The organism is Oricola indica (assembly GCF_965227485.1).
GTDB lineage: Bacteria > Pseudomonadota > Alphaproteobacteria > Rhizobiales > Rhizobiaceae > Oricola > Oricola indica.
Window position 1 is genome coordinate 1,476,506 of record NZ_OZ245747.1, and the last position, 56,255, is coordinate 1,532,760.

Consider the following 56,255-nt stretch of genomic DNA (forward strand, 5'->3'; position numbering starts at 1 on the left):
TCTCGATCAACAGATTGATCGAGTATTCGATCTCGTCCACGGCGTCTCGCGATGGCAGGATGAGCAAGCACTGGCGGACAAGCCCCGCGATTTCGTCTTCTTCCTGTTCGGGATGACGGGAGAGAAGGGCGACCGTCTGGGTTTCCAGAATGAAATCGCCGGGCTTGAAGCGTAACCTGACCGTAAAGTCGTGCTTGCGTGCGAGTACCGCCAGCGAGTTTTCGTCAACGCCGTTCAAATAACCGGACTGGGTTGAGGCGATCGCATGGTCAAAATCCCCGGGAGAGGATTGCGCGTTCGCCTGTTCCTCTTCGTCGCGCACCATCCAGGCGATGCGGTTTTCCAGCCGGCGGGAAATCTCGGCGATTTCTTCGTCGATTGTCACGCTGCGCGAAACGGCGTGGACGAAAAAGATCAGTTGCAGCACGAATACGACCGCGAGAAGCATGGAGACCGCGATCGATATCGACGGCACGAAACCGGGGCCGGTCCGATAAAGCACGGTAAGGGCGAAGAGGAACGTTCCGCCAAGCATACCCGCCGTAATCTGATTGGCGCGGTCGCTGGTGAACCGTTTCAGGAGCCTTGGTGCGATGGTTCCGGCGGCGAGGGTGAAAACGATGAGGACGAGCGAGTAGACGAGACTTAATGTGGTTATCGCTGCCGCGGCGATCGTCCCCAGCACGTTTCTCGCTGTTTCGACGGACATTCCCGAAAAGATTTCCGGCTTCGCGAATTGTGGCCAGTCAAATGCGTGATCGATCCAGAGAAGGGGGATCGCCGACAACCAGATCGCGAGCGCAATCGCACCCGGAACGGTGATCAGCCCGCGAAGTGCCAGGTATCGGCTTTTATAATCCTGCTTCAAGCATGCCCCCCTGCTGGCCAGCCTATCACCATAGAACGTTTCGGGCACCGCCCCGTTCCCCGGTGGAAAGGAGTCAGAACCATTCCCGCGATTACGCGTTGGTCCAGCATACACGAACAGTGCCGCGCGAGCGGCAGATCATCGTTCCGGAAAAGGAGATTTTCGATGTCAAAGGATCATGGCCCGAGCATCAAGAACGACGATGTCTATGAATCCCTTCGAGATGATGGTGCCTCGAAGGAAAAAGCCGCACGCATCGCAAACGCGAAAGCGGGCGGTGGCAAGCCGTCGAAAAAGGGCGGCAAGGCCGCTCCTTATGAAGATTGGACCAAAGACGAACTCTATGATCGCGCCCGTGAGATCGGGATCGATGGCCGTTCCGACATGAACAAGGACGACTTGATCGCCGCGCTTCGCGATCACTGAAAAATTTTTTTTGGAGGTGGAACTGGATGCTTTTTCGAGCGTTCTGTTGATGCAAGCGACACAACAAGTCGATTTCAGCAGCAGGCGCTCTTCCCCTCAGGCGCCTTGAGAGAACCGGAGCCCCCCGCCGGTTCTCTCTTTTTTTGTTCTCTCAGATAATTTCCGAATGCCCGATCGAGAGCGTGTAGACGACCGCGTCATTGCTGAGCTCGAGGGAGCCTTCGCCATTGATTGCGGCCGGCACGATACGTTCGAGCATGGTGCGGCCGAAGCTTTGCTGCTTGTCGACGGAAGAGTGCACACGCGGCGTTTCGCGCCAGATGAGTGTCGCGTTTGCATCCGGTCCCGGCTCGCGATGACAACTGATGGTAATCACGCTGTCGGCCAGCGACAGCGCGCCGTGAACCAGCGCGTTGGTCACCAGTTCGTGCAGGGCCAAGCCGATATGCAGGGTGCCGTTCGGGCCAAGCTCGATATTGTCGCCCTCGAATGTGATCTTGCCGTCGGCGAGCGGAACCACATCGCGCACTTGGCGTCGCACGAGATCTGAGAGGGTCGAGCCGCGCCAGTCGCTCTCGGTGATCACATCCTGGGACTTGGCGAGTGATTGCAGCCGGCCGGTGAACCGTCTGATATACTCGGTCTTGGTCGGCGCCACGCGCGCCGTCTGCGACGACAGGCTCAGCACCATGGCGAGCATGTTCTTTGACCGGTGAGCGACTTCGCGCAGCAGGTTCTTCAGCGTTTGTTCGCGCTGTTTTTGATCCGTGACATCGATGCACGAACAAATGTACCCGTCCGCACCCGTCTCCTGATCGCGCTTCCGATTGATCGTGAAATGAAGGTTCCAATGCGCCGGGCGTCCGGACTCGTCATCCGCGAACGCGGTCACATCGACACTGCGGGCTTCCCCGGTTTCGGAAGCCAGTTGTTTCGCTTTCGCCAGCTTCTGACGATCATTGTCATGAAAAAGAAGGCATTCGTTGGTCCCCGTCCGGTCCCATTCGGCCCATACAGATTGGGGGTTCACGAACCACTGATAATCGCCGTTCAGATCCTGAAAGAAAATCGTGACCGGTGTGCCCACCAGCGATTCCAAGACGAGTGTGCGATTGGGCATTCTTCTACGCCAATACAGTTATCGGGCAGGTCGGCATGGACCTGCCCGATAAGATAATCATGCTCTGTTCAGTACCCGTGTCACGAGGCTGATCGCAAACAGGATCAGGAACACGAAGAACAGGATTTTCGCAATGCCGGCTGAAGCGCCGGCAATGCCGCCGAAACCGAGGAAAGCCGCGATCAGGGCGACAACGAGAAATGTAAGAGCCCATCCAAGCATAACGTATCTCCTTGTTGTTGCACAAAGTGACAACGTGCATGCTCTCCTCCGGTTCCGAACCCGACCGCTGTTTATGCGGCGTTTTTCACATCTTCCTAAAAGAAGAGTGCCTGGCTGATAAGCGCGGACACGGCGGCCGGTTCGAATGGCTTGGTAACGAGGAAGGCCGGTTCGGGGCGTTCGCCCGTCAGAAGCCGTTCGGGAAATGCCGTGATGAAAATGACCGGAAGCGACATGTCCTGAAGGATCTCGTTGACCGCGTCGAGGCCGGAGCTTCCATCAGCGAGCTGGATATCGGCCAGCACGATGCCGGGCCGGTCCTCGCCCACCATCTTCATTGCCTCGGAATGGGTGCGGGCGATGCCGGTCACCGTGTGCCCGAGATCTTCCACCATGGCCTGTATGTCCATGGCGATCAGCGGCTCGTCTTCGATGATGAGCACCTTCGTTGCCACCTGAGAGGCGATATCGCGATGCGCTTCATCGAGGAGCTTTTCGAATTCGGCCTCATCGACATTCAGGATGTAGGCAGCCTTTTCGTGCGTAAAGCCTTCGACGAAGACCAGCAGGAAGGCCTGGCGCGGGAGAGGCGAGATCGCCTGCAGGTTTCGCGATGTGTTCGCGTCGAGCCCGGCGCCATGGTGATCGCGCAGATTGATGTCGATGGATGACCAGAGCGAAACGAAGAAACGATAGAGCGCCGTCCGGGTATCTTCACCCTGCGGCATTGAAGACGGATCGGAAATAAGAGCCTCAAGCAGGGCGCCGACATAATTGTCCGCGCTTGTCTGAGATCCCATCACCGATCGCGCATAGCGGCGCAGATAAGGAATCTGCCCTGACAATTCGGCTGCAAGCGACATATCAACCCTCCTGATCAGTCACGTATCCCGCCCAAAACGCATGCGGGAAAGAAAAGTTCCAAAAACTTCGCAACCATTTTCAATCCGGGGCGTTTTAGCCTAGATTGAGAGGGTTACAACCAATGACAGCATTGCAAAATCAGGCAGATGATCCAATGCCGGAGAGCAAAAATAACAAGCCGAGGCTGGACGATCTTGCCGCGTCGCAGATCGGCAAGAAACTGCGCGCGCAATTTGACGAAGTCCTGAACGAACCGGTTCCCGATCGCTTCCTCGAGCTTTTAAACAGGCTCGAGACCGCGGAAGGGAGGCCTGCAAAGGATTCCGATCATGACTGACGCGATGGATTTCAAGGACGGTCTTCTGACCGCCATTCCCAATCTTCGCGCCTTTGCGATCTCGTTGTGCGGTACGGCCGACAAAGCCGATGACCTTGTGCAAGAGACGCTCGTCCGCGCGTGGGACAAACAGGCCTCTTTTCAGCCGGGCACCAATTTGCGCGCCTGGCTGTTCACGATTCTGCGCAATGAGTTCTACAGCCAGATGCGCAAGCGCGGCCGCGAGGTCTCGGATGCGGATGGCGCGCTGACCGTCGCGATGGCGACGCATCCCGAACAGGCGGGCAAGCTGGACATGCAGGATTTCCAGGCGGCGCTCGCCGAACTCCCGGACGATCAGCGTGAAGCCATTATCCTGATCGGCGCCACCGGACTGTCCTACGAGGAAGCCGCCGAAATCTGTGATTGCGCGGTGGGGACGGTGAAAAGCCGCGTGTCCCGCGCCCGCAAACGGCTCAGCGAACTTCTCGGCGTGTCGGACAGCAGCGAGTATGGCCCCGATGGTGTCTCTACCCATGTGATGAACCGGCCTTTGGTTGGTAACGCGGCGTGATCAGCCCAGGAGGCGCGCGAACGCTCCGCAGAGGTCTTCGTAGGTGAACGGCTTTCTCACAATCTCGCTTCGCCCGGTATAGCCCGTTTCGATACGGGTTTCTTCACCGGTCGTGAGAAAGACCACTGGGATGGACTCCTGGCCGAGTTTCTCGATCAGGCTGTCTCCGAGCGCGGATGCCGTGTGGATGTCGATGACCGCAAGATCGAAGCGCCGGGATTCCGGGATCCTTGTTTCCCCGCCGCCCTCGGTCGCGATATCGGTTGCGCCGAGTTCGGCGAGGATCGACTCGATATCCACGGCGATCAGGGCGCTGTCCTCGACGATCAGGACCGATTTTTCGGAAAGCACAACTCGATCTCCAATTTTGGGATGGAGACTAAAGCTATGATATGCGTTTTCGTCTAGGTCATTAAAAAAAGACATAGTGTCCGACGTTATTTGATTGGTCTGAGAGGTCGGTTGCCAATGAATGTGTCTCCGCCGAAGTCGGCATTGAATGTCTCCTGCGAAGAGTGTCCGCTCTTGTGCAGCGACAGCTTCCGCGCGTTCTCGCAGGAAGAGCTCGAATTCGTCAGTGCTTTCAAGCGCGGTGAACTGGCTAGCAGCACCGGATCGAGCATTCTTCTCGAAGGGTCGAATAGCCCGCATCTCTATACCGTGCTTTCCGGTTGGGGATTTCGCTACAAGATGCTCGAGGACGGCCGGCGCCAGATCCTCAATTATATTTTTCCCGGTGATTTCGTTGGATTGCAGAACGCGCTCCACACCGAAATGCAGCACTCGGTGGAAGCACTGTCCGACATGGTGTTCTGCGTGTTCGAACGTTCCCGGATTTATGAGTTGTACGTGAAACAGCCTGAATTGGGTTTCGATATAACCTGGCTGGCCGCGCGCGAGGAGCAGATGCTGGATGAACATCTTCTGTCGATCGGCCGGCGCACTGCCATAGAGCGCGCGGCATATCTCCTCGCCTTCCTTTCAGACCGCGCCGCTGCGGTGGGGTTGTTCGAAAAAAACAGCCGCATCGAACCGCTCACTCAGCAGCATGTCGCCGATACGCTGGGTCTTTCGCTGGTCCACACCAACAAGACGCTGCGCAAGCTGTGCGACAACGACACGATCGCCTGGCATGATTCCGGCTTCGAGATCCGGGATGCCGAAAAGCTCAAGGAGATTGCGGGCTGGCCTGGGGTTTCCGGCCTCGCGCGTCCATTTCTGTAAAACACAAAAGTGCCCGCGGGGAGCAATGCTTCCCGCGGGCCTCTCTTCCTCCCGGCGTTTTGCCGGATGCGCGTCCGTGTCACTCGGTGATGAGCGAACGCAGCATCCAGACAGCCTTCTCATGGAAGGTCAAACGCGCAACGAGCAGGTCGTGCGAGACAAAATCGTCGTTTTTCTCGGCGGCTTCCGCCGCCGCGCGCATCTTGCGGATCGCCGCTTCGTGGTCGTCGATCAGCTCGGCAACCATGTCGTGCGCTGTGCGCGCCGTGGTGTTGAGCGAAACGACGGCGTTGTCGGGGCCCGCTGCGTTGGCGATCGGTGCATGATGACCCAGAGCGCGAATACGTTCAGCGATCACGTCCGCTGCGTCGAACAGATCCTTGTAATGCTCTTCGGTCAGGACATGGATCGAGTGGAACAGGGGTCCGACCACGTTCCAGTGATAGACGTGCGACTTGATTACCAGGAAATAGGTGTCCGTGAGAATTGCCGAGAGATGTTCGGCGACCTCCTTGCGCGAATCCGCGGAAAGCCCGGTTTCGATCTCTTCCTTGCCGAGTTTCGGTTTCAGAACTGCTTGTGACATTTGGTTTCTCCTCGTGTGTTGGGATCCGGACTATCAGTCCGTGGCAACAGTCTCGCCGACCGTGGTGTCGTCGCTGATCGTGCCGGCATCCTGCTGGAACGGGTAGAGTACGAAGGCGGCGACTCCGGCCAGGACAAGTCCTGCAATCAGGACCATCAGGACAGGTCGACCACGTTCGCCTTGGCGTGCTTCTCCAGTGGAAAGCTTGGTCACTGCTTTCTCCTTTTCTTGATTTCGATAAGGCATGTCGCACCAACGCGGAGGGCGCGTTTCGGTTCCCGAGAGAACGATCAACCCGCTGGCATGCGGCTGGTTTTACCCGAAGCGACCTTGGTAACGATGGGATCGCCGAACACCGTGTTATCGGCACCGCGAACGGCGATCTTCAGGCGGTCGTCCTGATCGACGGACCATTCGAAGACGATGTCCTTTTCGATCCAGTTTTCCGGAACGGCGACGCAATCGCCCAAGGCGATGGGGTGCGTGTCAGCCTCGTGAAAGGCAAGCGGGAGGATTTCCTCGCACGCCTCGCGCGACGCGTAGAATTCTATTGGCGTGGGGACGTTCTCACAGGCTTCGAGCGTGTGATCGCATCCAAGCATCAAAATGGCGAAGACGAGGTTTTCCATCGCAGTCTCCTTTGGCGAGACAACGGATGAAACGGCTCGGCGTTCCCTTGCGTCGAGGAATGCGCGCTTCGGTGCGATCAGATTTCTATTTCGTGTATCGGCGTTGAGATTTGCGGGAACCACCGCCGGTCGGGCGCGTTTGCTACCAGACACCCGGCGGCCGGTCCGTGGAAAGTCACGACCACCGGGTGCGCGAGCGAAAACACTCACGAAAAGGATACTACTATGTTTAAGCATCTTTTGGCCACCACAGCATCCATCGCCCTGATTGCGACGCCGATTGCGTACGCTCAGGATGCGTCGAACACCGGCGAAATGGACAATGCACCGATCTTCTCGCAGGAGCCCTATGAAGGCGCTGCCCCGACCGACGGTTTCTATCAGGCCGATCCGAACCAGATCCTGGCGACGCGCTTTATTGGCGCTTCGATCCACGGCAGCTCGGACAAAAATGCCGAGATCGTCGGCGACGTCAATGACATCATCATGACGCCCGACGGCAAGGCTGTTGCCGTGATCGCGGGTGTCGGCGGTTTCCTCGGAATCGGCGAGAAAGAAGTTGCCGTTTCGATCGATGAGCTGACTTGGGTCAGCAACGCCGATGGCGATCACATGCTTGTCGGCGACCTGACCAAGGAAGAACTGGAGAACGCTCCCGCCTTTGACAGGGACGCTCTTGATCCGGAACGCACATCCGCCGAAGCGCCGGCCGACGAGGCGATGACCGATGATCAGCAGATGGCTGAGAAGGACGCCGTTTACGGCACCGACATGGAAGGCGGGCAGGGTACCGACAAATCCATGACCACGGCATCGACACCGCGCATGGAAACAACTCCGGTCGGTGAAGCGAGCTTTGAAGCGAGCGAACTGATCGGCATGACCGTTTCCGGTGCCAACAACGAGACAGTCGGCGAAGTGTCCGATGTCCTTGTCGACAAAGGCGGCAAGATCAATGCCTTCGTGATCGATGTTGGCGGTTTCCTGGGCATCAACGAGAAGCCGGTCGCCGTTTCGATGCGCGATCTGCAGCTTGCTCGTGTCGAGGGTTCGAACGACTGGACCGAAATCAAGACCGGTCTGACGAAGGAGAGCCTGGAGTCGCAGAAGGCCTACACCGAGAAAGACTACATGTCCGATAGCGATGCGGTCATCCTGATCGCACCGGCTGAATAACACAGTCGCGCCGCGCCCGATCCGGGCGCGGCGCTCTTCTTGGAAAAGCCTAGATGCTCACCTTCAACAGCCTGCTTTTTCGATCGCTCGCCACGCTATCGCTCCTGATCGCGCTCGTGGCGGCGCTGTATTTTGCGCGGGCTGTTTTTTTGCCGATCACGATGGGGCTGCTCGTCGCGCTCGTGCTTCACCTGCCGATGAACGCACTTGCGCGGGCGGGCCTGCCGAAAATCCTGGCGGTCGTCGTCCTGATCGCTGTCGTCGCGGCCGTTCTTGCGCTGATTTTCGCGCTGATGTTCGGGCCGGTGGAAACCATCTTCGACACATGGCCCCAGATCGTCTCCGAACTGCGGGCCAAGTTGTCTCATCTGCGCCTGACCTTCGCCGCTGCGGAGCAGGCGGGCGATGCCGTCGCGCAGATTGCCGATGACGTCAAGGACATGGTCAAGGACCCCGAAGTGCAGGAAGTCGTCGTGCGCGAGCCGAATTTTCTCGCCCGCGCAGCGACGTCATTCGCGGACGTCTTCACCGGCATTGTCGTCACCCTCACCATTTCCGCCTTCGTTCTCGTCATGCGCCGCCCCTTCCTGACGCTGGCGACGATGCCGTTTTCGACGACCGGAACGAAGCTTCACGCCGCACGGATCTGGAAAAGCGTCGAAGGCGAAGTCAGTCATTTCTTTCTGGTCACCAGCCTCATCAATGCGGGCCTCGGCACGATCGTCGGCCTCGCCCTGTGGGCGCTGGACGTGCCGATGCCCTATGCATGGGGGATCGGTGTCGCCCTGCTGAATTATATCCTGTTCGTCGGGCCTGCTATCGGTACGGCTGCGCTTTTCGCTGCCTCGATCATCACGTTTGACACGCCGTTCCAGATCTTCGCACCGCCATTGACCTATCTGGCGATCAATTTCCTGGAGGCGAATTTCGTCACGCCGCATTTCCTCGGCCGCCGTCTCCAGGTCGCGCCGCTCACGATCGTGCTGTCGCTTCTGTTCTGGGGCTGGTTGTGGGGATTTGCCGGGCTTGTCATCGCGGTGCCCGCGCTGGTGGTGCTCAAGGCAGTCTCGGACAAGGCGGCGCCGCTGGCCGATCTCCGCCGTTTGCTGACGCCACGCAGGCAACCGGGCAGGGCAATGCAACCACAACTGCTCCAGCGCGTTGTGGGTATGGAAACAAGGAGTAATTCATGACAACCGCAACGAAGACCCAGGGAAACCGCAAGGACGCCGATCTCGCAGCCGAAATCGAAGGACTGCGCAAGGATTTCGAAGCGCTTGCAGAACGTTTCACGACTATTTCGGACGCCGGTGTGCGTTCGGCGCGCGACTATACGCGTGAAAAAGCCGCGGCCGCCCTCGACAAGGGCGAAGGCGTGTATTCGGAATTGTCGGCGCGCACAAGCGAGCTTGAACAACAGGCGGCCGACCAGATTCGTCGTCACCCGCTTCAGGCCCTCGGCATAGCGGCCGGTGTCGGCTTTCTCGCAGCGCTCCTGACCCGTCGCCGATAGACATGCTGTCGGGAGCGAAATTCCTGGCGGGAGTCTTTCGATCCGACCTCGCGCGTTTGCGAAGGCGTGTCGTGACTTCCGCCATCTTCTTTGGTGTGGCCGGGCTGGCCTTCGTCGCCGCCGTGTTTCTTGGTGGTGCGGCCGGTACGGTTGCCCTTGTCGAACGTTTCGGCGTTGCGGAAGGCTTGGCTCTTTCCGGCGTGGCAGTGGCGCTCGTCGGCGGTGTCGCTTTGGCGATTCAGGCTATTCTGAGCCGCCGGACGCGCTATCGGGCGAGATTGGCCGCGCAGCGGCGCTCCGAAGCGCTTGCCGAAGTTGCCGACGACGGATTGCGCCGGACACGTGAAGCGATCCCGGCGACTCTCCCCGCTGTTGCCGCATTGAGCTTTGCGCTCACGACGATGCTTCTCAGGCAGTCAAAGCGCTAGGCTGTTCAGGCGACCGCCTTTGCGGGAATCCGGAAGGTGACCGTCATCCCGTTTTCGTCGAAACGGCGTTCGATCTCGCCGCCGAGTTCGCCGCGAACATTCGCCTCGACGAGGCGCGTGCCGAAGCCTTTCCGCTCCGGCTCGCCCGTCACGATATTGCCGAGTTCTGCCCACACGAGCCGCAGCATCTTCTTGCTGCCCTTTCCCTCATAGGCCCAATGCACCTTCAGTTCGGCGTTGCCATCGGCGACGCCGCTGTATTTCAACGCGTTGGTCGCCATTTCGTGGAACACGAGGCCAAGTGCCTGGGCCGCCTTCTCGTTCAGATTGATCGCGGGTCCCTCGACATGGGACGCATCCTTCTGGTCGCCGAAAACCTGCTCGAGTTCCTTGGTCAGGAGATCGCCCATATCGGCCCGTCCCCAGTGCGAACGCGCGAGGAGATCCTGGGCATTCGCCATGGCGTTCATGCGCGCTGAAAAGGAATTGCTGAATTCCGCGATCGTGTCAGAGGACGAGGCCGTTTGCCGGGCGATGGCCATAACGCGCGAAATGGAATTCTTGATGCGGTGCCGCATCTCCTGGAGCAAAAGCTCCTTTTCCTCGAGGTTTCGCCGGCTCGTTTCGTGCAGGGCGACCGCAGACTCCACGGCCTTGTGCTGCCAGCGGGCGCCCGCTGCCAGGGAACCGGCGAGCACCACCAAAACCACGCACAGGGCGTAGACCGGAAGGAAATCGGCATATTCGGCGGCGCCGCCAACAGAGCTGACCTCGAAACGCCACGTCCGCCCGGCGATTTCAGCCTGGACGGCCGTCTCCATAGCGTCTTCCGGGCGCAGTTCATCATGGTTGGGCGACGCGTAAAGCAGTACCGCGTTGTTGTCGGTGACGTCGAAGGTTTTCAGGACGACCGGCAGTCTTGGCGGGGTTTCCAGCGCGGCCACATGCAGGTCGCCGGCGCGGAACGGTGCATAGATGAATCCTGCCGGCACGCGATCCTGACCGTTTGTCGACGCTGCGGTGAAGAGCGGCATATAGACCAGGAAGCCCGCTTGCTTGACGCTGGTGATCTCTTGCACCAGTTCCACCGGCGCGGACGCCGTGGCGGCATTGCGCTCCACAGACGCCTGCATTGCGGCGCGTCGGCGTTCCTCGGAGTACATGTCAAATCCGAGCGCCCTGTCATTGCGGGAATCCTGGGGTTCGAGAAGGACGATCGGCGTACGGTACTGCTGGTCTGTCGCTTTCGGCCAGACCGGCCTGTCAATGTCGTAGTCGGATTTCATTCGCATCTCGGCGCGATATTCCCGACCGGCGGGAATCCGCATCGCATAACCGATGCCCTGGACGCCGGCATACTTCCCCTCGATATCCAGTCCCGTCACGAATGACTTAAAGGCAGGGCGGAGGACCGTACCGTTGTTGGCGGCGAAGAAGGCGTGTGTCGCGGCGAGAAGCGACAGATGCTGATCGACGCGCGAAGTGACGCGATCGACGGCTTCCTGAGCGCTCGATTCGAACTCGGCCTGCGCCGTTTCGCGGATCGCCTGGTAGACGATGAACGTGATCCCTGCGCCCAGAAACGCAATGACGAGGAAAACGATGGCGGGGAGAAAGCGCTTCATATTTTGAGTTCCGGATGACGTCTGTCCTTTATGCAGTTTTTTGGCGGAGAAAACATGCTTCTGCCGGAACCGGTATTATGTGGAGAATGCGGTCTGCGCAATTGCCTTCGCGTAAGGTCAGTATGCCCCGTGTAAATGCGGTGTGGCCGGGTCCCTTGTGCCTTGGCGAATGCGCAGGCTCGAACCGGGATCGAACAGGAAGGTCAGGCCTTTCGCCTGTTGATGCATCAGCCGCGGGGGCCGAGCTTAAGTCTCATGTCGTCTTCGATTGCGGCCGCTGCGTCTCGCACAGCGCCGGCCCAGCCCTCGAGCTTGTCCCTCCCCACACGGTAGACCGGTGCCGTCACCGAGATGCCGGCATAGAACGCTCGATGGACGGCGCCGACCGGCGCGGCAATGCAGTGAATGCCATCCTCATGTTCCTCGCGGTCGAAGGCGTTGCCGGATGCGCGAATTTTCGCGATTTCGGCCAGGAATGCGTCTGCATCGGGAAGCGTGTTCGCCGTGTAGCGATCGAACACGATGCGTTGGACGCGCTTGTGCAATTCCTCTTCCGGCAGCAGCGAGAAGGCGGCCTTGCCGATTCCGGTACAAAATGCCGGCGACGCATTGCCGATCTGGCTGTGCATGCGCACGGACTGGTGCGATTCCACCTTGTCGAGATAGATCACCTCCATGCCTTGCAACACGCCGAGATGGATCGTTTCGCCGGTTTTTTCGTGCAATGCGCGTAAATGCGGTTCAGCTATTTCGCGAAACTGGTTCCCCGCCCAGGCATTGGAGGCGAATTTCAGCAGGCGTAGCCCAAGTCCGTAGGAATTGTCAGGGTTCACCTGCAGAAGGCCCTCGCCGATCAGGTTGGATATCTGACGGTGCAGGGTGCCGCGCGGCTGATCGATTTCGGCAAGCAGGTCCGTGAAGCGCATCGGCTTTTTTGCGTTCGCGACGACATCCAGCACGGCAATCGCCTTTCCGAGCGTGCCCGTGCTGCCATCTTCCCGCGCCTTGCTCATCGATGCTCCCGTGTCGGCATTGTCGGCGAGCTCGCGCGCAACGCCCTTGACATCTCCAGACACTAGGCAAATTATTCCAAATAATCAAACTAAGTTCTGAATAATGGAACTCAATTGAACATATGGGCTGCATGCGCGGACGGCGAGCGACGCCCCGGGAGGGTGTGATGCTCCCGATATCCGCGAAGTCGGCTTGCCCGCCTTACGAGGGAGGACGCTCAATCATGAAGGTTTCGCTGAAATTCGCGCGCATGGTCACAGCCCGGGTCCTGATCGCCGATGGAGATATCCGGTGACCACTGCCGCCAGTCCATCGCTTGTCGCCGTCGATTGGGGCACGTCGCATTTGCGGGTATGGCTGCTCGACCAGGATGGCCGGGTGCTGGCCGAGCACCGCAGCGACGAGGGCATGGGCGCAACCGCGCGCGAGCAATTCCACGCCGTGCTGGAGCGGCATCTTTCCGAGATGGGAGTTCCCGCAGACATCCCCGTGGTCATGTGCGGCATGGTCGGAGCGCGACAGGGCTGGGTCGAAGCACCCTATCTCGCCGTTCCGGCCGCGCTTGCCGACATCGCCTCCAAAGCTGTGCGTATCCCGGGGATCGCCCGGAACGTCAGCATCATGCCCGGGCTTTCGAAAACGGATTCCGACGCACCGGACGTCATGCGCGGCGAGGAAACACAGCTTCTCGGCCTGAACCGGCTCGCGCCGGTCTCCGGAGACAGGTTCGTCTGCATGCCGGGAACACATTCCAAATGGGCGCAAATACGCGATGGCACGGTGGTGGATTTCGCCAGCTTCATGACCGGTGAGGCCTATGCCGTCCTGTCACGCCATTCGGTTCTGCGTCATTCGATGTCTGCCGAAGGCGTCGATCCCGCATCGCCGGTCTTTCGCGAAGCCGTGCGCGCAAGCCTTGATTCTCCCGCCGATATTCTCGCGCGCCTTTTCTCGATCCGCCCCGCCGGGTTGCTCCTCGATCTCGAAGCGGCGGACGCTTCCGCGCGGCTGTCCGGATACATGATCGGACAGGAGGTCGCCGGCGCGCGTGCCCGTTTCGAACTGCCCGATCATGTGGATCTTGTCGGCGGGGAACCGCTCGGCACACTCTATGCCGAAGCGCTCAAGGTCGCAGGGATCAACTGCGACCGTTACGACAGCGACGCATTGGCAATCGCCGGCCTGACCGGTGCGGGCGCCGCACCACAAAGAACCGGGATCGATGGACACCGCCCGATGGAAGGACAAGACACATGACAGGTCAAGCCGCATGGCCCGGACTGAACCGCGGCCTCGTCGCAATCCTGCGCGGCCTCGAACCCGGCAAGGCGCTCGAAACCGCGCAGGCTCTGGTCGATGCCGGCTTCGAGGCGATCGAGATACCGCTCAATTCGCCGGATCCCTTCCGGTCGATCGAAACGGTTTCCAATGCTTTTGGCGAGCGGGTTCTCGTCGGCGCGGGAACGGTCCTGACCCCCGCCGATGTGGACAGGCTGAACGAGGCTGGTGGACGCCTGCTGGTCGCTCCCAATATCGACGCCGACGTGCTGGCGCGGGCGGGTGAACATGGGATGATCACCATGCCTGGCGTATTCTCGCCAACCGAGGCACTTGCCGCGGTCAGAGCGGGCGCTTCTGCGCTGAAATTCTTTCCGGCAAGCGTGATCGGCGCGTCGGGCATCAAGGCCATTTCCGCAGTGCTCCCGGCGGGCGCAGTGATCGGCGCCGTGGGCGGCGTGTCCGAACTCGACTTCGAAACCTACGCGGCCAATGGCATTCGCCTCTTCGGCCTCGGTTCGTCGATCTTCCGGCCTGGCATGGAGGTGGCCGATGTCGCCGCACGTGCCCGCAAGGCGGTTCAAGCATGGGATGCGGTCTTCACGGGGACGCTGGAAGTCTGAGCAACGCCGACACCCGTCAAACGGGCGCTCGGCGTTTGCTCTATCCGACGCCCGCCCGACACGCGGCTATTTCAACGACACCAGAAAGAGGCTGATCTGCGGGAAGAACAGCAGGATCAATAGCCCCGCGATAATCGTCGCGATGAATGGAATGACACGGCGAGAGACCTCTTCGATCGTCAGGCCTGAAATGCCGCAGGCGACAAAGAGATTGACCCCCAGAGGCGGGGTGAGGAACCCGATTTCGCTGGTAACCACGAGCAGGATGCCGAAATGGATCGGGTCGATGCCGAGTTGCTTGACCAGCGGCAACAGAATTGGCGTCAGAATGATGACCGTCGACAAGGTCTCCATGAACGTGCCCAACACGATCAGGATCGCACATATCATCAGCAACATGAGCGTCGCATTGTCGGTGATCGAAAGCAGGGATGCGGCGATGCGCTGCGGTATCATGTTGAGCGCCAGAAATTCGCCGAAGAAGATCGCCGTACCCATGATGACGACAAGGCCACCGCACACCGTACTGGCTTCCGAAAGCGCGCCCCAGATACCCGAAAAACCGATATTGCGCTTGATCACCGCGCCAACGAACAACGCATAGACCACCGCGACGATAGAAGCCTCCACCGGCGTGAAGATGCCGCCATAGATGCCGCCAAGGACGATGAAGGGCGTGGCGAGCGAGAATTTCGACCGGTAGACCGTGCGCAGGAAAACTTCCATCTCGAAGCGGTGGGCCTTGCCCTTGTAGCCATTGCGACGGCTGAGCAGATAGGTTGTTCCGACCAGCAATGCGCCCATCAGAAGGCCGGGCAGGAGACCGGCGAGAAAGAGATCGCCGATCGAAACGGACGCCAGCACGCCATAGACGATCATCGGATTGCTTGGAGGCAGCAAAATTCCGAGCGTCCCGCCCGAGGACGCGACGGCAGCCGCGAAGTCCTTGGGGTATCCGTCTTCTTTCATCGCCGGTATCAGCAGCGTGCCGATGGCGGCGACTGTCCCCGGACCGGAACCGGATATCGCAGCGAAGAACATGCAGGACAGGATGGTCACGATGGCAAGCCCGCCATAGGCTTCGCCGACGATCGAACGCATCACCTCAATGATGTCGCGGGTGATGCCGGCGCGTGCCATGACGGCGCCGGCCAGCACGAAGTTCGGGATCGCCAGCAGCGGAAAATTGTCGACACCGTCGAACAGGCTGTGGGCGAGCGAGGCAAGCGGGATGGGCGAAGCCAGCAGTTCGTAGAGCGATGGTACGCCCAAGGTCACGAATACCGGCACGCCGATGAAGAGGCAGGCCAGGAATAGCAGGACGAAGGTCATGCCATTGTCCCCTTGTCATTCGCTTCCGCTTGTCCTTCGCCTGCGATCAGCGGCTCACCAAGGCGCCAAAAGCGCCACTGGCGCTCGACAATACGCAGGATCATCAGGGCATGGGCGATCGGGATGATCGTGTAGATGTAGGCGAGCGGCAGAAAGAGCGACGTCGAATAGACCGGGTATTTCAGCGTGCGCTGAATAAGCAGCAGACCGGCGGCCACGACGAAGGCGTTGAACACGATCCAGACAATGTCCGCGAGCAAGAGCAGGTAGCGTTCAGCGCCCGGGATTATCCGGACAAACATCGTCACGCGTATATGCGTGCCGCGCTGGGCGGCGAGGCTGGCCGAGATGTAGACGAACCAGATGAAGGCGAAGCGCGAGATCTCCTCGCTCCACGACAGGCCCACATGCAGGACGTAGCGGAAGAAAATCTGGGCGGCGAGCACGACAACCAGCAGCACGAGACTGGCGTTCGCTACAACAAGTTCAAGCCTGCCAAATGCCGAAAGAATGCGGGGGTTCATCGTCAATGTCCCGAGACGCAGGGTTGGATCGAATAGTGCCCGGGCCGTCTTCGGGGCACGTTGCCGGCGGGCCGGATCGCTGCGGTGTTTTCTTGCGCAGCGACCGGAACCGACCGGTCCTCCCCGCTGGACGCTGCCGGCGGGAAGGCCTCAAGCAATGAACACGGAGCCGGAAGCCGGTCGCTAGTTCAGTTCGCCCGTTTCCTTGTAGTGCAGGGCTTCGTCAACCCATTCCTTGCCGCCGCCCACGAGGCTGTAGAGTGACGGCCAGGCACCGCGCGCCTTTTCGGCCCACACATCGGCGTCCTTGAGTTCACAGAAGGTGACGCCATGTTCCGAGGTCAGCGCCTCGCGCACACGCGCACCATTCTCGGCGACGTATTTTGCATGTGAGATGTCTGTCTCCTCGGCAGACTTGAGGATAATCTGCTGGTCGGCCTCGGAAAGCGAGTTCATGAAGTCGTTGTTGATGACCACGACGGCGGCGAGCGGCAGATAAGTCGCTTCGGTTATGTATTTGATATGCTCGTGGAAACCCATGTTAAGTATGACATCGGTCGGGCTGTCGAAGGAATCGACGACACCCGTCGCGATGGCACCAAATGTTTCGCCCCAGGCGATCGGATAAGTCGATACGCCCCAGGATTCCCACATCGCCGTCATCACCGGGTTCTTCGGCGCGCGGATTTTCAGCCCTTTCAGGTCGTCGATCGTCGAAATACACTTGTCCTTCGCAAACAGGCTGCGGAAGGAATTGGTGAAGCCGCCGACCACGCGCAGGCTGCCGCTTTCGGCGAGCACGCGCTTGTTGAGTTCATCGCGGTAAGGACCGGAGCGCAGAAGACCGCCTTCGCCTGTCAGATCGTCCGGGCTCGAAGCGAGATAGGGCATGACAAGTACGTTGAGGGCGGGCGCGAGCTGCGCGACATTGTTGGAGGTGACGCCACCCATCTGCACGGTGCCGAGCTGTACCTTCTGGGCGATGGCCTGTTCAGTGCCCATCACGCCGCCGTCGAGAACCTCGACCACGATTTCACCGTTTGAGTTTTCCTTCACCTTGTCGGCAAAGGTGTGCGCGTAGACGCCGTAGGTGTGATCGGGCGGGCAGCAATGCGCATATTTGATTGTTACGCGTGGTGCTGCCGCAGCAGCAAGCGTGCCGGCATAGAGCACCGACATCACCATTGTCGCGACAAGACCCGCGACCATAAAAAGCTTTCTCATGATCTCCTCCGTTGATTTGCGGCCCTTGGGACCGGCTTAATGGCGGCGTCCGAAAACGTCACCAAGTCTTCTTCCTCAGTTTCCCCTCCCGCGCGGCACTCCCTTGAATCTGGGCTCTGGGATGCCCTTGGCGTTGAGCCCGTGGATCGCGAACAGGCCACCGGCCTGCGGCTCTCGCGCAAGCTTTTCGCGATCCAGCGAAAAGGTCGCGGATGTCACGTAGAGAACGTTCATGCGCTCGCCGCCGAACGCGCACATGGTCGGACAGGTGACCGGCAAGCCGATGTGCTGCAGCAGGTCGCCTTGCGGCGAGAAGCAGCCGATCGCGCCGCCCTCGAACAAGGCACCCCAGTAATTACCCCGGGCATCCACGGTGGCACCGTCGATACGGCCGCGATAGCTGCCTGTGTCGATGAAAGTGCGGCGGTTCGACAAGGCGCCGGATTGCTGATCGAGATCGTACCGGTAGGAGCGGTCCACGCGGCTGTCGGAGAAATAGAGCGTCGCTCCGTCCAGCGAAAACGCAAGGCCGTTCGAGACAGTGATGCCGCTATCGACCTTTTGCCAGGAAAGGGTCTCTTCAAGGCGATAGAGCGAAGCGTTCGGTTCAGCGAAGTCGCGGTTCATCGAGCCGCACCAGAACCGGCCTTGCCGATCGACTTTGCCATCATTGAGGCGGGTGTCGGCGAGGTCCGGCTCGGGGTCGCCGATCCGTTCGATCCGTGCTTCGTCGCCGGATGCGAGGTCGACCAGTGCGAAACCCGAAGCCAGGCCGGCAACAAAACCGCCATCTTCGCGAAGGCCGATCGAGCCGATAACTTCCGGCAATTGCCAGTGATGCAGATCGCGCCCCGATGCGTCGCAGCACCAGATTCGGCACTGAAGCGAGTCGATCCAGAAAAGGCGTTGTCGGCGTTCGTCCCATATCGGACACTCACCGAGTTCCGCCGGTCCGCGCCAGATGCACTCGATGCGGATGTCACCGGATCCGCGGATCGGATCGGATGCGCTCTCTCCTGACCTGAATGCTCGCTGGTCCATTCGTGGCGTGCCGCCTTCCTCTTCCCGGCACGACGCTAGCAATTCGGCAAAATTCGGAATAATGTATTTTATAGGTATGATAATTACATAAAATGAATATCACGATACGCCAGCTCCAGTATGTCGTGGTCGCCTCACGGAAAAGATCGATCCAGGGCGCGGCCAGCGAGTTGAACATTTCGACCTCCTCGATCCTGATGGCGATCGACAAGTTCGAACAGGAGTTCGGTATCCAGCTTTTCGTACGCCAGCGTGCCAAGGGTCTGGTGACGACGGCAGCGGGCGAGAGCGCGATCGCGCGCACCATTCGCATGCTGGACGAGGCGGAAGCATTCGTTCGCGACCTGAGTGGCGGCGGCCAGGTTCTCTCAGGTGAATTGCGGGTGGGTTCTTTCACCTCGATTTCGCCCAACATAGCGCCGCAGGTGATCCGCGAACTGCGCGCCGCCTTTCCCGAACTGATCGTGCATCTTTCGGAAGGCGACATAATCTCGATCCAGCGCAGCCTGCGGGATGGGGCCGTCGATATTCTCCTGACCTACGACGCGGGTCTGTGGGACGAATTCGATTTCGAGTTCCTGGCCAAGGCGCCGCCACATGTCGTGCTGGCAACCTCCGATCCGCTGGCAGAAAAGGAGCGCATTTCACTGGAAGACCTGTCGGACCGTACCTTGCTGTTGCTCAACCTTCCGCAGTCGCGCAATTACGTGCAGTCGATTTTCGAACATGCCGGCGTTCGGCCCGGGCCGATCCAGCGCCTGGAATCGTTCGAGATGGTGCGGGCCTCGGCCGCGGCGGGGCTGGGGGCGGCGATCCTCAACATCCGGCCTTGTACCGACACCACCTATTGCGGACTGCCCGTCGTCTGCCGCCCGCTGGTGGAGGCCGAGCCCTGTCCCAACATCGTGCTGGCGACGCGTCGGGGAAGCCGGGTCAGCCGACGGGCGCAGGCCTTCGCCTCCATCTGCCGGCAATTCTTTGAATCGGACAATGCCCGCCATCTGTTCGTGAAATGACGCGTCGCGGACCTGCTGCCGACTCGTTATGGCTGCGAAAGCGATTTTCAAATTAAAAAAATTAAATAAATCAGCTATTTATCCTATTCGTGATGGCGTAGGAACGCCGCCGTCGATCATAAGGCATTAGCGGATGAGTGCCTGACTGGAGCGAAACCTGCGAACGGTCCGGCAGGGCGTCCAAATCGCTTATCAGAGCTGTGAAATAAATTTCAGGCAAAGAAAAATATTTCTTGTCGATTGACTCGACTTGCGCGCTCTGCTTTATCCCGTGATGCGATAAATATCGTATCGTGAAATATCTTGCAGGCGTGACTGGAGGATGTCACAGTAGTTGCGTGGGCGAGATTCCACAGTGGAGGAGAAGCATGAGGAATTTTCACAAGGCTGCGGCTGTCGCCGCGGCGACCTTGACGTCTGCCATATTGTTGCCCGCGACGGCGTCGGCGCAGGACGGCTTCAAGTGCGAAGAGGGCGAGACCTACATCATGAACGTGATGGTCTCCGCGCATCCCTACTGGGTGCCTGTCTATCAGGGCTTCAAGCAGGCCGCGGAAGCCATGGGTTGCGAAACCGTCTTCTCGGGCACGCCCGATTACGACATCACCAAGCAGATCGCATCGTTCGAGCAGGACCTGGTCAAGCAGCCGGCCGGCATTCTTCTGCATCCGATGCAGTCCGATCCGTTCATCGAGCCGATCAACCGGGCGATCGACAGCGGCGTTGAAGTCGTGACCTTCGCCGCGGATTCGCCGAAATCGAACCGCACCGCCTACATCACCTCGGACAACGTCGCCGAAGCCAAGTTCGCGGCCGAGGAGATCGTCAAACAGGTCGGTGAAGAAGGCCAATACGCAGTTCTCGAAAACCCCGGCCAGAGCAACCATGACCTGCGTGTGACGGAACTGATTTCCTACATGGAGCAGAACTATCCGGGCATGAAGCTGGTCGGCCGTCAGGCGACCAATCAGGACAGCAACGCGGCCTATCGCGCTACGGCGTCCATTCTGCAGGCCAACCCGGGACTTGACGCGATGTGGATCCCCGAGGCCGGCTCGGCCGAGGGTGCCGTTGCGGCTGTCCTGGAGGCCGAGGCCGACGTGCTGATCATGCATGCCGACGTCACGCCCACGACGCTGGAGCATATCAAGGCCGGCAATATCCACATGGCTTTGAACCCGAACCAGGGCGTCCAGGGCTTCATGGGATTCGTGACAGTCTTCATGGCCGCTCATTCGGACATGTTCGATCCGTTCAACGACTACAAGGTCTCGGGTTACAACCCGATGCAAATTCCGTTCATCGACAACGGCTTTGCAGTGATTACGAAGGAGAACGCGGATTCGTTCGATCTGAACAAGTACATGGAAGGCCGGGATCCGAGCTGATCCCGGTCCGCAATCGCGTTGCCCGCGCCCGCGCGGAGAGCGGGCAACGCATCCACCTGCCACCCCTGCATGACCGATCGCAACGCCATGGAAACCGCACCGATCCTGAAAATCACCGATCTGCGAAAGTCGTTCGGGTCGATCCATGCGCTGAGAGGCGTCGACTTCGAATTGCGCAGGGGAGAGATACACGCGCTCGCCGGCGAGAACGGCGCAGGCAAATCCACGCTGATGAACATCATCGACGGGATCCTGAAACCCGACAGCGGCGAGATACTGTTCGACGGCCAGCCAGTTGAGATTGCTTCGCCGGCAATGGCGCAGAAACTGGGTGTCGGTTTCGTCCACCAGGAAATCGCGTTGTGCCCGGATGTGACGGTCGCCGAGAACATCTTCATGGCCGCGACCAACATGAGCAAACGCTTCCTGATGGACTACGCGGCGCTGGAAAGAAAGGCTGGTGAAATCCTGCGTCAGCTCGGTGACGTGAACCCGGCCGCACTGGTGCGCGATCTGCCGATTTCCCAGCAGCAGCTGGTCGAAATCGCCAAGGCCCTGACCCTCGATTGCCGGGTGCTGATCCTCGATGAGCCGACCGCCGCGCTAACCGATCGCGAGGCGCAAACACTGTTCGCCATCATGCGCAGGCTTGCCGCGCAGGGCATATCCATCATCTACATTTCCCATCGCATGGCTGAAATATTCGACAATTGCGACCGTGTTTCCGTGTTCCGCGACGGACAGTACATCGTCACCCGGAACGTCTCCGAGACAACGCCTTCCGAAATCGTCAACTCGATGGTCGGTCGTGTCCTCGACAATCTTTATCCGGACAAACAGCGCGAGGAAGACAGATCGGAAGAGGTCATCCTCTCGGTGCGCGACCTGACCGAGCGCAGCCTGTTCCGCAACATTTCCTTCGACCTGAAGGCGGGCGAGATCCTCGGTTTTGCCGGGTTGATCGGGGCGGGGCGCAGTGAGATCGCCAAGGGTATCTGCCATCTGGAAGGCGAAACCACCGGCGAAATTCATCTCAACGGTCGCCGTCTCGACCTGAAGGACTATCAGGACAGCATCGCCGAAGGCATCGTCTATCTGTCGGAGGACCGGAAGGGTTCGGGCATCTTTCTCGAGATGTCGATCGCGGCCAACATCTCCGCGATCTCGCTGGACCAGGTCTCGCGCGGCGGGATTATCAACGAGCGCCGCGAAGCCCAGTTTGCCGAGCGCGCGGGCCGCAGCCTGAATCTGAAATACGGCCACACCGCAAACGCTGTCTCCACGTTGTCGGGGGGCAACCAGCAGAAAGTGGCGCTGGCGAAGCTGCTGTCCGTCAATCCGCGCGTGATCTTTCTCGACGAGCCGACGCGTGGCGTCGATGTCGGGGCGAAGGCGGAAATTCACGCGATCTTGCGCCAGCTTGCGCGCGAAGGCGTGGGCGTTCTGGTCATATCCTCGGAGCTGCCCGAACTGATCGGCGTTTGCGACCGGGTGCTGGTCATCAGCGAGGGCGAGATCAGCGGCGATGTGACGGGGGACGCAATGACGGAAGAGAACATCATGCATCTGGCCTCGATATCCCAACCTCGAATGGAGGCGGTCTGATGGCGGAGGGAGCAATGGCGGGAATGCAGGGGCAGGGCGCCGCACCGCGCGAACCGGCCGATTATGTGAAGCGGCTGTTCAAGATGCGCGAGACCGGGCTGATCCTGATCATTCTGGCGCTGTTCATCGCAATGTCGTTTGCCTCGCCCTACTTCCTGACCTGGGTGAACATGCGGGCCATGGCGATGGCCTTCGCGGTCGAGGGTATCGTCGTCGTCGGCATGACGATCCTGCTGATCTCGGGCGGCATCGATCTGTCGGTCGGTTCTGTTACCGCGCTGGCGATGGTGATCGCGGGGCTGTTGTTCCTCAATGGGGTCGATCCCTGGACCGCGTCGGCGATCTCCATCCTGTGCTGCGCCGGCATCGGCGCGTTCATGGGCTTCTTCGTCACGAAGGTCGGCCTCCATCACTTCATCGTTTCGCTGGCGGTGATGGTGATCGCGCGTGGCGCTTGCCTTCTAGGCACGGGCGGCCGACCACTCGGACTCTACACATTGCCGCCGGAGTTCAAGTTCGTCGGGCAAGGAGCCGTTGGCGTGATCCCGATCGTCATCATCATTTTCGTGGTGGTGGTGCTGGCATTCGATTTCATGCTCCGGAAGACCACGGCGTTCCGCAAGGTGTTCTACACCGGCAGCAACGAGAAAGCGGCGGCCTATTCCGGCATTCGAACCAAGCGGGTCATCTTCCTGACGACCACATTGTGCTCAACCCTGTGTGGCGTCGCGGGCATCATCTACATGGCGCGTTTCGGGTCCGCTCAGCCGACATTCGGCATCGGCATGGAGCTGAACGTGATCGCCGCGGCCGTGATCGGCGGAGCCAGCCTGTCGGGCGGATCCGGCACGATCTTCGGGGCTATACTCGGCGCGATCCTGCTCTCGGTCGTTTCAAGTTCGCTCGCCCTGCTCGATGTCTCGGTTTACTGGCAGGACATCATCCGCGGCTCCATTCTTCTCGCCGCGGTGTCGATCGACCACTATCTGAACAAGCGTCGCGGCAGGTAGGCCGGCAACTGAAACCTCGATGAGTGAAAGACATGAGTGACAGCAAGGAAGATTTCGAGGCGATCCGCCAGATCCACACGGTTCTGACGCTGCACTTCATCGAGGAGATGAAGCAGTCGGACATCGCCACGCGCCTCAATCTCTCGACATCGAAGGTAAACCGGTTGATCACCCAGGGCCGGAAGCTCGGCATGGTGAAGATCGCCATCGAAAGCCCGTTCCAGCGTCTGGTCGATCTGGAAAGCGGCCTGATCGATACGACCAGCCTCGATAAGGCGGTGGTCACGCCGGCAGTGCCTGGCAATCCGGATACGAATTTGCAGCAGGTCGGCCGCGCGGCGGCGAACGGATTGCTGGAGACGATCCGCGACGGCGACGTGATCGCGATCACCGGCGGCAAGGCGGTCAGCGCGATCGTCCAGAGCCTCGCGCCAGACCGGAAGTTCAACGTCACGGTGGTGCCGCTCACTGGCGGCGTGCAAGGCAAATACTACACCGACGTGAACCATCTTGCGACACAGCTCGCCGACAAGCTCGGCGGCTCGACGATGCTGCTGCATGCGCCGCTCTTCGCCGAGAGCCGCGAGCAGCGCGACATGCTGATGCAGATGGCCTCGATCCGCGAGGTTTTTGACCTCGCGCGACGTGCGTCGGTGGCGCTTGTCGGCATCGGGTCGATCCTCGCGCCGGGGTCGAGCTATTACGACCTCCTGCCGGTGCCGAATCCGGAGCGCGAGCTTCTGGTGAGCGGCGGGGCCTGCGGCGAGTTTCTCGCCCATCTCATCCGCGACGACGGAACGGTCGCCGATTATCCGCTCAATTCGCGCCTTGTGGCGCTCAATCCGGCCGAGCTCTCGAAATGTCCTCTGACGATCGGCGTGGCGGCCGGTCCGGAGAAAGTTCAGCCCATTCGCGCGGCACTGGCCGGCGGACTGATCAATTCACTGATCGTCGACGAACTCACGGCGTCCTCGGTTCTGGACCATGTCGGAAAGGTAGAAAATGTCGCTTGAAATGCTCACCCGTCCCATCGGTTCATCGACGATCGAGGCATCTGCCGTCGGGCTTGGAACCTGGGCGATCGGAGGCTGGATGTGGGGCGGAACGGACGAGGCCAGTTCCATCGCGGCCATCCAGGCGTCGCTGGACGAGGGGATCACCTTGATCGACACCGCGCCGGCCTATGGCCAGGGATTGTCCGAGGAGATCGTCGGAAAGGCCATCAAGGGCCGCCGCGATGAAGTGGTTCTCGCCACCAAATGCGGGCTCGTCTGGCACACGCAGAAGGGCAATCACTTCTTCGACTATGACAGCGGACCGGTGCATCGCTATCTCGGCAAGGAGTCCATCGTGCACGAGGTGGAGCAGAGCCTGAAGCGGCTCGGCACCGACCATATCGATCTCTACATCACGCATTGGCAGGATCCGACGACGCCGATCGAGGAGACGGTCGAGGAGACGGTCGATGCGCTGGTCGCGCTTAAGGAGCAGGGCAAGATCCTCTCGATCGGAGCCAGCAACCTCTCGGCGGACGAGTTGCGCACCTATGCGGCGACGGGCGAGCTCGATGCGATCCAGGAGGAATATTCGATGGTCCACCGGGGTATCGAGGAGACGCTTCTGCCGATTGCCGCCGAAAACGGCATTTCGACATTGAGCTATTCGTCGCTCGCGCTCGGGCTGCTTTCCGGCAAGATGGGTCCTGACCGTACCTTTTCCGGCGACGACCTGCGCAAGGACAATCCGCGTTTTTCGCAGAGCAATCGCGAAAAGGTGGCGCGGCTGATGGCGGCGATCGACCCCGTGGCCGAAGCGCATGAGGCGACGCGCGCGCAGGTGATCATTGCATGGACACTGCAGCAGCCGGGCATCACCTTTTCGCTGTGCGGCGCGCGCAACCCGGCGCAGGCGCGGGAAAACGCCAAGGCGGGCCGTATCCGTCTCACCGATGAGGACATCACTGCGATCAGCGAGGCCGCCAAGACTGAACTGACAAACCTCGACGCCTGAACCGGACCGAAAACAAGACCTTAACGAGCACCGCCTCACGGCCGGTGAACGGAGAACCGATGCCTGAACCAAGAGACGAAAGTTTCGAAATGCTCCGCGCTGACGGGGCCTTCGACGTGATCGTCGTCGGCGGCGGCATCAACGGAATCGGTGTATTCCGCGAACTCGCCCTGCAGGGATTGCGGGTGCTTCTCGTCGAGCGCAACGACTTCTGCTCCGGCTGCAGCGCGGCGCCGTCGCGGATGATCCATGGCGGGCTGCGCTATCTTGAAAACGGCGAGTTCGACCTGGTGCGCGAGTCGCTCAACGAGCGCGACGCGCTGTTGCGCAATGCGCCGCACATGGTGCGTCCGCTGCCGACGACAATTCCGATCACGTCGGTGTTCTCGGGAATCCTGAACGGCGCGGCGGGCATTCTTGGTCTGTCGACGCGGCCGGCCAATCGCGGCGCGGTTCCGATCAAGATCGGGCTCGGGCTTTACGACTGGGTGAGCCGCAAACGGCGGCTGCTGCCGCGTCACCGCTTCCTGAGCGCACGCGAAACATTCAGGCGCTGGCCCAAGCTGACGCCCCGGTTGCGTTTTTCGGCGATTTATCACGACGCGTGGATCAGCCATCCGGAACGGCTCGGTGTAGAGCTGATCCTCGACACGCAGCGCCTGGCGCCGGGGGCGCTGGCGCTGAACCACGCGGAAATTCTGCCGGATGGCGACGCGTTTGCGGTCTCCGACCGGATAAGCGGCGAGCGGTATCGCGTCACCGCAAAGGCGGTGGTCAACGCCACCGGCGCGTGGCTCGACGATTCACTCACGGCGCTCACCGACCGGCCGGAGAGTGCGGACCGGCTGATCTCGGGCACCAAGGGCTCGCATGTGATCCTGGACAACGCGGAGCTGCATGACGCGCTGAACGGCCACATGGTGTTCTTCGACAATTCAGACGGTCGGGTCTGCATCGTGTTTCCCTATCTCGGCAAGGTGCTGGCCGGGGCGACCGACATACGCGTGGAAAAGGCTGAGCGGGTACGCTGCGAGGATGAGGAGCGCGATTATATTCTCGGTTCGCTGCGGCTCGTCTTCCCGACCATCGAGGTCACGCCGGAGCAGGCGGTCTATTCCTACAGCGGCATCCGGCCGCTGCCGAAGAGCGATCACGACTTCACGGGCCGCATCTCGCGCGGGCATTTCGTATGTCGCATCGATGCCGCTGTGCCGCATTTCTGCATGGTCGGCGGCAAGTGGACGACGTTTCGCGCCTTTGCCGAGCAGACCGCCGATGACGTTCTCGCTGCGCTCGGCCGTGACCGAAAAGAAGAAACGCTCGATCTCGCCATTGGTGGCGGGCGTGGTTTCACCGATGCTGCGGCCCTGGCGGACGATCTTTGCGGGCAATTCGGTGTTTCCGAGGCGCGCGCCACGCATCTGGTCGATAGTTACGGTACGCGCGCGGTCGAGGTCATGGAGTTTTGCGCCGGGCGCGAGGACGACCGGCCGCTTGGCGCAGGCACGGAATTGACCGCCGCCGAAATCGGCTTTCTCGTGCAGCATGAATATGCGGAGACGCTTGGCGATATCGTCATGCGGCGCACCTCGCTGGCCATCACCGGCGCTGTCGATGCTGCGCTGATCGAGGCGGTTGCCGCCGCTGCCGGCAAGGCACTCGGCTGGGACGAGGCACGCGAACGCGCGGAAATCGACGACCTCGTATCGGAACTGGAAGCCTATCATGGCGTCTCGCGCGAGACGCTGGACCGACGGACACAGGAAAGGAGCGCACCATGCGCCTGAGCACGAAAGCCCGGATGAACCGGATGTTCACGAACGGGGGATGCCTCGATGTCGCCATCGACCACGGCGTGTGCAACGAGCCGAGTTTCCTGGCCGGGCTTGAGGACATGGATCGTGTCGTCGACATGCTGATCGGTGCCAAACCGGATGCGATCCAGATGACCTACGGCCAGGCCGACCTGCTGCAGAGCCGACCGGAAAAGGACAAGCCGGCGCTGGTGATGCGCATCGACATGGGCAATCCCTATAACGATCAGCGACACCGGGTGATGTGGTCGATGCTGCAGAACCATGACGAGCCGATCATCGGCGCGCTGGAGATGGACGCGGCCTGTGTGGTCGTGAACCTGTTCATGCTGCCGGACGAGCCGGAACTGTTCCGGCAGTGCGTCGAGAATATCAGCCGGGTGCGCGCCGACTGCCACCGCTATGGCATGCCGCTGATGATCGAGCCGCTCGTTATGCTGCCGAACGACGTGCGCGGCGGCTACCAGGTCGATGGCGACGCCGAGAAGATCGTGACGCTGGTGCGGCTGGCCAGCGAGATGGGCGCCGATATCATCAAGGCCGATCCGACCGACGACCCGGACGACTTCCATCGCGTGGTCGAGGCGGCGCGCGTGCCGGTCCTAGTGCGCGGCGGCGGCAAGGATGACCTCAAGTCGGTCTTGAAGAAGTCGGCCGCGCTGATGGCGCAGGGCGCGAAGGGCATGGTCTATGGACGCAACATCTACCAGCACGACAACCCAATGGCGGTCGTCAACGCGTTGATGGCGATGATCCATCGCGGTGCGTCGGGCGAGGAAGCCTGGGATATTTACAGCCGTGGCTGATAGCGCGCGATACCTTCTGGGCTTGGACGCCGGCAACACGGTCATCAAGGCGGTGCTGTTCGATCTCGACGGGCGTCAGGTGTCGGCCTTCGCAATCGACGGGCGCTCATCGACGCCCGCGCCCGGACATGTCGAGCGTGATCTCGACGAACTGTGGCGCAATGCCGGCGAGGCGATCGGTGGGTGCATCGCGGAGGCCGGGGTCGATCCGCGACAGATTGCTGCCATCGGCTGTGCGGGCCATGGCAACGGGCTCTATTTGCTCGACCGCGAAGATCGGCCGCTGGTCGGAATCCAGTCGCTCGACACGCGGGCGGCGGAACTGGCCGCCGAACTGGCCGCCGAGCACGGCGAGACACTGCATGCGATCTGCCTGCAGACGCCCTGGCCGTCGGAGACGCCGGTATTGCTGTCATGGCTGCGGCGCAACCGGCCGGAGGTCTATGAGCGGGCCGGTACGCTTCTGATGTGCAAGGATTTCATCACGTTCAAGCTGACCGGGCGCAAGGTGAGCGATATTTCCGACATGTCCGGATGCGGTCTGATGCGCATGCCGGACGCGCGATACGACGCCGAGCTTCTGGCACTCTACGGACTGGAAGGCGCGGAGAAACTGCTGCCGCTGCCGATCGACCCGGCGGAAATCGCCGGAACGGTGACTGCCGAGGCAGCGGAGGCGACCGGGCTTGCAGTGGGAACGCCGGTTGTCGGCGGATATTTCGACGTGATTTCGAGTGCCCTCGGCTCCGGTGTGGTCGCGCCGGGCGCAGCCTCGATCATCGCTGGCACTTGGTCGATCAACCAGGTCGTGTCCAGCGAGCCGGTTGTCGATCCGTCGGTGTTCATGATCTCCGCCTTCGGGCCGGACCGATACATGAACATGGACAACAGCGCGACCTCGGCCTCAAACCTCGAATGGTATGTACGCGAACTCGTCGAGCGCGGCGGCCACCATGGCGACCCGTTCGCGCATTGCAATGCGCGTCTTGCCGAGGTGTCGCCGCGGGCGGACGATCCGTTCTTCCACCCGTATCTTTATGGTTCGTCGCTGGGCTCGGAGTACCGCGCGGGCTTCTACGGTCTGGCCGGATGGCATGGCGAAGGACATTTGCTGCGCGCCTTGTTTGAAGGCGTCGTGTTCGAGCATCGTCGGCATATCGGGGTTCTGCAGAAGGCTGGCGTCAGCTTCGATGCAGCGACCTTGTCCGGCGGTGGTTCGCGCAGTCCGCACTGGCCACAGATGTTCGCCGACTGCCTCGGCGTTCCGATCTCGGTCGCCGAGGCGCAGGAGACAGGCGCTCTGGGCGCCGCCATCGGTGCGGGGATCGGCGCGGGACTGTTCGCGGATTACGAGGAAGGTGTTGGCCGGATGACACGCGTACGGCGGGTCTTCGAGCCGGATAGTGCGATGAAGCCGCATTACGATCGCCGCTACGAGACCTATCGCGAGCTTGCCGACACGCTGGGGCACTTCTGGCGGCGTCAGCACGCTGCGCGGGAGCAGTGACAACGCCGCAGGCGGCCGCAAGGGAGGAGAACGGCATGGAGGCGCGGGACGCGACGATCGAGGGCCGGTACGACTACATCATCGTCGGGGCGGGCACTGCCGGTTGCGTGCTTGCGAACCGCCTCACCGAGGATCCGGGCACGCGGGTCCTGCTGCTGGAAGCCGGCGGCAACGACAACTATCACTGGGTGCATATCCCCGTCGGTTACCTTTATTGCATCGGCAATCCGCGCACGGACTGGATGATGAAGACGGCGGCGGAGCCGGGTCTCAACGGCCGCTCGCTTTCCTATCCGCGCGGCAAGCTGCTCGGGGGCTGCTCTTCCATCAACGGGATGATCTACATGCGTGGGCAGGCGGCCGATTACGACCGCTGGCGGCAGATGGGCAATGCCGGCTGGGGGTGGGACGATGTCCTGCCCTATTTCCTGAAGTCGGAGGATCATCACGGCGGCAAGTCCGGCTTGCATGGCGGGGGCGGCGAGTGGAAGGTGTCGCGCCAGCGGCTCACATGGGACATCCTGAAGGCGGTGCAGGCGGGGGCAGCCGAGTTCGGCATCATGCCGCGCGAGGATTTCAACGATGGCAACAACGAGGGCACGGGCTTCTTCGAGGTGAACCAGCGCGGCGGCGTCCGCTGGAACACGGCGAAGGGCTTCCTGCGTCCGGCGATGAAGCGCCCCAACCTGCGGGTCGTGACACATGCAGAAACGGAGCGCGTGCTGTTCGACGGCAAGCGCGCCATCGGTGTTGAGTTTCGTACGAGCGGCCTCCTGAGGAAGGCCATCGCGGACGCCGAAGTTCTGCTGGCCGCCGGTGCGATCAATTCACCGCGTGTCCTCGAACAGTCCGGTGTCGGGTCGCCCTCGATTTTGGCCGGGCTCGGGATCGAGCTTGTTCACGAGAATGCGGCGGTCGGCGAGAACCTGCAGGACCATCTTCAAATCCGCACCGTCTACAAGGTGCACGGCGTGAAGACGCTGAACACGCTTGTGCATTCGCCGGCGGGCAAAGCGTGGATGGCGCTGCAATATGCGTTTTCGCGCAGTGGCCCGCTGTCGATGGCGCCGAGCCAGTTCGGAATGTTCACCAAGTCCGATCCGGCAATGGAAACGCCGGATATCGAGTATCACGTGCAGCCGCTATCGACCGACAAGCTTGGCGATCCGTTGCACAGATTTCCGGCGATCACGGTCTCGGTCTGCAACCTGCGGCCGGACAGCGTTGGCTCAACGCATATCGTGAGCCGCGACATCTCCGAGCAGCCCGAAATCCGGCTCAACTACCTCTCGGCGGAGCGCGACAGGCAGGTTGCGGTCGCCTCGATCCGCCAGGCGCGCGGCGTGATGGAAGCGCGTGCGCTGGAGAAATATCAGCCGGAGGAACTGCTCCCCGGACCCGCCGTCGAATCCGATGAGGACCTGCTTCGCGAGGCCGGCAATCTCGGCACGACGATCTTCCACCCGGTGGGGACCTGCAAGATGGGTCGCGACGATCGCGCCGTCGTCGACACGGACCTGCGCGTTCACGGCCTGGATCGATTGCGCGTCGTCGATGCGTCGATCATGCCGAAGATCGTCTCCGGCAACACGGCGTCGCCCGTGGTGATGATCGCCGAGAAGGCGGCGGACATGATCCGCGGGGCTCTTTGACGGAAAAGCAGCAGTTGTCGTATCGCGGATCTGATTATTCAGGCGGGAAAGGGCACCGTCACGCAATACCTTGGGCATTACCGTAGATCGCGCGCAGCGAGGTGGTCGCGCAGATAAACAGCCGGTTGCGTTTCGGACCGCCGAAGCAGAGATTCGAGACGACTTCGTCGATCAGAATCTTGCCGAGCAGCGTGCCGTCGGGCGCGAAACAATGGACGCCGTCGCCGGCGGAGGACCAGATGTTTCCTTCCGTGTCAAAACGGAAGCCGTCGAAGAGGCCCGTGTCGCAGGTGACGAAATCCGCGCCGGTGCCAACCGACCGTCCGTCGGCGGAAAGCGGATAGCGGCGGATGACGGGGTCGCAGTCGGGGAAATGCGTGCGGCCGGTATCGGCGACGAACAAGGCGCTTTCATCGGGCGAGAAGGCGAGTCCGTTCGGCTGTTTCATGTCGTCGATGACACGCGCGATCGTTCCCTCCGGATCGATGCGGTAAACATGGCGGCCGTCCTGGTCCATCGGCGCGGCGTCGCCCTCGTAGTCGCTGTCGATTCCGTATGAAGGGTCGGTGAACCAGATCGAGCCATCGGACTTGACGATCACGTCGTTGGGGGAATTGAGTTTCTTGCCGTCGAAGGAGTCGGCCAGGACCGTACGGCTTCCATCGAATTCGTAGCGGCTGACGCAACGGCCACGATGTTCGCAGGCGATCATCCGCCCTTGGGCGTCGACGGTATGGCCATTATGATTGCGGCAGGGCTGCTCGAAGGTCGAAACCGCGCCGTTCATCTCGTCCCAGCGCATGATGCGGTCGTTGGGAATGTCCGACCAGATCAGATAGCGGCCGGCCGGAAAATAGGCGGGACCTTCCGTCCAGCGGCCGCCGGCCCACAACGTGTCCATCCCGGCATTTGCGTGAATGAGCTTTTTGAAGCGGTCGTCGCGGATATCGTAGAGTTCTGCCGGCATTGTCGTTCCTCAGGATGTGACGCGCTGGTTGCGCCCGTAGACCAGCAGCATGGCGATGATCACCGTACCATAGATGATCTGCCGGCCCGCTTCCGGCATCTGCATGATCGACAGCACGGAATTCAAAAGCACGATCAGGATGACACCGATCAGCGTGCCGATATAGCGGCCCCGGCCTCCAAGAATATGCGTGCCGCCGAGGACGACCGCGGCGATCGCCGGCAGCAGGAAGGCATTGCCCATGCCCTGATAGGCCTTGGCCGAATAGCCGGCGAGCAGAACGCCGGCGATCGAGGCGCAAAGGCCCGACACGATAAAAGCCCCCATCGTCACCAAGCGGGTGCGAATGCCAGAAAGATAGGCCGCACCCTCGCGCGAGCCGGTCGCGTAGATCGACCGTCCGAAACCGGTTCGCGTCAGCATGACGATGATGAAGACGGAGACCGCAGCCCAGACGAAAAGCGCCACGGGAATGCCGAGGAGCCTGTCCTTGGCGAGAAACAGCATCAGCGGCGTGGCGGTATCCTGCGGTGCGAAGCCGCCGGTCTGCGCGACCATAAGCCCGCGCAGCACCGTATCGACTCCCAGCGTGAAGATCATCGAGGGGATGCGCAGGAATGCGACGCCGAATCCGTTCAGCATGCCGACGGCGATACCGACCGCCAGCGCCGTGGGGAGCGCCATTTCTCCGCCGACAGCAGTCGCGGTCATAGCCGCGGCGGTGAGCGTCCAGGGGATCGACAGGTCGATATGGCCGAGCAGGATCACCATCATCATGCCGGCCGCGCAGATGCCCAGGAACGACCCGGTCTGCAATTGCTGAAGCAGGTATTTCGGCGAGAGCAGCGGCGCGGTTCCCGCTGTCGACAGGGTGTAGACCGTGCCCGCCAGAAGGATCACCACGATGAACAACGAGGCGATCAGAATGGGCTTGTTTTCGTTGGAAACGGAAATGCGCATGGCGGTCTACCTGAAGAGGTCCAGCTTGTTCTTGACCCGCAGCGTCCTGATCGCGCCGAAGGATACGGCGACCAGCAGCACGACGCCTTCGATGAGCGGCTGCAGAAGCGGGTCGATGTCGAGAATGCGGAAGTAAAAGGAGATGACGCGCAATATGCCCGCGCCGATGAGACTGCCGACGGCGGTTCCGACGCCACCGAGAAGTGACGTTCCCCCAAGCACGACGGCCGCGATCGAGTTCAGCGTGTATGCGCCGGCCTGCTGGATGTCCGCGTTTCCTGACGATGTCTGGATCGCGAGATAGAGGCCGCCGCAGGCGGCGAAGAAGCCGCCGAGCGTGAAGGCGGCGATTTTCGCGCGTTCGATCGGCAGGCCCGACATGAAGGCCGCGCCCTCCGCCGAGCCGATCGCATACACCGTCCTCCCCGTCACCGAGCGCCGGAACGGCACCCAGACCAGAATGGTGACAAGGAGGACGATGATGACGGGAACGGGGATATCCGCGAATGGCCGGATCCACCATGCATCGCCGCCGCCGGCGATCCCGTAAGTGTCGGCGAAGTCCCATACCGAGTTCGTCAGTGCCCAGCCGAGATCGCCATCCACGTCGCCACCGGGTTTCGGCCGGACAAGCAAAGCGAGGCCGATGGCGATCGCACCGGTGGCAAGCGTGGCGATGATCGGCTGAATTCGTCCATAGACGACGATCAGCCCGTTCATCAGGCCGAACGCGGCGCCCGACAGCAGCGTCACGACGATGCCGAGAAGGATCTGCGCCGGCGAACCGTTCACCAGTTCCGATGCGATACAGTTGGTCAGCGTCATCACCGCGCCGACGGACAGGTCCAGCCCGCCGAGCAATACGGGGAGTGTCTGCGCCATGGCAAGAAAAGCGATCGCCGCCGTCTCATTGGCATTTTGCACGGCAACGGCGGCGGAAAAGCCGCGTGGATGCATCATGTTGTAGGAGAGAAACAGGACCGCGAACAGCAGCAGCGCGCTCGCGAGGCCCACATTCTGGAAAAACCATCTCGTCAATCGGGCCTGATGCATCACGCCGCCTCGACGTCAATGTTGAGCGATGCCGCGACAAGGCTCTCTTCGGTAATGTCGTCGCCCTGTTTTTCGGCCACGATGCGGCCCGAATAAAGTACCGACACCCGGTCGCAGCAGCCGATCAGTTCCGCGTAATCGGACGAATAGAACAGGATCGCCTTGCCCTGGTTGGCGAGGTCTCTCATCAGCCGGTAGATCTCCTGTTTTGTCCCGACATCGATGCCGCGGGTGGGATCGTTCAGCAGGACGATGTCCGGATCGATCATGAGCCACTTGGCGATAACGACTTTCTGTTGATTGCCGCCCGACAGCGTCATGACGGGGTCGGATGCGGACCCGGCCTTGATCTGAAGCCGCGAGATTCCATCCTCGATGGCTTGTCGCGACAGCGCCGGGTCGATGAATGGTCCGCGCGATATGCGCTGGAACGACGAGGCGAGCAGGTTGTCGGCGATCGGCATGCCGAGCATCAGCCCCTCTGTCTTGCGGTCTTCCGGGACCAGCGCCACCTTTGTCGTGGCGGTCTTGGCGGCGGCCGGCGAGGAGGGGATGCCCTTCTTGCCGCCGATGACGACCTCGCCCTCGACATCGCGCAAAACGCCGAAAAGCGCCAGCAGCAGTTCCTTCTGGCCCTGGCCATCCAGCCCGCCGAGGCCGACGATCTCGCCCCGGTGCACGGTCAGGTCGATACCGTTGAGCCTGTTCTGCCAGGACAGCCCGCGGACCTTGAGAAGCGGATCGCCCAAATCTTCGGGAGCGACCGGCTTTGGCTTGGGCGGAAATTGCGCTTCGACATCGCGACCGATCATCAGTTGGACAATCTCCCGCTCGCTCTTGGCGCCTTTCGCGAAAGTTTCGATGTGCTGGCCGTTTCGGAAAACGGAAAGCGTGTCGCACAGCGCGTCCACCTCATGCATGCGGTGCGAGATGAACAGGCTGGCGACGCCACTCTCCTTCAGCTCGGCAAGCAGGTCGTAGACCGTACCGACGTCGCGTGCCGTCAACGCCGAGGTCGCCTCGTCGAGGATCAGAACTTTTGGCGATTTGCCCAGGGCCTTGGCGATCTCGACCATCTGGCGCCGCGAAAGCGAAAGCTCGCGCACCATGGCGTTGGGATCGACGTCCTCGCAGCGCACCCGCGCCAGAAGTTCCTCCGCGCGCCGAACCTGCGCGCGCCGGTCGATCAGTCCGAAGCGTCGGGGCGGACTGGAAATCGAAATGTTGTCGGCCACCGAGAGGTCCGGGACGAGCGACAATTCCTGAAACATGCAGACGATGCCGGCCTCGTTGGCGGCTTGCGGCGTCGCGAAGGCGACAGGTTTGCCTTCGAGCCGCATCTCGCCAGAATCGGGTTGCAACACCCCGGACATGATCTTGATGAGCGTGGATTTCCCGGCGCCGTTTTCGCCGAGAATGGCGTGTACGGTTCCCGGTTTGCAGGCGAAATCGACATTCTCCAACGCTCGGATACCGGCGAAGTATTTCGAAATGCCGCGATATTCGACAATGGCGTCGGTCATGCGTGCTTGATCAACCGGATCGGTGTCCGGGCCCACTTCGTATTGTTGTAAAGGCCCCGGCTATGCGCCGGGGCCGCTGATGCGCGTAAGACGCCTATTTCACGTCGCTCTCGTCCTGCGCCATGATGGCGGGGCCGGAGATGTTGACGCCGCAGGGCGGGAACTCGTTGACCGTGAAGAAGTTGTCCGGCAGGTCGGACCAGAAGTTCTTGCCGTCCTCGAGGTCCTTGTAGGTTGCCACCGGCAGCGGCACCGAGATGAGCTGCGGCATGACATTGCCTTCGAGTGCCGATACCGCGGCTTTCATGGCAATCGCCACGAGACCCGGGGACTGGCCGATCGAGATGCCCTTCAGGCCATCATCCGAATACTGCGCGATTGCCTTGCGGTATCCGTTCTCGGATTCGCCGGCGACCGGTACCCAGGGGTGACCTGCGTCCTTGAGCGCCTGAATGACGCCGTTCGAGCCGCCCTGGCCGACCACGGCGTCGAACTGGCCGTGAACAGCGATGGCGTCCGCGACGACCTTCTGGGTCGTGCCGTCATCCCAGTTGCCGACAACCGAAACCATTTCCCAGTCGCCGCCATCGGCCTCGAAGACCTCGTTGATGCCGATGGAGCGGTCACGGTCGACCGAGTTGCCCGGCAGACCGCGAACTTCGAGGATTTTTCCCGACGTGACGCCCTTTGCTTTCAGCTCCTCGAGCGCGAATTCCGCCCACATGCGGCCCATCTTGAGCTGGTCTTCGTTGACCTGCATCACCTTGTCGGTGTCGAGCACATTGTCGAAGGGAACGAGCACCACGTCGCTGCGGTCCGCCAGGCGGATCACGCGGTCGAAGCCGTCAGGCGAAACCGCGATGGTGACGATGGCGTCGAAGCCCTGGTTGATGAAATCCTCGATGGCGCCGAGCTGAGCGGGCGCATCGGTGCCGGTCGAGACGACCTTGAGTTCGGAAATCTTGTCCTTGATCGCCGGATCCTCGGCATAGGCCTTGGCGGTCTTGATCATCTGGATGCGCCACGTATTGCCCACGAAGCCGTTGACGATGGCGACGCGATACGGCCCTGCCTTGGCTTCCCACTGGAAGAACTTCGTATCCGCGTCCCACGGGGCGAAGCATTCCGGATTAACGCCAGGGCCCGAAACCGTCTCCGGTCCGGCCATCGCGAGCTGCGCCGACATGGCGAGCGCCGCAAGGGCGGTCGTGCATTTCAGTAAATGTCTCATGGTATTTCCTCCCATTGATCGCGCCGATTCTGGATCTTCGTGACGGGTTGGCGCGGCCCGTCTCCACAGTGCTGCGGCCCAGCGAGGGCCTCAGGCCTTCTCCTCCATGTCCTCGCTGAAGTTCTTGAAGCCCACCATCAGGTGGTTTCTCAGCCTGTACTCGAATGCGAGCCGGTCCCGGGCGGCCATCGCGTCGATGACGCCTTCATGCTCGTCATATGTTTCCGTCATGAAGGTGCGGCGCGTTTTGCCCTTCTGCATGATGCGCAGAATGATCGGCTTCATCACCGAATAGACGTCGAGGATCGCGTTGTTTCCGAGAATGGAGATCAGCCGGACATGGAAGCCATAGTCCACTTCCGACGCTTCCTGGATGTCGCGGATATCGGCCAGGTTCGCATTTATCTCGCGCAGTTCCGCGAGATCCTTTTCCTGCAGTTCCTCGAAGATGCGGTCGGCTGAGCGCACCTCGATCAGATCGCGGAATGCCTGAACGTCGGTGAAGGACTTGCGCGACACTTCCATCGTGTTGAACGAGAAGAGCTCGAAGGCGCGCGCCATCCTGTTGTCGGTAATCGTTGCGCCGATCTTGGGGCGCACCTCCACGAGGCCATAGGCCTTGAGGATGCGCATCGCCTCGCGCACCGTGTTGCGGCTGGCGTCAAAGCGCGCGCAAAGTTCGCGTTCGGTGGGAAGGCTATCGCCGACTTTCAGCCCTTCCTCCGAGATCAATGTGCGCAACTGCCTTACGACAATATCGACGGCCGAACCGGTCTCCGGCGAGGCGCTCGGCGCCAGGTCGATATCGTTCCGGTTGTCAGCCATTCTCACCCGTCTCGTGAATTCAATCTGGAATTCGCTGTATTTGTTGGACCAAGACTCGTAAGTCGATCTTGGCCTTGAGTCAACAAAACTGGTGGCACGATAGCGGCAAAAAACACTGCATATTCGGGGATAAGCGGCATTTTGGGGTGCTTTTCCGGCATTGAAATGCCATCGGCCCGTGCGCCGAACAGTTGACGATAAGCGATAATGCCGCCTATTTGTCCAACCAGACTGCCGCCGGGCGGTTTTCAGGCCCGCGATTTGCGCGACGGACAGAGAGGGAGGAGTGATTATGAGTTTTTTTCCTGACGAGCGAGACAAGGACGGTCTCTTCCTGGGCAGGGTCTGGTCGCCGGAGGCGGGGGGACCCGCCCTCGTCACCATTCGCGACGGGGACGTTGTTGACATCACCTCCCGGGAGACCCCGCTGGTCTCGGATGTCCTCGACATGGAGGATCCCGCCGGCGTGGTCGCCGGCGCGTCAGGCCACCGGATCGGTTCGCTTGACGAGATCGCGGCAAACAGGCCGGGCGACATGTCGCGCGCCCATTTTCTTGCGCCGTGCGACCTGCAGGCGGTGAAGGCCTGCGGCGTTACCTTCGCGTCTTCCATGGTCGAAAGAGTGATCGAGGAGAAGGCGGCAGGCGATCCCTCGAAGGCGCAGGAGATACGCTTGCGTGTAGGCGCCGCGATCGGCGGCAGCCTGCGTAACGTGAAAGCGGGCTCGCCGGAGGCTGACGCCGTCAAAGCGGCTTTGAAGGCGGAAGGGCTGTGGAGCCAGTATCTCGAAGTGGGCATCGGGCCTGACGCGGAAGTGTTCTCCAAGGCGCAAGTGCTGTCTTCAGTCGGGCCGGGGGCCGATGTCGGCCTGCATCCGGTGTCGAAATGGAATAACCCCGAACCGGAAATCGTTCTTGCCGTGTCATCGCGGGGGCGCATCGTGGGGGCGACGCTTGGCAACGACGTCAATCTGCGTGATGTCGAGGGGCGCTCGGCGCTGCTTCTTTCCAAGGCCAAGGACAACAATGCGAGTTGCGCCATCGGACCGATGATCCGGCTGTTCGACGACGGGTTCACGCTCGACGACGTGCGGGCCGCGGAACTCGACATGACGGTCGTGGGCGAAGACGGTTTCGAGATGAAGGGGCATTCGTCGATGCGCGAAATCAGCCGCGATCCCGAGGATCTCGTCCGCCAGACCATCGGCCGCCACCACCAGTATCCGGACGGATTGGTGCTCTTCCTGGGCACGCTTTTCGCGCCGGTGCAGGATCGGGACGCTCCGGGCGAGGGCTTTACGCACAAGCTTGGCGATGTGGTCACGATCACTTCGCCGGGGCTTGGACAGTTGGTCAACACGGTTCGCTTGTCGACCGAATGCCCGGAATGGAATTTCGGAACCCGGGCTCTCATGCGCAACCTCGCCGATCGTGGCCTGCTGGGCGTGCCCGATTGAGCGGCATCTCTCGGAAGCCGATTGCCGCCGCGCCCAGATGCGCCTGTGGTTCGATCCTTCCGGCCAGATGACTACTCGGAGCTTCGTGCCTGGCGGATACGATCGAAGGCAACCGCGATCACGATGAAGGACCCGACGAACGTGCCCTGCCAGAACGTGCTGATGCCAAGCAGGATCAGGCTGTTGCGGATCACCTCGATCAGCAGCGCACCGATCACCGCGCCGAAGGCCGTGCCGGTGCCGCCGGCAAGGTTGGCGCCGCCGATGACGGCCGCGGCGATCACCGTCAGTTCCATCGCCTGGCCGAGATTGGTCGTGACGCCGCCAAGCCAGCCCACTTCCAGTATGCCGGTGATGCCGGCCATCAGCGCCGAGAACATGTAGACGCTGACCTTGAGCCGGTTGACCGCGATACCGGTCAGCCGCGCGGCCTGTTCATTTCCGCCGAGCGCGAAGAGATGCTGTCCCCAGCGCAGCCATCGGAAGGCGAAAGCAGTGATCGCCGCGAGGATCAGGAGAATAATCAACGGATGCGGCAGACCGAGCGTTGAACCGCCGCCCAGCCACAGCAGCAGATCATGGTCGGGCCCGAACTGGTAGATCATCTTGTTGTTCGACAGGACCATGGCGAGGCTGCGGGCGACCGAGAGCATTCCGAGCGTCACCACGAATGGCGGCATCTTCGCATAGGCGATGAGGATGCCGTTCACGGCGCCCACGAGCAGCGACACGCCGAGCGCCGCCAGCGCCCCGATCCAGAACGGCCAGCCTGCCGACATCACCACGCCGATGGTCATGGCCGAGATGACCACCGTCGAGCCGACGGACAGGTCGATGCCTCCCGAAGCGATCACCGCCGTCATGCCGAGCGCGACGATACCCACAAAGGCGAAGTTGCGGGTCACGTTGAACAGGTTGCGTTCGGTGGCGAATGTGTCCGTCATCAACGTCAATGCGAGACAGGCGAGCACGGCCGCGACGAACACCCAGAAGGTCTGCTGGCCGGTGATGCGCGAAAGCGCTCCACGGTGCTCGGAGCGGTTGATGACATCGGAAATGGTCACGTTGGTCATGTCATGGCTCCTTGCGCTCACGCGGTTTCTATTGCGCCGGTAATCAGGCCGGTGACCTCTTCGGGCGAGGATTTGGATGCCGGTTTGCTGGCGACGAGTTCGCCGCGGCGCAGCACGGCCACCTTGTCGGCAACCTCGAAGACGTCGGGCATACGGTGGCTGATCAGCACGACCGCAATGCCGTGCTCACTGAGCTGGCGGATCAGGTTCAGGACTTCGGCCACCTGCCGCACCGAGATGGCGGCGGTCGGTTCGTCCATCAGGATGATGCGGGCGTCGGTGAGAAGCGAACGGGCGATCGCCACGGCCTGGCGCTGCCCGCCGGACATTCTGCGCACCACGTCGCGCGGCCGCGTCTCCGATTTCAGGCGGGCGAACAGCTCGCCCGCGCGGCTCCGCATCTTGCCATAGTCGACGATCTGGATCGGCCCGAAGCGGCGCACCGGTTCCCGACCGAGGAAGACGTTGGAGGCCGCCGACAGGTTGTTGCAGATCGCGAGGTCCTGATAGACGACTTCGATCCCGGCCTTCTGGGCATCGAGCGGCTTGTGAAAATGGGCTTTCGATCCGTTGATCAGGATGTCCCCCGATGACGGGGCGAAGTTGCCCGCGATCACCTTGACCATCGTCGATTTGCCGGCGCCGTTGTCCCCCATGAGCCCAACGACCTCTCCCGGCTCGATCGTCAGGGAAACGTTGTTGAGCGCACGGATTGCGCCGAAATGTTTGGAAATGTTCCTGAGTTCGAGCGCGCTCATCGGCTGTTCCTCCAAATGTCCGCGGCGTTCCACCAGCAGTCCCCGCCCTTGGCGGCGCTGATTGTCTGTGCGGTTTCTGTTCGCGTCATCAGCTCTCCGCCCTCTCTGACTGCAGCCTTTCGAAGGCCTGTGCCGCCCGCTTTTTCGCGCGATAGGCGGCAAGTTGCTGGTCGGCGAGTACACCAAGGAGAATGACGGTTCCCATCACCGCAAAGTTCAGCGACGAGGGGATGCCGAGAAGGTTGACGAGGTTCTGCAATTCCTGGAGCAGCACCGCGCCAAGCACCACGCCGACGATCGAGCCTTCGCCGCCTCGCAGCGAGAAGCCGCCGAGCACGGCGGCCGCAATCGCATAGAGCTCGTAGAAATTGCCGTGCGACGACGGTTGCACCGACTTGGTGAACATCGCGAAATAGATCGCCGCGACCGCCGCGAGGACGGAACAGATCACATAGGCCGAGGTGATCACGAAGCCCGAGCGGATACCGGAAAACCGCGCCGCCTCGTCATTCTTGCCGACGGCATAGAGGTGCCGGCCGAAGACCGACTGATGCAGCACGAACCACATGACGACCGCGATGATGATCATCGCGATGAAGGAATGCGGGATCCCGTAGCTGCGCCCGATGGTAAGCCATTCCAGCTGCGGATAGGACGCGCCGAAGGGAAATCCCGCTGTGGCTTCGGAGGTGTAGCCGCGCGCGATGCCGCGATAAATCAGCAATCCGCACAGGGTCACGACAAAGGGTTGCATCTTGAACCGAGTGATCAGGATCCCGTGCGCCAGCCCGATCAGGGCTCCGAGCGCGATCGTGATCGCGACCGCTGCCGGCCAGGGCACCGCGTATCCTCCGACCATCTCCACGAAGAGGACGCCCAGAAGCGCGATGACCGAACCGACGGAGAGGTCGATCCCGCCTGTCATGATGACGAAGCCCTGTCCGATCGCGAAAATGCCGAACAACCCGACGAGGTTTGCCGTGTTTCCAAGGTTGATCGGCGACAGGAAGAGCGGATTGCGAAGATAGACCACCGCGCCGACGACAATGATCAGGATTGCAAGGCCGAGGTCCTTTTTCTGCATGATTCAGGCCTCCTCCAACGCCTTGCCCACGGCAAGCGTCAGGATATTGTGCTCGGAAAAGTCGGAACGCTGCAATTCGCCGCTGATACCGCCATCCCGCATCACCACGATCCGGTCGGACACGCCGATCACCTCCTCCATGTCGCTTGAAATCATCATGACGCCGACACCCCGGTCGGCGAGCGCCCGCATCAATTTGTAGATCTCCGACTTGGAACCGACATCGATCCCGCGAGTCGGCTCGTCGAAAATGATCACATTCGGGTCCATCGAAAGCCATTTCGCGAGAACGACTTTCTGCTGGTTGCCGCCCGACATCGCCTGGGCGGCATTCCTCACGTCAGGCGTCTTGATCGACAAGCGGCTCCGCTGTTCTTCGGAGACTTCGATCTGCCGCGATCTGGACACAATGCCATTGCGCAGACAGGAGCGCAGATTGGCCATTGTGACATTCTCACAGATCGGAAACTCCAGGATCAGCCCTGTACGCTTGCGGTCCTCGGGAACGAGATACAGTCCCGCCCTGATCGCATCGGCCGGGCTGTCGGCGTCGAGGGGCGCGCCATTCACGCGGACCTCTCCCGATAATTTTCCGCCGGCGCCGAAAATCGCTTCGGCAAGCTCCGTGCGGCCCGCGCCGATCAGTCCCGCGACACCGAGGATCTCGCCACGGCGCAACTCGAAATTCGCGGCGTTTGCCGGTTTGGCCTGCGTTCTGACCTCGCGCACCGACAACAGCGCTTCGCCCGGCGGGGCCTCCGGCGGCGTGTAGAGTGACTTGAGATCGCGGCCGATCATCAGCCTTATCATCGCGTCATTGCTGATCTCGTCGCGTGCGAGACGACCGGCGATCCGTCCGTCGCGCAGCACGACGATCCGGTCCACGCATTCCTCTACCTCGCTGAGACGGTGCGAGATGAACACGACGGCGATGCCCTGCGCCTTGAGGTCGGCGATCACTTTCAGAAGATTGTTGGTCTCGGAGATGGTCAGGCTCGAAGTGGGCTCGTCCATGATGACAAGTCGCGCATCCATGGAGAGCGCCTTGGCGATCTCGAGCAGTTGCTGCTCGGCGAGCGACAGCGCCGCGACCGGCATATCGGGCCCGAATTGGGCGCCGACGCGGTCAAGCAGCGGCTGCACGGCGTCGCGCATTGCCTTGCGGTCGATCAGGCGCCACCGGCCGCACGTTTTCTCGCGGCCGAGAAAAACATTCGCGGCCACATCGAGATTGTCCAGAGTGTTCAGTTCCTGGTGAACGAAAGCGATGCCCGCGGCCTGGGATTCGGCAACGGTAAGACCCCGGTAGAGCTTGCCATCGATGGAAATCGACCCGTCGGTGGGCGTGATGACGCCGCCGAGGATCTTCATCATGGTCGATTTGCCGGCCCCGTTCTCGCCGATCAGGCCAACGACTTCCCCCGCCGAAATGTTCAGCGAAACATCTTTCAGCGCCACAACACCGGGATAGACCTTCGTTATGCCCTGAAGGCGAAGGCCGAGTTCCTGAGGCCCGCTCATGTTCAGAATATTCCCAGTACAGTCGGAAAATTGCGAGCGGGCAATCAGGGATCACCCACTCGCGAGCCCGGGAGGGCTTAGCCGTTGATGCGCTCTTTCAGCTCGGCTTCGAAGGCATCGACATTGCTCTGGTCGATGATCTTCGTCGGAACGATGATCAGGCCATCGGCCGGAACGCCCGACTTGTCGCCCTCAAGGTAGTCAGCCATCAGGTGCATGCCCTGGTAGCCCCACTGGTAGGGATCCTGCACGACGGTGCCGGCAAAGCTGCCCTCGCGAACGGCGCCCAGCGTGATCGGGTCCTCGTCGAAAGCGATGACCGTGATCTCTCCCAGCTTGCCGTTTGCCTGAAGCGACTCGTAGATTTTGGGCGGGTTGTAGGAATAGAAGCCGACCATGCAGTCGATGTCCGGATTCGCGGCCAGCACGTCGTCCACATTGGCGCGGGCGCGGGCGAAATCGACATCGTCACCGCGGACGTCGACGAGTTCGATGCCCTTGCCTTCGACGGCCTGCCGGAAACCGGCGATGCGCTCAATGGCGTTATCCGCGCCAAGGAATCCGACGAAGCCCATGCATTTGCCGCCGTCCGGCATTGCATCGATGGCGATTTCGCCCGCCTGGATACCGGCGGCCGTGTTCGACGAGCCGAGATAGGCGATACGGTCGCTCTGCGGAGCGTCGCTATCCGTGGTGAACAGCGGAACCTGCGCGGCGATGCGATTGAACGCGTCGATCGAGTTCTTCGGATCGGCGGACGAGATCATGATCGCGTCGGTGCCTGCGGCCACAAGGTCGTCCATCAGCGCGTTCTGCAACGCGGCTGTACCCTGGGCGGGATAGCGGAATTGCAGCTCGTAATCCGGCAGTTCCGCCTGCGCCGCGTTGACGCCGGCTTCGGCCAGTTTCCAGAAATCCGATGCGGCGTTGACGACGAACGCGAGCTGCTTCTTTTCCTGCGCGGCGGCGCCGCTCGCAAGCAGCGCACCTACGCTGGCTGCGATCAGTGTTTTCGTGAAATTCATATCATCCTCCCTTTTTACGGAGCCGCTCGATTGGAGCGGCTGCACAATTTATAATTGATAATATAAATAATGATATTAATCAAGCGTCCCTGTCATTTGCCACGGGCAAAACTGCTCCGGCGAACGACTGCGGTTACAGGCTGACCCAGCCTCCGGTTCGCTCGCTTTCGAACATGGCGTCGAGTACCCGCATCGATGCGATTGCGTCGCCGACGCCGTAGGGTGCGGGGGTGCCGGTCAGTATCGACTGGGCAAACGCTTCCGCCTGCTCGGCATACTGGTCGCATGAGGGCAGGGTTTCGCGACGGGCCGCGCTTGCGTCGAGGCTGGCTCCGTCGTCGATGACGATCGTCGTCTTCTCGCCTTGCGGCGCATTGAATGGAATGAGGATCTCCGCGCGGGCCTTCGTGCCGAAAACCTGGAATGTCTGGAAGGGAACCAGTTGCGTGGAGGCCTGGAAGGTCAGTAGCCGTCCGTCTCCGAAATCGCAGATCGCGCCGACAAGGCGATCCGTGCGGAAGTTGGGATCGCGATCGATCAGCGAAACGACGCGACGCGGCTCCGCGTCGAAAACAAAGCGGGCGCCCGTGATCGGATAGCATCCGATATCCAGCATGGCGCCGCCGCCGTTTTCCGGCTTGTTGCGTATGTCGCCGGGATCGTCGTTGAAATAGCTGAACGCGGCCTGCGTGGCGCGCACGTCTCCGAGTTCTCCGGACCGCGCCATCTCGCGCAGGCGGAGCCATTGCGGGTGATGGCGGATCATGAAACCTTCCGCGATCAGAACGCCGTCCGGCGCGTCGCGAAGCTTGAGCGCATCATCGGCATTCAGGCCGACCGGCTTCTCGCAAAGCACGTGCTTGCCTGCCCGCGCGGCCTTCAGCGTCCATTCGACATGCAGGTCATTGGGAAGCGGGTTGTAGATCGCGTCGATGTCCGCATCCGCCAGCATGTCTTCATAGGAGCCATAGCTTTTTGGAATGCCGAGCCTTTCCGCTGCCTGGGCGGCGCGTTCCGGGCTGCGCGAAGCGATCCCCAGCACGTTGGACGACACCGATTTCCGCATGGCGGGAATAACTTTCTCGGTGCCGATGCTGGCCGTCGACAATATGCCCCAGTTGATCTTTCGTGCGGTCATCTTTGTATGAGTCCCTTTGTATGCAGGAAAATGCCGGGCCCGTTTCCGGGCCCGGCAATGGTGTGGTGGCTATCGCCTAGTTGTCAGCGCAGAAGCCTGCGTCTTCCAGGTTGCAGACGTCGAGGCCCGTGTAGAGCGGATCGTCGACCTGCTCGCCATTGATCAGCTGGATCATGACGTCCGGCCCGCGGAGGCCCATTTCGAAGGGGCGTTGACCGACCTGCGAATGGCTGCGTCCGTCGCGGAATGCCTGCGTCTGCGGCGGCAGTGTGTCGCCGGCGATGATGATCAGTTCTTTCGACTTCAGCTTGTCCATGACCTGGTCCGTCACCTGGGCGTAAGCCTGCGGTGCGAACTGAGCCCAGCCGCCGATCAGGATGAATGCGTCGAGATCAGGGTTGGCGGTGAAGGTGTCGGCCATCTGCTGGTTGGCGAGGTCGGCCTGGTCATTGGTGAAGACCGGGCAGCCTTCGATTTCGGTCCAGCCGTTCTGGCCGTCCAGCCGATCGATCCCTTTTTCACCGCCAGCGGTGTCGCGGAAGCCCTGCGCGCGGGCATTGATGTTATCGGCCGCGACGTTGCCGAGCTGCAGGCAGACGGAGCCGCCATCCGGCTTCAGCATGGCTGCCTGCTCGGCCATCTTGACGCCCATCAGGTAGTTGTCGGTGCCGAGATAGGTGGCGCGCAGGTCGCGGTCCTGCTCGAGGAAGTCCGCGTCGATGGTCATCACCGGCACATCCGGCGCGATCTGGCGAATGCGGTTGGCCATTGCCGGCGCATTGGACGGCGAGATGGCAATCGCCGCGACGCCGCGGGTCAGAAGATCGTCGACGATCTGCACTTCGCCGGCTTCGTCGGTGCTGGATGCCGGACCGGTGTAAATGCACTCATACTCGGAATCCGGATTGTTCTTCATCCATTCCTGGCAGCCGAGATTGATCTGCTCGAAGAAGGGGTTGTCGAGGCCCTTCACGACGATCGCGAGGGTCTTTTTATCCTGGGCATGGGACGCACCCGTGACCAGAATCATGGCCGAAGCCAGTGCATAGAGAAGTTTGTGTTTCATGGTTTTCCTCCCACAATCTGCTGGTCCGGCGCACCTTACCCCGGGTACCAGATCTTCCGAGGCTCGTCGGGCGCGCGCTGATAGGCCCACGCGCGCTCGATGAGGTCCTCGAAATCCACTTTCGGGCGCCATCCGAGCAGGTGGCGCGCCTTGGAATTGTCCAGCCAGTTGCTGTGAAACGGCGTCGGAACGCTTAACGCTTCCATGTTCCGTGTTTTCGCGAGGTAGGCGGCGACCGCGCCGTAATCGACGGGCTCGTTCATCGCGATGTTGAACAGCGACTGCCGGGCGGACGGATTGCCGATCGCGGCGGTGATCGCCGAAACGAGGTCGTCCACATGCACGAAATTGCGTTTCAGCGGCGCGCCGGATGCGGATAGCATCAGCGGTACGGCCCCTTTGCGGAAGCCGTCCGCCGCCCGCGTTTCGCCGATCAGATCAGCCCATGGCGGACCGCCGAACTGGTCATCGCCAAGCGACAGCGCGAAACGGAAATCATCCTTTTCCATGATCCAGGGCGCGCGCAGCACGCAGCCATTGAGGTCGTATTGAACCTGGTACTGCTCGACCATCACCTCTTCGAGGACCTTGGTCAGCGCGTAGCAGCCCTCATAGGCTCTTCGCGGAGAGGTCTCGGTAATCGGCGCATCGTATTCGTGGAAGATATGCCCGACAGCGCAGTCGCCGCTGATCAGGATGAATTGTTCCAGTGTCGAGGAGGCGCGGGCGCCTTCCAGCAGGAGGAACATGCCCTTGATCGCGACGTCGATGGCGAGATCCGGTGACTCCTTCACCGCGGCCATGTGGAGCACATGCGTCACGCCCTGCATGGACCTTCTGACCGTATCCGGATCCGCAAAAGAGCCCTGCACGATCTCGATGCGGTCCGAAGGTTCGATCGAGCGGTTGTGACAAATCACCCGGAGGCTCCAGCCGGCGAAGGTCTCGTCCGAAAGAACGCGATCCAGGAAATTACGCCCTACCTTGCCGGTGGCGCCGGTGATCAGCAGCCTCATTAATGATCCTCCCAAGGCGATCAATAATATTTACTAATAATAATTAGTCAAGTATGAATGGCTGGGCCGGGGCGGGCACAACCCGGCACGGCGCCATCCGCATCGGGACTGGCGTTGCCGGAGACGGAATCGCTCAAACGCGCGGGTTTGACGCGCCAAAAAAAGAAACAGATGGAGGTCCGGGAGTGCTTCGAGTTTGCTTTTTTTCGAGCCGGTTGCTAGCGACCAGCGCAATGAATTTCACTGTCGCCGCTGCAGAGGCACTTCAAATTGAAATCTGAAAAAGATCGTCACGGGGCGTCGGGCCGGCCCACGATGATGGATGTCGCCGCGATGGCCGGCGTTTCGCAGGCCACCGTATCGCTCGTCCTCAACGGGAGTCCCGGCGCGAAACTGACCGAAGCCACGCGTCGCCGCGTTCGCGACGCGGCACAGAAACTCGGCTACAAATTCGTCCGAAGGGGCACGGTTGCCGCACCCGGCGGTCATTCCACGATCCTTTTCATCGCGGACGAGGTTTCGACCGATCCCTGGATGACGCTGGCATTCGAGGGCGCGCGCGACAAGGCGCTCGAATACGGGATCAACGTTTACCTGACCGTGAGCCATGGCGATGTCGATGCCGAAACGGCGATCGTCAATCAAATGAGCCAGATCCCCGCGATGGGCGTCATCTACGGCACGATTCTGACGCGTCTCGTGGAACTGCCGCCCGCTGTCGAAAAAAGCCGTGCCGTGCTGCTGAACTGCTACGATTCCAAACGGAGTCTTCCTTCGGTCCTGCCCGGAGACCTGCTCGGCGGCCGGGTCGCGACCGAAAGGCTTCTGGTCGCGGGCCGCAAGCGCATCGGGCTGATCAACGGCCAGCAGGGCATCGACGCGTCACGCGATCGCCTCAAGGGCTACAAACAGGCCCTGGCGAGCAACGACATTCCATTCGATGCCTCGCTTGTTCGCTGGGGCAACTGGGAGCCGTCCACCGGCTATGACTGCACCCTTGAGCTCATGGAACTGGAAAATCCGCCGGACGCGATCTTCTGCGCCAACGACATGATGGCGCTTGGTTGCATCGAAGCCCTCAACGAAAAGGGATACAAAGTCCCCGACGACATTGCCGTCATCGGATTCGACGACCGCCCGATCGCCCAATTCACGCATCCGCCGCTCACCACTCTCGTGCTGCCGCATTACGAGATGGGCGAGATCGCCGTCGAGATGCTCGTCGATCTCGCCGGCGGGCTCGATGCGGGCCCCAACCAGATCAAGGTCGAATGCGAACTGGTTGAACGCCAATCGGTGACAAGAGTCGACTGAGGCCATTGAGAATGCGCACGGATGCTTGAGTGCGCGTGCGCTCGGTATGGTCAAGTCGTCTTGACTGCATTTGCTTCGGGAAGCCTGACGCCGGGCGACTCTGCGGCCTAACTGATCGACACCCGAAAACCGGACTTTCGCGTATCATCGACGAACCGGTCAGGAATTCGTCGCCCCAACTTCGAATGTCGAAATCTCTGTCAGGATGCTGGCAAGGCGCTCGATCAGCGGTTCGAGCCGTTGAGCGCCCCGTTCGGCGGTTGCCCCGGTTGCATCTCCCCATGTGCCCGTTTGCTGGAAATCATCCGTCTTCCATCCAATCGTGGCCCCTGTCATCTCCAATGCCAGGGTTTCGGACTGAAAATCGGGAAATGCGCAATCAAGCTTTTCCGTCCGCACGCGGTCGGGTGAAACCGCCAGCATCAGGCTTGTTTCCCATTCGCCGGCATGGATGCCGTAGGCCGGCTCGCGGGGATCGAGCGGCGGCAAGGGATCGGGCATGGCACCCGAGGCAAAGACTTGAAATGTCATCAGGCCTGTCTCGATACGAATGTCGCGCGCAAGGACCTCAAGCAGTGCCCGGTTGCCGCCATGGCAGTTCCACAGGACAAGCCGGCGGAAGCCGTTGTTGCGGGCGCTGCGAGCGATGTCCGAGATGACAGCCATGAAGGTCTGGGCCGACAGATACCATGTGCCGGGAAATCCGACATGCTCATTGGATTTCGAGATCGGCAGCATCGGCAGACGCCAGACCTTCGTCTCCGGCGCAAGTCGCGCCAGGGCCATTTCCAGGAAGTTCTCGGAAAAGACGAGATCGCAGTCGGTGGAAAGATGCGGGCCATGCTGTTCGATCGAGCCGATCGGCAGCACCAGGGCGCCGTCCTTGGACAAGTCGAGCGCCTCGACTTCCGGCCATGTCAGTTGTGCGATATTGCGCTGCATTCTCTCGCTCCCGTCTGTTTCAGTTGCTGGCTGCGGCCTGATCGCGCAGCGTTGCCTTGGCGATCTTGCCGGTCGGCGTCATGGGGAACTCGTCGATCTGGCGAATTTCCAGTGTCGAAAGATCATAGGGCGTCTTGTCGGCAACACCCGCCAGGGTTTGTGCCATATCGATCTTTCCCGGACCGGTCACAAATGCAATCGGGCGATGGCCGCCGTCGCCATCGTCCAGTCCGACGACCGCCGCGTCGCGAATGCCCTCGATAAGCATCATGGCTTCCTCGATATCGCGCGGGAACCAGGTTTCGCCGCCCACGCGCAACAGTTCGGACGCCCGTCCGCGCATGGTCAGGTAGCCCTCCGCCGACATTTGGCCGACGTCGCCGGAGTGCAGCCAGCCGCCGCTCAGCGTTTCCGCTGTCTTGTCCGGCTTGCCCCAGTAGCCCGTCATGAACCCGCCGCGCAGACAGACCTGTCCCGGTTGCCCGATCGGCAGTTCCTGGTCATCGGCGCCGAGAATGCGCACTTCCTTGTCGGGCAGCGGACGTCCGACCGCGCCGAAATGCGCGTCGTCGGGAAGAACCGGATCGGCCAGGGCAAAGAAGCCGCCGATCTCGCTTTGCCCGTAGCTCTCGACGAGAGGCAATTTGAGCTCGTCACGCCAGGCGCGTTTGAGCGCCGGCGGCACCGGACCGCCGCCGGACGTCGACATCCGCAGGGTGGCGGGAGCGCCGCCATGAACGCGGGACTGTTCGAGCAAATCCGCAAGGACCGGAGGATTGCCGACGAAAATCGTCGCCCCGGTTTTCCGGACCGCCGCATAGCCGGCTTCCGGCGTCCAGTCCTTCATGACGATGCAGGTGGCGCTGTTGCGCAGAGGCGGCAGGACGTTTGCGACGAGTTGGTAGGAAGACGACAGCGCCGACGGACCGAACGAGATGTCATCGCGCGAATAGCGCAGCCGTTCTCCGATCACGGCGCTGGCGGTCTGTGTCGGTTCGTGGGCAAGACACGCGCCCTTTGGCTGTCCGGTCGTGCCGGATGTATATGACAGATGCGCTATCGCGGCCTCGTCGCCGGGATCGGGCGGCGGCGGCAGTTTGGCATCCAGCAGTTCGGGAAAACTCAAGGCGCCGTCCTGCTTGCCGTCCATGCAGATCAAATGCCTGACAGCGCCCGATGCTTCGGCTGCCGCCTTCACCTCGGCAATCTTGTCATGGGTGTAGACGACAAGCGTCGGTGTGTGGTCGGCGAAGTAGTAATCCAACTCGTCGGCGAACTTGACGTTCACGAGCGCCGAGATCGCGCCGATCCGCCATGCTGCGAACATCGAAATCAGATAGTCCATGCCGTTGTGGGCAAAGATCGTAATGCGGTCGCCCTTGCGCGCGCCGAGGTCGTGAAACGCACCGGCCGCAGCTTCAACCTGCTCGACCGCTTGCGCGTAGGTCAGCGATTTTTCTCGTTCGACCCAGTGGAAAGCCGTGTGATCGGGGCGGCGCATCGCGCCGTCGGTCAGCAACTGGTGAAGCAGCATCGTTTGTCTCCTTGGGGGTGCGTCAACGGTCGGCGTGATAGGGCACCATCAACGATGCCGGGTTCCGGGATCGGCCGAACACGCCGGAAACGGCGAGAACGGTAAGCAGGTACGGAAGCGCGACCAGAAGCTGGGACGGAATGCCCAGATCAAGCAGTTGCAGCGACAAGGGCAGCGCGTCCATTGCCGCGAAACCGAATGCCGCGAGGATGGCGAGATAAGGGTTCCATCGCGCAAGGATCACGATGCCAAGCGCGATAAATCCGCGGCCCTGTACGATCGTGTCGCGAAAGAGGCCGATCTGGACAAGAACGAAGTAGGCTCCTGCAAGACCGCCGCCAAGGCCGGAGGCAAGCACGCCAAGAACGCGCATCCGCACGATATTGACACCTGCCGCGGCAGCGGCTTTCGGGTTTTCACCAACTGCGCGCAGGTTCAGCCCGAAGCGCGTGCGGTACAGCAAGATCCCCGAACCGACAGCAATCGCAAGCGTCAGATAGAACATGATGGACTGCTCGAAGAATGATGGGCCGATCAGCGGGATGCGGCTCAGTCCCGGAACGGAAATTTCCGGCAGCATCGGAGCGGTTTCGATGCGCGGGATGTCGCCCATGAGAGTGCGAAAGGCGTAGCTCGCCGCCCCCATGGCGAGGACGTTGAAAATGATGCCGACCACGACCTGGCTGGCTTTGATCACGACATACATCCAGGCCAGAAATGCATTGACGGCGACGCCGATGATGGCGGCTGCGGCCACGCCGGCCCACGGACTGCCGGTCCAGATGGCGGTAAGGTAGCTCGCCAGCGCCCCGAACAGGATCGTGCCTTCGATGCCGACATTCAAAACGCCGCCGCGCTCGCTGTACAACTCGCCAATGGCGGCCAGAAGCAGCGGGCCGGTAAGGCGCAGCGAAGCGGCGAGCCAGGTCGTAATGAAGCTGATTTCAAGCAGCGATTCCATTCAGGCCTCCGTTGCCGCGGGATTTGCGAAGACAAGCCGGTGTGTCCGCAGCACTTCGCTTGCCAGCAGCAGAAGGACGATCGTGGCCTGCACAATCACGACGATCGAAGACGGCAGACCCGACTGGCGTTGCATGGCGTCCCCGCCCACCGACAAGCCGCCGTAAAGCACCGACGCCACCACGGCGCCTGGCGCGGTCAACCGACCAAGCAGCGCGGTGACGATGCCGAGGAAGCCGGTCCCGTCGGAAAGCCCGTCGAGGAGACGGTGATGCACGCCAAAAATGGTGATCGCGCCGGCCAGCCCGGCCATTCCTCCGGCGATAAAGGCGGCCTGTCTTTGCCGCTGCGCCACATCGATGCCGCCGTAACGCGCCGACTTGGAATTGAGGCCGCTCGAGATCATCTCGTAGCCGGCGCGCGTCTTCGTCATCAGGATGTGGACGAATATGCCCGCCACGAGCGCCACCAGGATGCCGGCATGCAGCCGGGTGCCGTCAACGATATAGGGAAGCCAGAGGTCGCGCGGCAGGCGGTCGGTTTGCGGCATGTCGCCGACGACGCGCCATGGCCCGACAACCAGATACTGCACCAGGTAGATCGCCAGGAAATTCATCATCAGGGCGATCAGCACCTCGTTGCCGCCGTAGCGCACTTTGAGTTCACCGACGATAGCCGCCCAGAACGCGCCAAGAACGCCGCCCCACGCCAGCGCGAGCGACGTGACCAGGACAGGCGGGAGCCCCGCCAGCGTTCCGCCGTCAAGCGCCTGCAGCCCGATCATCGTTCCGCCCATGGCACCGATCAGAAGGCAGCCCTCGAAGCCGAGGAAGATGAAGCCGCAGCGCCACGCGACGATTGTCCCGAAGCTCACCAGCATCAGCGGCGTGGCCGCGACGAGCGTGAATCCGAACCCGCGCAGATTAAAGAATGCCTTGCCGATCAACGCTGCGTAGCCATCGAGCGGGCTGGCGTCGAATGGCAGAAACAGCAGCCCGCCCACCGCCATGCCGACAAGCACCGCGGCCACGGAAAAGACGATGACCGTCCAGCCACCGACGAGAGGCGTCTCGCGTTTTTCAAGACGGATGGTCATGGGATCACCTGTGGGTCGCGCGCCTGTTCCAGGGTTCGGCCGGCCATCATCGCGCCGAGGAGCTGCGTGTCTGCCTCGGCCCGTGGCACGACGCCCATGATCCGTCCCTCGAACATGACCGCGATGCGATCGGACAGCGCCATGATTTCCTCCAGCTCCGTGGAAGCGAGGAGGATGGCCGCGCCGGCGTTGCGAAGGGCCATGATTTCCGCCCAGATCAGCTCGATCGCGCCAACGTCGAGGCCGCGGGTCGGCTGCTCGATCAGCAGGAGTTGCGGACTGCGCGACACTTCGCGGCCAAGCACGAGCTTTTGCAGGTTGCCGCCGGACAGGTTTCCCGAGATGAAATCCGCGTCCGGCGCCTTGATGTCGAAGCGATCGATGACCTTGTCCGCGTCGTTACGGACCGTATGGCGGTCGATGAAACCGGTCGGCGAATATGATTTGCCGGAGCCGAGGATCAAATTGTCCTCGATCGAGAGCGTGACCTGCGCGCCGACACCGCGGCGGTCCGGCGGGATATATCCGAGGCCGGCGTTACGGCGGTCCAGGCAAGACAGGTCCGTGATGTCCCGGTCGTCCAGAAGTATGTTGCCGTCGAATATCGTTCCAAGACCGAACAGGGCCTCGATCAGTTCCGTCTGGCCGTTGCCGTCGACACCGGCAAAGCCGAGGATTTCGCCGCGCCGGATCGAGAAGCTGGCCGGTTCGGCCGGTTTGGAACCGTCTCTGCGGGCGACCACCAGTCCGGCGACCTCCAGCAGAGGGCCGTCACGATCCCTGGTTTCGCGATCGAGGTGCATGTCCAGATCGCGGCCGACCATAAGCCGCACCAGCGACTTCTCGTCGGTTTCCGCGGTGTTGACGGTGGCGATCATCCGGCCGCCGCGCATGACGGAGACGCGGTCCGAAATTGCCATGACCTCATGCATCTTGTGCGTGACGATGACGATGGCGTGGCCGGAGGCCTTCAGTCTTTCCAGCACCTCGAAAAGCGCATCGGTTTCCTGAGGCGTCAGAACGGCCGTCGGTTCGTCGAGAATAAGCAGCTTTGCGTGGCGGAACAGGAGCTTCAGGATCTCCACGCGCTGCCGCTGGCCCACCGACATGTCTTCGATCCTGGCATCCGGATCCACATGCAGGCCGTAATCCGCCGAGATCTCGCGCACGAGCCGGCGCGCCGCGCTGGTCCGTTCCGCCCCCTCGGGCAGCGTTGTCGTGCCCATCACGATGTTTTCGACCACCGTGAAGGAATCGATCAGCATGAATTCCTGGTGAATCATGCCAATGCCGTATTCGATCGCATCGGCGGGATCGCGCAACGATATTGGCAGTCCGTCGAGCTCGATCTGTCCTTCCGTCGGCTCGTAGAGGCCGTAAAGAATGTTCATGAGCGTCGATTTGCCGGCGCCGTTTTCGCCGAGCAGCGCGTGCACTTCGCCCTGACGCAGGTCGAAATCGACGCGGTCATTGGCAAGCACCGATGCGCCGAAACGCTTGGTGATGGAAGCCATGCGCAGGAATGTGGACGGTTCGGATGTCATCTTGTCGTGGTCCGGCGGACCGGGAGCATGCCCCCGGTCGCCTTGGGAGCGCTTTTCTATTCGGCCGAAACCTCGATTTCGCCGCTGTCGATCTTGGCCCAGGTATCCTGGAAGACTGCCCAGTCCTCGGCGGAGATGACGTCCGGATTGTAGGCGGCGTCGCCATAGACGGTCACCCAGGCGAAGCCGAGCTCCGGCTCCCACATCCTGCCGCCCTCGAAGCTGCCGTCAGCCACCATTTTCGCGACGGCCTCGACCAGTCCGGCATTGTTTGCCGCGAAGCTGGTGGCGATCGCCTCCGGTGCGAGTTCCTTCTGGTCGGAGAACATTCCGATAGCCTTCGCGCCGCCCGAGGCCGCACCCTCGATCGCGCCGATTCCGGTAATGTCGGCGGTGTGCCAGATCACGTCGGCGCCATTGCCGATCATGGTCGAGGCAGCCTCTCGCCCCTTTGCGGCGTCATTGTAGTCGCCGGTGATGATGGAATATCCCTTCAGGCCTTCCTTCGTGGCTTCGGCTGCCTTTACGAAATTGGTCGCCATGATCTGCGTTGTCGGATTGTCGCCGCCGCCGACCATGCCGACAGCATTCCCGTCCGACATGAGGGCCGCAAGGACACCCGCGCCATAGGCGGCGTCCTGGTAGCGAAATTCGACATAGAGTGCGTTTTCCGGAATCTCCGTGTTGCCGGGTGCGCTCGTCGTCGCGAAAAACGCCTGATCCGGATATTCGACCGAGATCTCCGCGAAGAGGC

Annotated in this window: 56 protein-coding genes (2 of these 56 running past the window's edge); 22 read left to right on the plus strand and 34 right to left on the minus strand. The window is 61.5% G+C overall.

What is annotated here, in order from left to right:
* Positions 1-868 carry the 5' portion of a DUF2254 domain-containing protein gene (locus ACQK2M_RS07500; RefSeq protein ID WP_223475936.1) on the minus strand. The gene continues 407 nt to the left of window position 1, outside the view, so the window shows 868 of its 1,275 coding nt (coding positions 1-868); it begins with the start codon at positions 866-868; its stop codon lies off the left edge, out of view.
* A 165-nt stretch (positions 869-1,033) separates the two neighbouring features.
* Between ACQK2M_RS07500 and ACQK2M_RS07505 the strand changes: the two genes are divergently transcribed.
* Positions 1,034-1,294, plus strand: coding sequence for a Rho termination factor N-terminal domain-containing protein (locus tag ACQK2M_RS07505; RefSeq protein ID WP_223475935.1), 261 nt, complete (start codon positions 1,034-1,036; stop codon positions 1,292-1,294).
* 151 nt (positions 1,295-1,445) lie between these two features.
* Here the strand turns inward: ACQK2M_RS07505 and ACQK2M_RS07510 are convergent, their stop codons facing one another.
* From ACQK2M_RS07510 to ACQK2M_RS07520, 3 genes are all read right to left on the minus strand, one after another.
* Positions 1,446-2,414, minus strand: a complete 969-nt coding sequence (locus ACQK2M_RS07510; protein ID WP_223475934.1) for a PAS domain-containing sensor histidine kinase — start codon at positions 2,412-2,414, stop codon at positions 1,446-1,448.
* Between the two features lie 57 nt (positions 2,415-2,471).
* Complete coding sequence (locus tag ACQK2M_RS07515) at positions 2,472-2,636, minus strand: DUF1328 domain-containing protein (RefSeq protein WP_223475933.1); 165 nt, start codon at positions 2,634-2,636, stop codon at positions 2,472-2,474.
* A 95-nt stretch (positions 2,637-2,731) separates the two neighbouring features.
* Positions 2,732-3,499 carry a response regulator gene (locus ACQK2M_RS07520; protein WP_425417273.1) on the minus strand — a complete coding sequence of 256 codons (768 nt, stop codon included), beginning with the start codon at positions 3,497-3,499 and terminating at the stop codon, positions 2,732-2,734.
* A 122-nt stretch (positions 3,500-3,621) separates the two neighbouring features.
* Between ACQK2M_RS07520 and ACQK2M_RS07525 the strand changes: the two genes are divergently transcribed.
* Positions 3,622-3,837 carry a NepR family anti-sigma factor gene (locus ACQK2M_RS07525; RefSeq protein ID WP_223475931.1) on the plus strand — a complete coding sequence of 72 codons (216 nt, stop codon included), beginning with the start codon at positions 3,622-3,624 and terminating at the stop codon, positions 3,835-3,837.
* Positions 3,830-4,390 (plus strand): sigma-70 family RNA polymerase sigma factor, encoded by a 561-nt coding sequence (locus ACQK2M_RS07530; protein ID WP_223475930.1) that lies wholly within the window; start codon positions 3,830-3,832, stop codon positions 4,388-4,390. The genes ACQK2M_RS07525 and ACQK2M_RS07530 overlap by 8 nt, the downstream gene beginning before the upstream one ends.
* On the opposite strand, the gene ACQK2M_RS07535 is transcribed toward ACQK2M_RS07530, so the two are convergent.
* Entirely contained in the window at positions 4,391-4,741 is a 351-nt protein-coding gene (locus tag ACQK2M_RS07535; protein ID WP_425417274.1) for a response regulator, read from the minus strand.
* 117 nt (positions 4,742-4,858) lie between these two features.
* Between ACQK2M_RS07535 and ACQK2M_RS07540 the strand changes: the two genes are divergently transcribed.
* Positions 4,859-5,614, plus strand: coding sequence for a Crp/Fnr family transcriptional regulator (locus ACQK2M_RS07540; protein WP_425420000.1), 756 nt, complete (start codon positions 4,859-4,861; stop codon positions 5,612-5,614).
* 79 nt (positions 5,615-5,693) lie between these two features.
* On the opposite strand, the gene ACQK2M_RS07545 is transcribed toward ACQK2M_RS07540, so the two are convergent.
* The 3 genes from ACQK2M_RS07545 to ACQK2M_RS07555 all read right to left on the minus strand — a co-directional run bounded on the left by ACQK2M_RS07545 (position 5,694) and on the right by ACQK2M_RS07555 (position 6,829).
* Complete coding sequence (locus tag ACQK2M_RS07545) at positions 5,694-6,200, minus strand: Dps family protein (protein WP_425417275.1); 507 nt, start codon at positions 6,198-6,200, stop codon at positions 5,694-5,696.
* 33 nt (positions 6,201-6,233) lie between these two features.
* The gene (locus tag ACQK2M_RS07550) at positions 6,234-6,413 is read right to left on the minus strand and encodes a hypothetical protein (RefSeq protein WP_223475926.1); all 180 of its coding nucleotides are present in this window, start codon (positions 6,411-6,413) and stop codon (positions 6,234-6,236) included.
* 77 nt (positions 6,414-6,490) lie between these two features.
* Positions 6,491-6,829: a hypothetical protein gene (locus ACQK2M_RS07555; RefSeq protein WP_425417276.1), complete on the minus strand. Its 339-nt coding sequence runs from the start codon at positions 6,827-6,829 to the stop codon at positions 6,491-6,493.
* Between the two features lie 225 nt (positions 6,830-7,054).
* Between ACQK2M_RS07555 and ACQK2M_RS07560 the strand changes: the two genes are divergently transcribed.
* The 4 genes from ACQK2M_RS07560 (at position 7,055) to ACQK2M_RS07575 (ending at position 9,946) form a co-directional block, all read left to right on the plus strand.
* A complete protein-coding gene (locus ACQK2M_RS07560; RefSeq protein ID WP_425417277.1) occupies positions 7,055-8,005 on the plus strand; it encodes a PRC-barrel domain-containing protein in 951 nt (316 codons plus the stop codon).
* A 53-nt stretch (positions 8,006-8,058) separates the two neighbouring features.
* The gene (locus ACQK2M_RS07565) at positions 8,059-9,198 is read left to right on the plus strand and encodes an AI-2E family transporter (RefSeq protein ID WP_425417278.1); all 1,140 of its coding nucleotides are present in this window, start codon (positions 8,059-8,061) and stop codon (positions 9,196-9,198) included.
* Positions 9,195-9,518: a DUF883 family protein gene (locus ACQK2M_RS07570; protein WP_425417279.1), complete on the plus strand. Its 324-nt coding sequence runs from the start codon at positions 9,195-9,197 to the stop codon at positions 9,516-9,518. Before ACQK2M_RS07565 ends, ACQK2M_RS07570 begins: the two co-directional genes overlap by 4 nt.
* Positions 9,519-9,589: 71 nt before the next feature.
* Positions 9,590-9,946, plus strand: a complete 357-nt coding sequence (locus tag ACQK2M_RS07575) for a hypothetical protein (RefSeq protein ID WP_425417280.1) — start codon at positions 9,590-9,592, stop codon at positions 9,944-9,946.
* Positions 9,947-9,951: 5 nt separating this feature from the next.
* Here ACQK2M_RS07575 and ACQK2M_RS07580 read toward each other — a convergent pair whose 3' ends face one another.
* Both ACQK2M_RS07580 and ACQK2M_RS07585 read right to left on the minus strand, forming a co-directional pair.
* Complete coding sequence (locus ACQK2M_RS07580; RefSeq protein ID WP_425417281.1) at positions 9,952-11,571, minus strand: CHASE domain-containing protein; 1,620 nt, start codon at positions 11,569-11,571, stop codon at positions 9,952-9,954.
* Positions 11,572-11,798: 227 nt separating this feature from the next.
* The gene (locus ACQK2M_RS07585; protein ID WP_425420001.1) at positions 11,799-12,584 is read right to left on the minus strand and encodes an IclR family transcriptional regulator; all 786 of its coding nucleotides are present in this window, start codon (positions 12,582-12,584) and stop codon (positions 11,799-11,801) included.
* Positions 12,585-12,876: 292 nt separating this feature from the next.
* On the opposite strand from ACQK2M_RS07585, the gene ACQK2M_RS07590 reads away from it, so the two are divergent.
* Together ACQK2M_RS07590 and ACQK2M_RS07595 are read left to right on the plus strand one after the other, a co-directional pair.
* Positions 12,877-13,842, plus strand: coding sequence for a 2-dehydro-3-deoxygalactonokinase (locus ACQK2M_RS07590; protein ID WP_425417282.1), 966 nt, complete (start codon positions 12,877-12,879; stop codon positions 13,840-13,842).
* Complete coding sequence (locus tag ACQK2M_RS07595; RefSeq protein ID WP_425417283.1) at positions 13,839-14,486, plus strand: 2-dehydro-3-deoxy-6-phosphogalactonate aldolase; 648 nt, start codon at positions 13,839-13,841, stop codon at positions 14,484-14,486. The genes ACQK2M_RS07590 and ACQK2M_RS07595 overlap by 4 nt, the downstream gene beginning before the upstream one ends.
* Positions 14,487-14,552: 66 nt before the next feature.
* Here the strand turns inward: ACQK2M_RS07595 and ACQK2M_RS07600 are convergent, their stop codons facing one another.
* The 4 genes from ACQK2M_RS07600 to ACQK2M_RS07615 all read right to left on the minus strand — a co-directional run bounded on the left by ACQK2M_RS07600 (position 14,553) and on the right by ACQK2M_RS07615 (position 18,607).
* Complete coding sequence (locus ACQK2M_RS07600; protein ID WP_425417284.1) at positions 14,553-15,818, minus strand: TRAP transporter large permease; 1,266 nt, start codon at positions 15,816-15,818, stop codon at positions 14,553-14,555.
* A complete protein-coding gene (locus tag ACQK2M_RS07605; protein WP_425417285.1) occupies positions 15,815-16,342 on the minus strand; it encodes a TRAP transporter small permease in 528 nt (175 codons plus the stop codon). Before ACQK2M_RS07605 ends, ACQK2M_RS07600 begins: the two co-directional genes overlap by 4 nt.
* 183 nt (positions 16,343-16,525) lie before the next feature.
* Positions 16,526-17,566: a TRAP transporter substrate-binding protein gene (locus ACQK2M_RS07610; protein WP_425417286.1), complete on the minus strand. Its 1,041-nt coding sequence runs from the start codon at positions 17,564-17,566 to the stop codon at positions 16,526-16,528.
* 75 nt (positions 17,567-17,641) lie between these two features.
* Entirely contained in the window at positions 17,642-18,607 is a 966-nt protein-coding gene (locus ACQK2M_RS07615; protein ID WP_425417287.1) for an SMP-30/gluconolactonase/LRE family protein, read from the minus strand.
* Between the two features lie 92 nt (positions 18,608-18,699).
* Between ACQK2M_RS07615 and ACQK2M_RS07620 the strand changes: the two genes are divergently transcribed.
* From ACQK2M_RS07620 to ACQK2M_RS07665, 10 genes are all read left to right on the plus strand, one after another.
* Positions 18,700-19,623, plus strand: a complete 924-nt coding sequence (locus tag ACQK2M_RS07620; RefSeq protein ID WP_223475912.1) for a LysR family transcriptional regulator — start codon at positions 18,700-18,702, stop codon at positions 19,621-19,623.
* Between the two features lie 368 nt (positions 19,624-19,991).
* Positions 19,992-21,011 carry a substrate-binding domain-containing protein gene (locus tag ACQK2M_RS07625; protein WP_425417288.1) on the plus strand — a complete coding sequence of 340 codons (1,020 nt, stop codon included), beginning with the start codon at positions 19,992-19,994 and terminating at the stop codon, positions 21,009-21,011.
* 69 nt (positions 21,012-21,080) lie between these two features.
* Positions 21,081-22,616: a sugar ABC transporter ATP-binding protein gene (locus ACQK2M_RS07630; RefSeq protein ID WP_425417289.1), complete on the plus strand. Its 1,536-nt coding sequence runs from the start codon at positions 21,081-21,083 to the stop codon at positions 22,614-22,616.
* Positions 22,617-22,639: 23 nt separating this feature from the next.
* On the plus strand, positions 22,640-23,626 hold the full coding sequence (locus ACQK2M_RS07635; protein ID WP_425420002.1) for an ABC transporter permease: 987 nt from the start codon (positions 22,640-22,642) through the stop codon (positions 23,624-23,626).
* A gap of 32 nt (positions 23,627-23,658) precedes the next feature.
* Positions 23,659-24,639, plus strand: coding sequence for a sugar-binding transcriptional regulator (locus tag ACQK2M_RS07640; protein WP_425417290.1), 981 nt, complete (start codon positions 23,659-23,661; stop codon positions 24,637-24,639).
* Entirely contained in the window at positions 24,629-25,636 is a 1,008-nt protein-coding gene (locus tag ACQK2M_RS07645; protein ID WP_425417291.1) for an aldo/keto reductase, read from the plus strand. Before ACQK2M_RS07640 ends, ACQK2M_RS07645 begins: the two co-directional genes overlap by 11 nt.
* Before the next feature lie 59 nt (positions 25,637-25,695).
* Entirely contained in the window at positions 25,696-27,423 is a 1,728-nt protein-coding gene (locus ACQK2M_RS07650) for a glycerol-3-phosphate dehydrogenase/oxidase (protein ID WP_425417292.1), read from the plus strand.
* Complete coding sequence (locus ACQK2M_RS07655; protein ID WP_425417293.1) at positions 27,414-28,256, plus strand: class I fructose-bisphosphate aldolase; 843 nt, start codon at positions 27,414-27,416, stop codon at positions 28,254-28,256. Before ACQK2M_RS07650 ends, ACQK2M_RS07655 begins: the two co-directional genes overlap by 10 nt.
* Positions 28,249-29,763, plus strand: coding sequence for an FGGY-family carbohydrate kinase (locus ACQK2M_RS07660; protein WP_425417294.1), 1,515 nt, complete (start codon positions 28,249-28,251; stop codon positions 29,761-29,763). Before ACQK2M_RS07655 ends, ACQK2M_RS07660 begins: the two co-directional genes overlap by 8 nt.
* Positions 29,764-29,798: 35 nt before the next feature.
* On the plus strand, positions 29,799-31,415 hold the full coding sequence (locus ACQK2M_RS07665) for a GMC family oxidoreductase (protein ID WP_425420003.1): 1,617 nt from the start codon (positions 29,799-29,801) through the stop codon (positions 31,413-31,415).
* Between the two features lie 58 nt (positions 31,416-31,473).
* Here ACQK2M_RS07665 and ACQK2M_RS07670 read toward each other — a convergent pair whose 3' ends face one another.
* The 6 genes from ACQK2M_RS07670 to ACQK2M_RS07695 form a co-directional block, all read right to left on the minus strand.
* On the minus strand, positions 31,474-32,382 hold the full coding sequence (locus tag ACQK2M_RS07670) for an SMP-30/gluconolactonase/LRE family protein (RefSeq protein ID WP_425417295.1): 909 nt from the start codon (positions 32,380-32,382) through the stop codon (positions 31,474-31,476).
* A 9-nt stretch (positions 32,383-32,391) separates the two neighbouring features.
* Positions 32,392-33,342 (minus strand): ABC transporter permease, encoded by a 951-nt coding sequence (locus ACQK2M_RS07675; RefSeq protein ID WP_425417296.1) that lies wholly within the window; start codon positions 33,340-33,342, stop codon positions 32,392-32,394.
* Positions 33,343-33,348: 6 nt separating this feature from the next.
* Complete coding sequence (locus ACQK2M_RS07680) at positions 33,349-34,380, minus strand: ABC transporter permease (protein ID WP_425417297.1); 1,032 nt, start codon at positions 34,378-34,380, stop codon at positions 33,349-33,351.
* 14 nt (positions 34,381-34,394) lie between these two features.
* Positions 34,395-35,918, minus strand: a complete 1,524-nt coding sequence (locus ACQK2M_RS07685; RefSeq protein WP_425417298.1) for a sugar ABC transporter ATP-binding protein — start codon at positions 35,916-35,918, stop codon at positions 34,395-34,397.
* Positions 35,919-36,012: 94 nt separating this feature from the next.
* Positions 36,013-37,149: a sugar ABC transporter substrate-binding protein gene (locus tag ACQK2M_RS07690; RefSeq protein ID WP_425417299.1), complete on the minus strand. Its 1,137-nt coding sequence runs from the start codon at positions 37,147-37,149 to the stop codon at positions 36,013-36,015.
* A 90-nt stretch (positions 37,150-37,239) separates the two neighbouring features.
* Complete coding sequence (locus ACQK2M_RS07695; protein WP_425417300.1) at positions 37,240-37,974, minus strand: FadR/GntR family transcriptional regulator; 735 nt, start codon at positions 37,972-37,974, stop codon at positions 37,240-37,242.
* A gap of 292 nt (positions 37,975-38,266) precedes the next feature.
* On the opposite strand from ACQK2M_RS07695, the gene ACQK2M_RS07700 reads away from it, so the two are divergent.
* Positions 38,267-39,430: a fumarylacetoacetate hydrolase family protein gene (locus ACQK2M_RS07700; protein WP_425417301.1), complete on the plus strand. Its 1,164-nt coding sequence runs from the start codon at positions 38,267-38,269 to the stop codon at positions 39,428-39,430.
* Between the two features lie 71 nt (positions 39,431-39,501).
* On the opposite strand, the gene ACQK2M_RS07705 is transcribed toward ACQK2M_RS07700, so the two are convergent.
* The 8 genes from ACQK2M_RS07705 to ACQK2M_RS07740 form a co-directional block, all read right to left on the minus strand.
* Positions 39,502-40,503, minus strand: a complete 1,002-nt coding sequence (locus ACQK2M_RS07705) for an ABC transporter permease (RefSeq protein ID WP_223475897.1) — start codon at positions 40,501-40,503, stop codon at positions 39,502-39,504.
* 17 nt (positions 40,504-40,520) lie between these two features.
* Positions 40,521-41,261, minus strand: coding sequence for an ATP-binding cassette domain-containing protein (locus ACQK2M_RS07710; RefSeq protein WP_223475896.1), 741 nt, complete (start codon positions 41,259-41,261; stop codon positions 40,521-40,523).
* Positions 41,262-41,349: 88 nt separating this feature from the next.
* Complete coding sequence (locus tag ACQK2M_RS07715; protein ID WP_425417302.1) at positions 41,350-42,345, minus strand: ABC transporter permease; 996 nt, start codon at positions 42,343-42,345, stop codon at positions 41,350-41,352.
* A gap of 3 nt (positions 42,346-42,348) precedes the next feature.
* Positions 42,349-43,866, minus strand: coding sequence for a sugar ABC transporter ATP-binding protein (locus ACQK2M_RS07720; protein ID WP_425417303.1), 1,518 nt, complete (start codon positions 43,864-43,866; stop codon positions 42,349-42,351).
* A gap of 77 nt (positions 43,867-43,943) precedes the next feature.
* On the minus strand, positions 43,944-44,891 hold the full coding sequence (locus ACQK2M_RS07725) for a sugar-binding protein (protein ID WP_425417304.1): 948 nt from the start codon (positions 44,889-44,891) through the stop codon (positions 43,944-43,946).
* Between the two features lie 133 nt (positions 44,892-45,024).
* Positions 45,025-46,029: a Gfo/Idh/MocA family protein gene (locus tag ACQK2M_RS07730; protein WP_425417305.1), complete on the minus strand. Its 1,005-nt coding sequence runs from the start codon at positions 46,027-46,029 to the stop codon at positions 45,025-45,027.
* A 76-nt stretch (positions 46,030-46,105) separates the two neighbouring features.
* A complete protein-coding gene (locus ACQK2M_RS07735; protein ID WP_425417306.1) occupies positions 46,106-47,095 on the minus strand; it encodes a substrate-binding domain-containing protein in 990 nt (329 codons plus the stop codon).
* 35 nt (positions 47,096-47,130) lie between these two features.
* Positions 47,131-48,111, minus strand: coding sequence for an NAD-dependent epimerase/dehydratase family protein (locus tag ACQK2M_RS07740; RefSeq protein ID WP_425417307.1), 981 nt, complete (start codon positions 48,109-48,111; stop codon positions 47,131-47,133).
* A 270-nt stretch (positions 48,112-48,381) separates the two neighbouring features.
* Between ACQK2M_RS07740 and ACQK2M_RS07745 the strand changes: the two genes are divergently transcribed.
* Entirely contained in the window at positions 48,382-49,425 is a 1,044-nt protein-coding gene (locus tag ACQK2M_RS07745; protein WP_425417308.1) for a LacI family DNA-binding transcriptional regulator, read from the plus strand.
* A gap of 159 nt (positions 49,426-49,584) precedes the next feature.
* On the opposite strand, the gene ACQK2M_RS07750 is transcribed toward ACQK2M_RS07745, so the two are convergent.
* The 6 genes in view from ACQK2M_RS07750 to ACQK2M_RS07775 are tightly spaced (at most 56 nt apart) and all read right to left on the minus strand, a layout consistent with a single transcriptional unit that may run on beyond the window.
* Positions 49,585-50,367 carry a creatininase family protein gene (locus tag ACQK2M_RS07750; protein ID WP_425417309.1) on the minus strand — a complete coding sequence of 261 codons (783 nt, stop codon included), beginning with the start codon at positions 50,365-50,367 and terminating at the stop codon, positions 49,585-49,587.
* Between the two features lie 19 nt (positions 50,368-50,386).
* Complete coding sequence (locus ACQK2M_RS07755) at positions 50,387-51,901, minus strand: class I adenylate-forming enzyme family protein (RefSeq protein ID WP_425417310.1); 1,515 nt, start codon at positions 51,899-51,901, stop codon at positions 50,387-50,389.
* A 22-nt stretch (positions 51,902-51,923) separates the two neighbouring features.
* A complete protein-coding gene (locus tag ACQK2M_RS07760; protein WP_425417311.1) occupies positions 51,924-52,862 on the minus strand; it encodes an ABC transporter permease in 939 nt (312 codons plus the stop codon).
* Positions 52,863-53,957, minus strand: coding sequence for an ABC transporter permease (locus tag ACQK2M_RS07765; protein WP_425417312.1), 1,095 nt, complete (start codon positions 53,955-53,957; stop codon positions 52,863-52,865).
* Positions 53,954-55,501 carry an ABC transporter ATP-binding protein gene (locus ACQK2M_RS07770; protein ID WP_425417313.1) on the minus strand — a complete coding sequence of 516 codons (1,548 nt, stop codon included), beginning with the start codon at positions 55,499-55,501 and terminating at the stop codon, positions 53,954-53,956. The genes ACQK2M_RS07765 and ACQK2M_RS07770 overlap by 4 nt, the downstream gene beginning before the upstream one ends.
* Positions 55,502-55,557: 56 nt before the next feature.
* On the minus strand, positions 55,558-56,255 hold the 3' portion of the coding sequence (locus tag ACQK2M_RS07775) for a BMP family protein (RefSeq protein ID WP_425417314.1). It continues 292 nt past the right edge of the window; the window shows 698 of its 990 coding nt (coding positions 293-990); the start codon falls outside the window, past its right edge; it ends in the stop codon at positions 55,558-55,560.

Excerpts from the sequence above, each read along its gene's own strand:
- ACQK2M_RS07755 (WP_425417310.1), bottom strand. The coding sequence starts at position 51,901 with ATGCTGCTTCACCAGTTGCTGACCGACGGCGCGATGCGCCGCCCCGAT.
- ACQK2M_RS07560 (WP_425417277.1), top strand. The coding sequence starts at position 7,055 with ATGTTTAAGCATCTTTTGGCCACCACAGCATCCATCGCCCTGATTGCG.
- ACQK2M_RS07710 (WP_223475896.1), bottom strand. The coding sequence starts at position 41,261 with ATGAGCGCGCTCGAACTCAGGAACATTTCCAAACATTTCGGCGCAATC.
- ACQK2M_RS07525 (WP_223475931.1), top strand. The coding sequence starts at position 3,622 with ATGACAGCATTGCAAAATCAGGCAGATGATCCAATGCCGGAGAGCAAA.
- ACQK2M_RS07770 (WP_425417313.1), bottom strand. The coding sequence starts at position 55,501 with ATGACATCCGAACCGTCCACATTCCTGCGCATGGCTTCCATCACCAAG.
- ACQK2M_RS07625 (WP_425417288.1), top strand. The coding sequence starts at position 19,992 with ATGAGGAATTTTCACAAGGCTGCGGCTGTCGCCGCGGCGACCTTGACG.
- ACQK2M_RS07665 (WP_425420003.1), top strand. The coding sequence starts at position 29,799 with ATGGAGGCGCGGGACGCGACGATCGAGGGCCGGTACGACTACATCATC.
- ACQK2M_RS07750 (WP_425417309.1), bottom strand. The coding sequence starts at position 50,367 with ATGCAGCGCAATATCGCACAACTGACATGGCCGGAAGTCGAGGCGCTC.
- ACQK2M_RS07685 (WP_425417298.1), bottom strand. The coding sequence starts at position 35,918 with ATGACCGACGCCATTGTCGAATATCGCGGCATTTCGAAATACTTCGCC.
- ACQK2M_RS07555 (WP_425417276.1), bottom strand. The coding sequence starts at position 6,829 with ATGGAAAACCTCGTCTTCGCCATTTTGATGCTTGGATGCGATCACACG.
- ACQK2M_RS07585 (WP_425420001.1), bottom strand. The coding sequence starts at position 12,584 with ATGAGCAAGGCGCGGGAAGATGGCAGCACGGGCACGCTCGGAAAGGCG.
- ACQK2M_RS07545 (WP_425417275.1), bottom strand. The coding sequence starts at position 6,200 with ATGTCACAAGCAGTTCTGAAACCGAAACTCGGCAAGGAAGAGATCGAA.
- ACQK2M_RS07580 (WP_425417281.1), bottom strand. The coding sequence starts at position 11,571 with ATGAAGCGCTTTCTCCCCGCCATCGTTTTCCTCGTCATTGCGTTTCTG.
- ACQK2M_RS07595 (WP_425417283.1), top strand. The coding sequence starts at position 13,839 with ATGACAGGTCAAGCCGCATGGCCCGGACTGAACCGCGGCCTCGTCGCA.
- ACQK2M_RS07740 (WP_425417307.1), bottom strand. The coding sequence starts at position 48,111 with ATGAGGCTGCTGATCACCGGCGCCACCGGCAAGGTAGGGCGTAATTTC.
- ACQK2M_RS07705 (WP_223475897.1), bottom strand. The coding sequence starts at position 40,503 with ATGACCAACGTGACCATTTCCGATGTCATCAACCGCTCCGAGCACCGT.
- ACQK2M_RS07520 (WP_425417273.1), bottom strand. The coding sequence starts at position 3,499 with ATGTCGCTTGCAGCCGAATTGTCAGGGCAGATTCCTTATCTGCGCCGC.
- ACQK2M_RS07570 (WP_425417279.1), top strand. The coding sequence starts at position 9,195 with ATGACAACCGCAACGAAGACCCAGGGAAACCGCAAGGACGCCGATCTC.
- ACQK2M_RS07565 (WP_425417278.1), top strand. The coding sequence starts at position 8,059 with ATGCTCACCTTCAACAGCCTGCTTTTTCGATCGCTCGCCACGCTATCG.
- ACQK2M_RS07630 (WP_425417289.1), top strand. The coding sequence starts at position 21,081 with ATGACCGATCGCAACGCCATGGAAACCGCACCGATCCTGAAAATCACC.
- ACQK2M_RS07735 (WP_425417306.1), bottom strand. The coding sequence starts at position 47,095 with ATGAAACACAAACTTCTCTATGCACTGGCTTCGGCCATGATTCTGGTC.
- ACQK2M_RS07695 (WP_425417300.1), bottom strand. The coding sequence starts at position 37,974 with ATGGCTGACAACCGGAACGATATCGACCTGGCGCCGAGCGCCTCGCCG.
- ACQK2M_RS07645 (WP_425417291.1), top strand. The coding sequence starts at position 24,629 with ATGTCGCTTGAAATGCTCACCCGTCCCATCGGTTCATCGACGATCGAG.
- ACQK2M_RS07700 (WP_425417301.1), top strand. The coding sequence starts at position 38,267 with ATGAGTTTTTTTCCTGACGAGCGAGACAAGGACGGTCTCTTCCTGGGC.
- ACQK2M_RS07510 (WP_223475934.1), bottom strand. The coding sequence starts at position 2,414 with ATGCCCAATCGCACACTCGTCTTGGAATCGCTGGTGGGCACACCGGTC.
- ACQK2M_RS07505 (WP_223475935.1), top strand. The coding sequence starts at position 1,034 with ATGTCAAAGGATCATGGCCCGAGCATCAAGAACGACGATGTCTATGAA.
- ACQK2M_RS07730 (WP_425417305.1), bottom strand. The coding sequence starts at position 46,029 with ATGACCGCACGAAAGATCAACTGGGGCATATTGTCGACGGCCAGCATC.
- ACQK2M_RS07725 (WP_425417304.1), bottom strand. The coding sequence starts at position 44,891 with ATGAATTTCACGAAAACACTGATCGCAGCCAGCGTAGGTGCGCTGCTT.
- ACQK2M_RS07530 (WP_223475930.1), top strand. The coding sequence starts at position 3,830 with ATGACTGACGCGATGGATTTCAAGGACGGTCTTCTGACCGCCATTCCC.
- ACQK2M_RS07620 (WP_223475912.1), top strand. The coding sequence starts at position 18,700 with ATGAATATCACGATACGCCAGCTCCAGTATGTCGTGGTCGCCTCACGG.
- ACQK2M_RS07540 (WP_425420000.1), top strand. The coding sequence starts at position 4,859 with ATGAATGTGTCTCCGCCGAAGTCGGCATTGAATGTCTCCTGCGAAGAG.
- ACQK2M_RS07675 (WP_425417296.1), bottom strand. The coding sequence starts at position 33,342 with ATGCGCATTTCCGTTTCCAACGAAAACAAGCCCATTCTGATCGCCTCG.
- ACQK2M_RS07600 (WP_425417284.1), bottom strand. The coding sequence starts at position 15,818 with ATGACCTTCGTCCTGCTATTCCTGGCCTGCCTCTTCATCGGCGTGCCG.
- ACQK2M_RS07720 (WP_425417303.1), bottom strand. The coding sequence starts at position 43,866 with ATGAGCGGGCCTCAGGAACTCGGCCTTCGCCTTCAGGGCATAACGAAG.
- ACQK2M_RS07610 (WP_425417286.1), bottom strand. The coding sequence starts at position 17,566 with ATGAGAAAGCTTTTTATGGTCGCGGGTCTTGTCGCGACAATGGTGATG.
- ACQK2M_RS07515 (WP_223475933.1), bottom strand. The coding sequence starts at position 2,636 with ATGCTTGGATGGGCTCTTACATTTCTCGTTGTCGCCCTGATCGCGGCT.
- ACQK2M_RS07615 (WP_425417287.1), bottom strand. The coding sequence starts at position 18,607 with ATGGACCAGCGAGCATTCAGGTCAGGAGAGAGCGCATCCGATCCGATC.
- ACQK2M_RS07650 (WP_425417292.1), top strand. The coding sequence starts at position 25,696 with ATGCCTGAACCAAGAGACGAAAGTTTCGAAATGCTCCGCGCTGACGGG.
- ACQK2M_RS07715 (WP_425417302.1), bottom strand. The coding sequence starts at position 42,345 with ATGCAGAAAAAGGACCTCGGCCTTGCAATCCTGATCATTGTCGTCGGC.
- ACQK2M_RS07605 (WP_425417285.1), bottom strand. The coding sequence starts at position 16,342 with ATGAACCCCCGCATTCTTTCGGCATTTGGCAGGCTTGAACTTGTTGTA.
- ACQK2M_RS07635 (WP_425420002.1), top strand. The coding sequence starts at position 22,640 with ATGCAGGGGCAGGGCGCCGCACCGCGCGAACCGGCCGATTATGTGAAG.
- ACQK2M_RS07655 (WP_425417293.1), top strand. The coding sequence starts at position 27,414 with ATGCGCCTGAGCACGAAAGCCCGGATGAACCGGATGTTCACGAACGGG.
- ACQK2M_RS07760 (WP_425417311.1), bottom strand. The coding sequence starts at position 52,862 with ATGGAATCGCTGCTTGAAATCAGCTTCATTACGACCTGGCTCGCCGCT.
- ACQK2M_RS07640 (WP_425417290.1), top strand. The coding sequence starts at position 23,659 with ATGAGTGACAGCAAGGAAGATTTCGAGGCGATCCGCCAGATCCACACG.
- ACQK2M_RS07690 (WP_425417299.1), bottom strand. The coding sequence starts at position 37,149 with ATGAGACATTTACTGAAATGCACGACCGCCCTTGCGGCGCTCGCCATG.
- ACQK2M_RS07670 (WP_425417295.1), bottom strand. The coding sequence starts at position 32,382 with ATGCCGGCAGAACTCTACGATATCCGCGACGACCGCTTCAAAAAGCTC.
- ACQK2M_RS07765 (WP_425417312.1), bottom strand. The coding sequence starts at position 53,957 with ATGACCATCCGTCTTGAAAAACGCGAGACGCCTCTCGTCGGTGGCTGG.